The sequence below is a fragment of the Sinorhizobium fredii genome, from assembly GCF_002944405.1.
GTDB classification, from domain to species: Bacteria; Pseudomonadota; Alphaproteobacteria; order Rhizobiales; family Rhizobiaceae; genus Sinorhizobium; species Sinorhizobium fredii_C.
This window is the reverse complement of sequence record NZ_CP024307.1, coordinates 1096248-1153018: the sequence shown is the minus strand read 5'-3', so window position 1 is coordinate 1153018 and position 56771 is coordinate 1096248. Positions and strand designations below refer to the sequence as shown.

Sequence of the window (56771 nt, the reverse complement as noted above, 5' to 3'; positions counted from 1 at the left end):
CATCCTCAATATCTCTTCTATCGGCGGCTATCGCAGCGCGGCGGGCTTCGGCGTCTATTGCTCCACCAAATTCGCGGTAGAAGGACTCTCCGAGGCCCTTAACCAAGAGCTCGCGCCGCTCGGCATCCATGTCACCGTCGTCGAGCCAGGCTATTTCCGGACCGACTTCCTGGATTCGTCGTCTCTGTCGGTGAGCCCCACACGCATTGAGGATTACAACGGCACGGCTGGCGCCACACGCAGCCGCGCAACCGACCTCAACCATAGCCAACCCGGCGATCCAGCCAAACTTGCCAGCGTGCTCGTCGCCTTTGCGGATGCGGTCAATCCGCCGGTGCGGCTGCCGCTGGGGAGCGATACTGTCAATGCAATCGAAGCGAAGCATGCCGCCGACGCAGCGATCGTGGCAGAATGGCGGCAGGTCTCGCTGTCGACGGACTTTGCCGCCTGATGCGGCGAACGCCTGAGTTCGTGCGCGCCGGCGTACACCGCCTGCCGGCGCGCTTATCCATAAAGCGTGGTGAGGTGCTGTCACCGATCCGAGTATCTGAGCAATCGTTAGGAGCGCTCAAATGTCCAAGACCAAGCCGTCGGCGCATTCGCATGCGCACCACGTAACAAGAATGAGCGGTCGCGATACGCATCAGGGCCAGCGCGCGGCAACCCCGCTGGAACTGCTCTTCGATCTGACCTTCGTGATTTCCTTCGGTCTAGCTGCTTCACAGCTCGCGCACCTCCTGGCGGAGGGGCATTTCAAAGCCGGCCTGATCGGCTTCGGCTTTGCCAGCTTTTCGATCTGCTGGGCTTGGGTGAACTTCTCCTGGTTCGCATCTGCCTATGACACGGATGACTGGGTATTCCGCATAGTGACGATGGTGCAGATGGCCGGAGTGCTTATTCTTGCGATCGGGCTGCCTCCGATGTTCGAATCGATCGACAAGGGTGAGCAACTGGACAACGGCACCATGGTACTCGGCTATGTCGTCATGCGCGTTGCGATGGTGTTCCAGTGGCTTCGGGCGGCGCGTCAGGATCCGCCCCGCCGCAGGGCCTGCATGACCTATGCGGCGGCGATCGCCATTGCCCAGCTTGGCTGGACAGTGCTGATCTTCCTCGACTTCTCGCTGCTCACGACCTTTGCTTTCGTAGTTGTGTTAACGGCGGTCGAAATGACCGGGCCGGTGATTGCGGAATCACACCAGGGAGGAACGCCTTGGCATGCCCATCACATCGCCGAACGCCACGGCCTGCTTGCCATCATCGCGCTTGGGGAGGGCGTGGTCGGAACGGTTGCGTCAATCACGGCCGTTGTCGAAGGGCACGGCTGGAACCTCGACGTCGTTCTCGTCTGCATCGCCGGGACAGGATTAACCTTCGGCATGTGGTGGATCTATTTCCTGCTTCCGAGCGCGGAGATCCTGCACCGGTTTCGCGAGCGCTGCTTCATCTGGGGCTATGGCCACATCCCAATCTTCGCCTCGATCGTTGCGACCGGCGCAGGTCTGCATGTCGCCGCCTATTACATTGAGCACAAGGCGCATATTTCCTCGGTGGCGACGGTGCTGACGGTTGCTGTTCCGGTCGCGATCTACGTGGCGCTGATCTACGCCATGTACACGTATCTGCTGCGCCGTTCGGACCGCCTCCATACTTGGCTGCTGTCGGGGACGGCTCTCGTACTGGCGGCGTCCGTTGCCGCTGCCTTGGCAGGCATTCCTATGTCCGTGTGCCTGATCATCCTGATGCTGGCGCCAGTCGTCACGATCGTCGGCTATGAAGTTGCCGGCCATCGCCACCGGGCCCAATCGATAGTGCTCGCGCTTGGCGACGATCCGAGCGACACGAGCACGCTTGGAAGTACCGGCGGCAGGTAGTCGCCCAGCCACCGTGTCTTGCAGACTACAACTGTTTGCCAGCAAGCATGGGTGCCAAACAGGCGCGACCTCTAGGGGTGCCGCCCTTGCTTGAATGAGCTTAGCTCCCCAGCCCCGTCTCCCAACAGCGCTCTGCGATACTCCGTCGGCGTGGTGGCTGTGACCTTACGGAACGCCGCAGCGAATGCGGAGGGCGTCTGGTAGCCGACCGAGAGGGCGATCTCCGTCACCGGCAGCTCCGGCATCGCCAGCAACTGCCGCGCCTGCGCAATCCGCAAATTGACCAGCCATTGGTGCGGCGTCTGTCCGGTAGCACGTCGGAAGGCGGTGCAGAAATGGAAGCGGCTGAGATTGACCGTTGCCGCCAGTTCATCGAGCCCGATTTCCTCCTCAAGGTGCTCGCGCATATAGGCGGTCACGCGCTTGACCTGCCAGTCCGCGAGCCCTCCGCGAGGTTCCTCGACCGTCAGCGCGCTAAAGGAGGAGTGTCCACGCACGAGTTGCAGGCATAGGAGGTCAATGGCCTGCTCCACGAACAACCGGGACGACGGGTCGTCCAGCCGCGCCTCGCGGCTCAACAATTCGAGAATGCGCGCAGCCGAAGGGTCTTCGAAGCCGACGCGCCCGATCAACTCGACGCGTTTGCCGCCGGCGAGGAGATCAGCGCTCGCCTGAAGCCGCTCCTGAGGGAAATAGACGTGCGACACCTCGATCGGCCCGGCGATATCCCAGCGCCCGTCATGACCTTCGGGAATAAGCGTGATCGTTCCGGGCCTTGTCCTTGAAGCATGGCGCCTGCCACCGGAACGCCAGGATATCTCCTGGTCAGCACCGTAATAGGTCATCACCACATGGCTCGACAGCCCTGGCAGCGAATCGTGCAGCGCGCCATGGCTCCAGCGCGTGGTCAGTCGGGTTTCACTTCGAAGCGCTTCGCCCACCAGAGCGGGCGGACGGTCCAAAATCCTGCCAATGCTGTCGACTGGATCACCAGCCAGGCCAATGGATGCCTTACCGCGGGCATTTTCCGCAGTCGTTGCTCGCGTTGGAAATGTCATCAACCCCTCTCAGAGAGCCATAGCCGCAATCTACGAACATTCGTCGCAACCGAGCGACGGCCCGACTTCCGCACAATACGTAATCCTTTTCCTCGACGGCAACACCGCCTCACCGCAGAAAAGGAGACTGTTCATGAGCAAGAAGACCATCCTCATCACCGGCGCCGGTTCGGGCTTTGGCAAGGGCGCCGCCATCGGCATGGCCAAGAACGGCCACGACATCATCGCCACGTGCCAGGTTTCGCCGATGGTCACCGCACTGCGCAACGAGGTGGAGGCGCTCGGCCTCGCCGACCGTATTCGCGTCGAGCGGCTTGACCTCACCGACCCCTACGACGTCCGCCAGGCCCAGAGCTGGGATTTCGACATTCTGTGGAACAATGCCGGTCAGGGTGAGCCCGGCCCGGTCTGGGAAATTCCGGTCGACATCGTGCGTCGCAATTTCGAGATCAACGTCTTCCTGCCACTGACGTTGACGCAGGGCGTCGTTCAGAAGTGGGTGCGCGAGGGCAAGAGTCAGGGCAAGAAGGTGGTCTTCACCTCCTCGATGGGCGGCCTGTTCACCCCGGGCAACTGGGGCACCTACGTTTCCACCAAGCACGCACTGGAGTCGATCGCCGAAGCGTTGCAGCAGGAACTGGCCGCATACGGAATCAAGATCCAGACGATCAATCCGGGCGCCTACTACACCGGCTACAACGAAACCATGGCCGACAATCCGTTCCGTTGGCTGGACGACAGCAAGAACATCACCAAGCGCGCCGACCTGCGCAAGGGCTTCGACGATTTCTTCGCCACGCCCGAGGGTCGGATGGATCCCGCCGAGATGATCGAGCGCATGATCGAAATCGTCCCGGCCGACACCGGCAAGTTCCGCAACGTCTGCCCCAAGGTGATCGAGGACATGCTGAAGAACCACCAGCTCGCCGCGTGGGAGAACCAGATCTGACGCCCCATCCGGCCGTGATGCGAACAACCCCTGCCCCGTCACGTTACGGCCGGACCTTTCACTCGAGGAGCACTGACATGAGCATTACCCAATCTCAGGCCGAAGCGGCGCTCGCCGCGGCCCGCCAGGCCGCCGAAGTAATCGGCGTTCCAATGAATATCGCCATCCTTGACGCCGGTGTTCATCTGAAAGCCTTCTCCCGCATGGACGGGGCCTTGCTGGGCTCGATCGACATCGCTCTTGGGAAGGCCAGGACCGCTGCCCTGTTCGGGCTCGGCACCGAGGCGATCGGGGAATTCAGCAAACCGGGCGGTACATCGCCCGGCCTTGAGCTGACGAACGGTGGCCTCGTCGTCTTCGCCGGCGGCCTGCCGATCCGCGACGAGAACGGCGTACTGCTCGGCGCGGTCGGCGTGTCCGGAGGGGCGGTAGCTCAGGACCTCCAGGTCGCGCAAGCCGCAGTCGTAGCCGTCCAAGACGGTTAGTCGCCGCTGACGCCATGGCGAAGCAAGAGGTCCCAGATCTGCCGAAAAGTTCCTTCTGGCAGGCAGGTCGGGGCGCCGTCTCCGCAGACGACCGCGCGCGCCGCACGCGTCGGGTATCTCCGTATGATAATCCCGTGCTCCTGCACGGACCTTATCCGGCATCACTCTCGTGTTGGATCTTGCCGTTTAAGCAAGCATCGATGGCCAAAGCACGAGCATGCGCCACCCACGACCTCAATCCTGCGGCGCATAGAGCCGTCTCGGATTCCGTACTCCCTTGAGTTGGAAAGTGCCGACGTCGGCCAGGAACTCCGCATCTCTCTCAGCGAGCAGCGCACGAAAGTTTTCCGACACCAGCAGCGACCGGCCTAAAGCCCTGCTACTCGCCGCGATCCGGCAAACTTCGTTCACTGCCGGGCCGATTACGGTAAAGTCCAGCCTTTCGTCGCTGCCGATGTTGCCGTAGAACACTTCGCCGAAGTGCAAGCCGAGATAGATTGACGTTGTGGCCAAGCCAAGACCGCGACGTCGTTCGTTGAGTAATGAGAGGTTCTCCGCAAGTCTGCGCCTCGCCTGAAGCGCGGCGTCCGCCGCTTCCTTGGCATCTGTCCGATTGAAGATGGCAAGAACGCCGTCGCCGATCAGCTTCAACACGTCTCCCCCACAGTGGTGGATCCCCGAAATGGTCGCCTCCGCATAGTCATTCAGCATGGCGATAAGCTCGCTGCTGTGCACCGTTTCGGACAGCGACGTGTAGTTTGCCATATCCGAGTACCAGAGCACCGTATGAATGCTCTCAACTCGGCCCCGCGCGATGCGACCTTCTAGCACCCGCTTGCCGGCGTCGTGCCCGAGGTAGACTTCAACAAGCGAATTCGCCACCTGACGAAGCGCCGCCGACTTGATGGCGAGCGTCAAGGCGGGCACGAGCCTGCGAAAGGCATCCAGATCCTCACGGCGAAAGCCGCCCGGCCTGTCCGTCGACCAACGGCAGTAGAGATTGTCCATTTCGCCGATCGCGTCGTTTCCGCCCAGCGGGATTATCTGGGCGAAGTAGCCGGTGTGGCCTGCTTGCTTGAGTTCCGCAAGGACCGGAAACTGGTCCGGCACCTCCCCGGCCAACGGCAGGTGGAGCTCGGAAAGCCCATTCTCCAGCATGTGATGGAAAGGGCTGCTGCGCCACTGCTGAGCATTGTCTTCGGAATCGTCGCGAAGGAATTCCCGGTGCCGGGCGTCGAGGCTCTTGCTCGCTTCCCAATAGAAGCCCTCCGATTCTCGAACGGGATGAAGGGTATCCAGGAAGATTGCCGCCTCGACGAGCTCGACGCCGAGTGCGCGCACGCGCTCGCAGAAGCCCGCGATCAGGTGGCCCTCGCTCGCGCCGCGAAGGCCCTCATTGAGCAGCCAGTCGAGAATGCGGTCGGTCCTTTCGCTGGTCATCGCCTGCACTGCCCCAATCGTCCCCTCATGCCTTGATTGCGTCCACAAGGGCGCGAAAGCCGGCGGACATATGCCGCCGGCTCGGATAGTAGAGATATAGCGGCTCTTCCGGCTGGCACCAGTCGTCCAGCACCCGGATCAATTCACCGGAGGCAATGAACTTCTCGACCCGGTTTTCCCAGACATAGGCGAGAGCGACGCCGCCGAGCGCGGCCTGGGTCATGAGCTCGTGATCGTCGAGCGACAGCGGCCCGGTCGGCTGGAAGGTGATTGCTTGCCCGTCCCTCTCGAATTCCCATGGATAACGCGACCCCGATGGAAACATGTTCTGGATGCAGAGGTGACGCTTGAGGTCGTGCGGCGTCAGCGGAACCGGCCGCCGCTCGAAATAGCTCGGCGAGCCGACGACCACGAGCCGCAGTCTCGGCTTGATACGCACGGCGATCATTCCCTCCGTCACGCGCTCGCCGAAGCGAATGCCGGCGTCGAATCCTTCCTGCACAATGTCGACGAGTCTGTCGGTCGCGCTGATCTCGAGCTCGAGATTCGGGTTCTTCTCCAGTAGCGGGCCGATGATCCAGCCGATGACGAAGGGGGCGATCGAGTTCGGGACGTTCAGCTTCACTCTGCCGAAGGGCGTATGGCGAAAGCGGTTCAGCGCGTCGAGCGCCGACGTGATCTCACCGAAGGCCGGATCGAGGTGCGACTGCAGCAGGGCGCCCGCTTCGGTGAGCGAGACGCTACGCGTGGTACGATTGAGAAGGCGAACGCCGATCCGCTCCTCGAGGTTGAGAACGGCATGACTGATGGCCGACGCGGTCACGCCCCGCTCCTCCCCCGCCCTGCGAAAGCTCTTGTGGCGGGCAACGGCTGCGAAAGCCGATAGCTCGGACAACTCGGTCGCACGCATTGTTGAATCTCACTCAGTATTATCTCGCAAAAAACAAATCTTATACATCAGCGATTTTGAGGTCAAATTCCATGCCGTCAGCAGAGAGCTGAAGAACACGACATCGGAAGGAGCTCGTCATGAAAGTCTGGTTCATCACCGGCGCGTCCCGCGGTTTCGGAGCGCTGATCACAAAGGAAGCCCTGGCCGCTGGAGACGCCGTTGTCGCCACAGCACGCAACCCCAAGGCCATCACGGAAAAGATCGGCGAACACCGGAACCTGTTGGCGGTCGCCCTCGACGTCACCAACGAAGACCAGGCAAAGGAGGCAGCAGCACTCGCCGTAGAGCGGTTCGGCCGCATCGACGTGCTCGCCAACAACGCAGGCTACGGCCTGTTGGGCGCAGTCGAGGAAGCAACGGCAAGCGAGATCGAGGCCCTCTATGCCACCAATGTCTTCGGGGTCTTGAAGGTTACGCGCGCCGTGCTGCCGCACATGCGCCGCCAGCGCTCGGGCCACATCCTGAACTTCTCGTCGATCGGCGGCTACTTTGGCTATCCGGGCTGGGGCGTCTATGGGTCGACGAAGTTCGCGGTCGAAGGCCTGTCGGAGTCGTTGGCAGCGGAGGTCGCCCCCTTCGGCATCAAGGTGACGATCATCGAGCCCGGCTTTTTCCGCACGGACTTCCTGCACGACAGGTCGCTGGCGATCAGCCCGGCTTCCATCCCGGACTATGTCGGAACCCCGGCCGGTGACATGCGCCATTTCGCGGCCGCTGCCAACCACGCCCAGCCCGGTGACCCTGCAAAGCTGGCCAAAGGCATCCTGACCCTCGCCAATGCGGTCAATCCTCCTTTGCGCATGCCATTTGGCAGTGACACGGTGGCAAAGATCGAAGAACAGAATGCAAGCGTTGCCGAGGAGCTGGCGAAATGGAGAGAGCTTGCTGTCTCTACGGACTTCGACGTGTGATCGAACGGCTTCCCTCAAGTCACCCCGGTCGGCAGCGGCCCGCCGGGGTGACTGACTTAATACACCCCCTCAGCCCCTCAATCGGGACATTCGGCACCGGTGCTGACCCAGGCAGCGATCAATGTGGCAAACGTCTCCTGCGAACCGGGAGGAGCACTGCGACCTTCGCCAGGGTGCCAGGCCCAGCCGACCAGATGGTCTTCGCCCATGTGGCGTATGAGATCGGCAAGGGAACGATTGCCGTTCCGGCTCGTGTCTTTCACCTGCCGGCAGATCTCACCCACCGTCAGCCCTTGCCACGCCATGCTGGCCGGCGCCAATGACCAGTGCGCGTTCCCCGGAATTGATTTCATGCGGCTGCCGACCACCGGACGATTCTCGGCACCGTGGCAGGTGCTGCAGACAAGTCCCGCCGGACCCAGCGAGCTTTCGCTGGCATTTATCAGCGGCACATGCGGGTGCATGTCTTCACCCTGCGTCGGGCTGCGCGTCGCCGGATGGCAGTTGATGCAGCGCGGATGCGTCATGACACGGCTTGCCTCCTCGAAGATGGCCTTCGAGCGCGCGCTGGTGTCCGCAATCGCGTCAAAGTCGGAAACGGACTTGAGGGCTCCACCATCCGATGTTTCAGCATAACTCTGCAGTGATCCCATACCGGCAACGATACCGGTCGCCGCGAGAACGGCGACGAGCCCGAAGGCGGAAATCCGCTTGATCATGATCACGCCCTCCGCAATTCGTTATGGTCGATCGGCAGCGAGCGCAGCCGCTTGCCGGTTGCCACGAAGATCGCATTGAGGAGCGAGGGGGCGACGCCCGGTGTGCCGACCTCGCCTATGCCGCCTGGCGCCTCGGAACTTGGCACGATGTGAACCTCGATCTTCGGCGTCTCGTTTATTCTGAGGACGGGAGAATCGTCGAAGTTGCTCTCAACGACGGCGCCGTTCTCGACCGTGATGCGTCCATAGAGTGCAGCACTCAGACCGTAGATGATGCCGCTCTGTATCTGGGCTTCGACCGTGTCCGGATTGATGACCTGGCCGCAGTCGACGGCGCAGATGATGCGCTCGGTCTTTAGGCTTCCGTCGTCCCCGATGCTCACTTCCGAGATCATCGCGGCGAAACTGCCGAAATCCTCCGAAAGCGCGATCCCTCTTCCCTTGCCAGGGGGCAGAGCGGTTGCCCAACCGGCCTTCTCCGCCGCAAGATCGAGCGCGGCGAGGAGACGCGGCTTATGCTGAAGCAGGCGCCTGCGGTATTCCAGCGGATCGACGCCGGCGGCATGGGCCAACTCGTCGATGCCGCCTTCTATGGCAGGAAGGTTGCGTGTGGCACCGACTCCGCGCCAGTTGCCCGTCAACATTCCCTCCGGTGCCTCATGGCGGACGAAGTCGGTATATTTGTTCCGGATGGCATAGGGGGTTTCGGCCCCCGCCATGATGTCGAGGTCTATGCCATCGCGGGTGAAGGCCGGCAGCCAGCGCGCCATTACCGAAGGGCCGATGACGCGGTGACGCCAGGAAACCGGCATGCCGTCGGCGCCCAGGGTCGCCGTGACCTTGCTGTAGTTCAGATAGCGATAGCAGTCGTGGCGGATGTCCTCCTCGCGGCTCCAGGTGACCTTGACCGGGCCATCGACCTGCTTTGCGATTTTCGCCGCCAAGATGATCCCGTCGACATCAAGCCGCCGCCCGAAACCGCCGCCGAGCAGGTGGTTGTGCACAACGACCTTCTCCAATGGAAGCCCGGTCACATCGGCGACGGCTTGCCGTGCTCGCCCCATGACCTGGGTACCTACCCACACGTCACAGCCATCGCTGCGAACATGTAGCGTGCAGTTCATCGGCTCCATTGCCGAATGGGTGAGGATCGGGAGGCGGTAGACGAACTCAAGCGCAGGTCCGTGCTCGGCTTCGGCTTTTGCAACATCGCCCTCGTTGATGTGCGGCAGGGCGTTGCCCCCAATCGCATCTTCCGCGCGCTTCTCCAAATCAACCAGCGAAAGAGTGCCATTCGGGCCTGGCTCCCATTCGATGGAGAGAGCAGCGAGCCCCTTTCGTGCGGCACCGGTGTTGTCTGCCAGGACGGCAACAGCATCCTCGATACGGACAACTTGTTTGACGCCTTTTACCGCCATTGCCGGTCCGGTTTCGACCGCGCGCAGCTTGCCGCCGAAGTGGGGACAGATCGCGATCGCCGCGTAAGACACGCCTTGCGGACGGGCGTCGATGCCGAATTTCGCGGTTCCGTTTACCTTTTCCGGACTGTCAAGGCGCCGGACGGACTGGCCGATCAGTTTGAAGCTGGACGCAGGCTTCAGTGGCATTTCCTGTGGAACGGCTTCGGATGCCGCGGCCTGTATCAGACTGCCATAGGCGGCGCGGCGGCCGCTTGCGGCGTGGACGACATGCCCGGCCTCGGCACTGCACGTTTCGGGCGCAACGCCCCAGTCACGCGCAGCGGCGTTCACCAGCATGATGCGGGCGGCAGCGCCCGCCTTGCGCATCGGCTCGTAAACAGCGCGGATTGCGATGGAGCCGCCGGTGATCTGGTCGCCGAGCAAAGGGTTTGCATACCGCGTGGGATCAGCAGGCGCGTGCTCCAGCTCCACCTGATCCAGGGTGACTTCAAGCTCTTCGGCCAAGAGCATGGCTACCGAAGTGTAGATCCCCTGTCCCATCTCCACGGACGGCATGACGAAGACAATCTTGCCGTCGGCGGGGATGCGAATGAAGGCGTTGGGTTCAAACGCTTCTGCGGCAGCGGACGAAGGCGAAGGCTGCAGGCCGATGACGAGGCCCGCTCCCGTCAGCGATGCGCCGATCAGAAAATGCCGGCGCGATACCGGAAGGGTGAGTTTGTCGTGAACGGACATGGCTCACCTCCCCGTTGCAGCGAGCTTGATGGCGGCGCGAATGCGCGGGTACGTGCCGCATCGACAGATATTTCCTGCCATGACCGCATCGATGTCGTCGTCGGTCGGCGACGGGTTGGCAGCAAGGAGCGCGGCCGCGGACATGATCTGTCCAGACTGACAGTAACCGCACTGGACGACATCGATGTCGAGCCAGGCCTTCTGCACGCGAGCCCCTTCGGCAGTCTCGCCAATCGCCTCGATCGTGGTGATCGGCTTGGCCGCCGCATCGGCGACAGGCATGACACACGACCTCACGGGCACGCCATCGACATACACCGTACAGGCACCGCACATGGCGATGCCGCAGCCAAATTTCGTTCCAGTGAGACCTATGGTGTCGCGTAAGACCCACAGAAGCGGAATGTCGCCATCGACATCGACGACATACTTTTTGCCGTTAACCAGAAGATCGTAAGTCATGTGAACACCGGCCGAATGGCCGTCCCCTTAATTGCACAGCCGCGCTAAAACAAATCGGGCAGAGATCCTTTCATAGACGTACTTCCGGCTCAGCTTTTGCATTTCGCTGCGTTGCCGGAGGTCTCCGCTAGCGCGGCAGGGAGCGAAAGAGGCCATGGCAAGGCTTGAGGTTGCGGCGGCGACCAGGGTGCTGAACGTGGTCATCGACATCTCCATAGCTTTGAAAGATCCCCCGGCATCGCTGACGCGTTTTGGCGCCGGCCCGAGAAAAGAGCGGCGGGAGGGGCCGCCGCTCTTGCGGGTGGATTTCGGCCTAGATCTGGTTCTCCCAGGCGGCGAGTTGGTGTTCCTTCAGCATGTCCTCGATCACCTTGGGGCAGACGTTGCGGAACTTGCCGGTGTCGGCCGGGACGACCTCGATCATGCGCTCGATCATCTCGGCGGGGTCCATCCGACCCTCGGGCGTGGCGAAGAAGTCGTCAAAGCCCTTGCGCAGGTCGGCGCACTTGGTGATGTTCTTGTTGTCGTCCAGCCAACGGAACGGATTGTCGGCCATGGTTTCGTTGTAGCCGGTGTAGTAGGCGCCCGGATTGATCGTCTGGATCTTGATTCCGTATGCGGCCAGTTCCTGCTGCAACGCTTCGGCGATCGACTCCAGTGCGTGCTTGGTCGAGACGTAGGTGCCCCAGTTGGCCGGGGTGAACAGGCCGCCCATCGAGGAGGTGAAGACCACCTTCTTGCCCTGACTCTTGCCCTCGCGCACCCACTTCTGAACGACGCCCTGCGTCAACGTCAGTGGCAGGAAGACGTTGATCTCGAAATTGCGACGCACGATGTCGACCGGAATTTCCCAGACCGGGCCGGGCTCACCCTGACCGGCATTGTTCCACAGAATGTCGAAATCCCAGCCCTGGGCCTGGCGGACGTCGTAGGGGTCGGTGAGGTCAAGCCGCTCGACGCGAATACGGTCGGCGAGGCCGAGCGCCTCCACCTCGTTGCGCAGTGCGGTGACCATCGGCGAAACCTGGCACGTGGCGATGATGTCGTGGCCGTTCTTGGCCATGCCGATGGCGGCGCCCTTGCCAAAGCCCGAACCGGCGCCGGTGACGAGAATTGTTTTGGACATGGAAGTTCCTTTCGACTGGTTGGTAGTTGCCTTTGAGAGGGTTAGGCGCCCAAGGCGGCCGCCGCCGCCTGTGCGATTTCAAGATCCTGCGGTACGGACCCGCCTGACACGCCGACAGCGCCAATCATCGTGCCGTCCGCATCAACGAGCGGAAGCCCGCCCGCAAAGGGGGCGAGGCCGCCGTTCGTAAGTTCGATCGCGTGGGCGGGCGCGCCCGGCTTGCAATATTCCCAAACTGCCTCGCTGGTGGTCTGGAAAAGCGCGGCGGTTCGTGCCTTGCGTGTGGCGATGTCGATCGAGCCAAGCACTGCGCCATCCATACGGCTGAACGCCTTCAGATGGGCGCCGGAATCCAGCACCGTGATGTTGACGGGCACGCCGAGCTCGACGGCCTTTGCCTCGCCAGCCGAGATGATCGCCTGGGCCTGTTTGCAGGTGATTTGCCGCATGTGTTTCTCCGTTTGAGATGCTTCGATCGGCACTTTTCACACGTGCCGGGTCGCTGATGAGCATGCTGCTGGACGAATGCCGCCGCCGCCATCGTACGGGCGGCTGTCTGATTAAGACGAGCGGCTATGCGGCTCATGCGTTGGTATGAGGCTCAGCGTGTCGCCGGTCATTGCAGTTTGATCGCTGACGCCAGCGCCAAGAGGGCAACCACCGCCCTTCACACCGCTGTTGCCAGCAGTGAGCGTCCGTTTGCGGTTGAAATCTTGATGAAGACTAATCTAGTGCGGGAGCAGACGCGGGCCGGGTGGGCTCATGCGCTCATCAGCATTTCCAGGCATTCAACGAACGCCATGGTGTCTATCGGCTTCCTGAAGAAGGCCACGGCCCCGCTGGCAAGGGCGACCTCCTCGAGTCCAGGCTCAGTACGAGCGGTAATCAGGATCACAGGCAACGGGGATTGCCGCGCCGCGATCAGCTTTGTCAGGTGAATGCCGCTCATGCCCGGCATCTGGACGTCCGTGATGACACAGGAACAACTCGGCATGGCACCCGCTTCGATGAATTCCTCGGCTGAGGCGAAACCACGCGCAACATATCCGAGCGAACGGATCAGCCTGACAAGCGCTGACCGCATCGCCTGATCGTCGTCGATAATGGATATGAGTGGTTCCCCAGCCACGCGGCATCACTCGCTTCTTGTTGGCTTGGCCGCGGAGATTGGCGGAGCGCTGGACGTCAGCCTCGCACACGCCCCACCCGTTGGGAATCATACTCAGGTGTTAGCGTCGTGCTCAAGTGCCAGGTTCAAGGCGTCGGCCATTCGCACCAGATCGGCGAGAGTCCGAGCACCCATCTTGCGCATCGCGGCGCCACGATGGATTTTGACCGTTACCTCGCTGAGACCCAGATCTCCGGCGATCTGCTTGTTCATCCTGCCGGAGGTTGCCAGCATCATTACTTCCCGCTCGCGCGTCGATAACGTGGCAAAGCGACCTTTGAGACCAGCAGCGAGGTCCTCCGCGGCGCGTCGGCTGCGATCGCGGTTGATCGCCGTGCTCACTGCATCGAGCATGTCCTGGTCGCGGAAAGGCTTCGGGAGGAAGTCTACGGCCCCGGCCTTCATGGCCCGAACAGTCATGGGAATATCGCCGTGGCCGGTGATCAGGACGACGGGTAAGTTGATGCCCAATTCGCCAAGCTGCGCCTGGAATTCAAGCCCGTTGATGCCCGGCAGCCTTACGTCGAGTACGATGCATCCGGATAGATCCGGTCGCTGGGCGTCGATAAATTCGCGGGCGGTTCCGTAGCTGCGCGTTTCAAGGCTAACCGAGCGGAACAGGCGGCCTAGCGCGCGACGCAGCGCTTCATCGTCGTCGACGATGTAGACAATCGCTCTATCGTCCGGACTGTGCGACATCAAAAGGGCCATGTTCTCTAAAAAGCGTTGGAACCATACCATGATGGAAACCGCTCGGAGATAACACGAAGGTATTAGCCATCTTGGACTTGATGCGACCTCCTTCATCGAATCGTTTGTGGAACTGACCGAAGCAGTTCAGGAGGTTATGTCAGCGAGCGGTTGGGGCGCTCGACAGGGCATGACGGGTTCCGGATCGCCTTTTCTAGATTTTGCCGACGCGGAAATGGGAACGGTAAACGAAAAAACGGCGCCGCCTTCATCTCCGTTCGTCGCCCAGAGCGCACCGCTGTGGGCCTCTATGATTGATCGGCAGATCGACAGCCCCACCCCGAGACCGGTCGGCTTGGTCGTATAAAACGGTTCGAAGACGCGCTCCAAGGTGGCTGGCGTCAAGCCCGAACCGGAGTCCTGCACGGTGACAAAGACATTGTCGTCGTCTCTTCCGGCGGTGACCCGAACATTGCGATTACTGTCGTCGACATCGCTCATCGCCTCAATGGCGTTGGTGATCAAGTTGAGCATCACTTGCTGCAACTGTACGCGGTCTCCTCGGACGGTCGGCAAGCCCTTCGAGAGTTGGACCTGTAAAGAGACACCGTTCTTCAGGGCTTTGCCGCGGCTAAGGGCAACGATCTCGGTGAGTGCCTCGGTGATGTCCAGGTCCTCCAGCGACGGCGGTGCGTTCTTGAACAGGGAGCGTATCCGATCAATGACATTGCCGGCTCGCGTGCCGTCCTTCACAACGTCGTCGAGTGCCTCTCTCACCTCCGCAAGATCGGGAGGGTCCCTTCTGAGCCAGCGAAGGGCAGCCTGCGCATTCGCGAGTGCAGCGGCAATCGGCTGATTGACCTCGTGCGCGATTGAGGCGGAGAGCTCCACCAGGCTTGCGACCTGCGATGCACGCGCCAGCCTGTCGTTCGCGGCCTGGAGGGCCGCCTCGGCGCGTTTGCGATCGTCAATGTCGATAAGCAACTCGAACCATCGCAGAATGTGCCCGTCGACATCCCGCAACGGCATAGCCAGCACATTGAACCAGCGATAGACGTCATCTGCGCGTCGCAGACGGGTCTCGATGTCGTAGGATCGACCTGCTTCATAGTTTGCATTGTGGGCGGCGATTGTGCGCTCCAAGTCCTCAGGATGGACGGCGTCTGTGGCTTCCCATTCCTTCAGCGTCTCTAGGGTCTTGCCAAAATAGTTGAGCGTGGCCTGATTGAGGCCCTCGACCGCCCCCGATGGCATCGTCACGGCGACCGGAACCGGGATGCTGTCGACGATCAACTGAAAATCAAGTTCGCGCCGCCGCAGGGTCTCCTCAGCTTGCCGAAAATCCTCGACATCGGTGACCGTTCCGCACCCTTTGATGATCCGTCCGGCATCGTCGAACATCGGACTGCATTGCACGCGAACCCGGCGATACTGCCCGTCGAAGCGCCGTACGCGCGCGTCCATCTCGCCGGGCTGGCAGGAGGCCAGAATCGACCGCCAGCGTTCGAGCAGTGCGGGCAGGTCGTCCGGGTTGACCGCGGCCTGCCATTCCGAGCCATGGGCTTCGTCCAGACTAAGGCCGGTGAATTCAGACCAGCATCGATTGACAAGCTCGAGCTGCCCGTCCGGCAGTGCGATCCACACCATGGCCGGGAGCGCGTCCAAAACGCGGCTGAGATCGAACTCCATTGCTGTCCTTTCCCCTCGAAAAGTATTGATTAGAGATTGCTTACGATGTCATTCGATCTGTGTACAGGCCGATGAGACTAGCGCCGTGTACGCCGTTCGAAAAACCTCTTAGGATAAACCGCCGCCCGAGAGCTTCCGGAGGATCAAATGATCCGGCTTGAGCCACCGCTACGAATTGCGACCGAAGCAGATGCAAGGCCGCTGGCGGACCTCGTCAACTTTGCCGGCGAGGGTTTGCCCCTGTACATTTGGGAGGGACTTGCAAAGGACGGTCAGGATCCTTGGGAGGTTGGTCGCGCTCGGCAAATAGAAAAGGCCCGCGACGGCCAGATCGTGGTTGTGGACTTTGGAGACGGTGCTGTAGCAAGTCTGACTGGCTACCCGATCGGCTCGGAGCCCAAACCAATTGGCAATGACTTCCCTGCCCTGTTTCGGCCGCTTCAAGAACTGGAAAACAAGGCACTGGAAAGTTGGTATGTCAATGTGCTGGCCTGCTATCCCGAATACCGAGGGCAAGGACTTGGCTCGCGACTACTCAGTCTTGCAGAAGAAATAGCGGGGGAAGCAGCGCTTCGTCGGATGAGTGTCATCGTCGCCAACAACAATGCAGGTGCACGACGACTGTATGAGCGGCATGGCTACGCAGAAGCTGCAACACTCCCCTGTGTGAAGGAAGGCTGGGAGACCGATACAGAGCGCTGGATGCTTCTGATTAAATCGCTCCATCCAGTGGAAGGCCGCTGAGTCTGCACTGCAGACGTTCGTCGCCATCGCATTGAACTTCGGCTCTCCACCCCTTCCCGACGGATGGGAACCGGAAAGATCGACCCTGAGCCGACTTTCGGCGTCACGGTGTCGAATGTCCGAAAGTTGCAAGGACAGTCATTGCCCAGGCAGGACGTCTGCGCCATTGGCACCGGGTTGCGAGTGCTCGACATTGTGAGCATTCACGATTGCCGGCGAACAAATGGCGAGCGTTGATCTCACCCAAAGTCGCTCTGAACGGGACCCCGAAAATTTCCTCTTCCCTGTGTCTTCCTGTTATTGTGGAGACGAGGAGATGGCCCTGTGAGCGAGAACCGCAAGCTAGCGGCGATCCTGGCTGCCGACGTGGTCGGCTACAGCCGGCTGGCCGGCGCAGACGAAGACCGTACTTTGGCCAGGTTGCGGGCGCTGCGCAGCGACCTGATCGATCCGACCATCGCCGTCCACAACGGACGCGTGATCAAGCGCACAGGCGATGGGGCGCTGGTCGAGTTCCGCAGTGTAGTAGACGCCGTGCGCTGCGCCATTGAGGTGCAGAACGGTATGGTCGAGCGCAATGCCGGCGTGCCGCAGGACCGCCGCATCGAGTTCCGGATCGGAATTCATCTCGGCGACGTGGTCGAGGAAAGCGACGGCGACCTGATGGGCGACGGCGTCAACATCGCCTCGCGTCTGGAGGGCGTCGCTGCGCCAGGGGCCATCTGCCTATCCGAGGATGCCTATCGCCAGGTCAAGGCGCGGCTTGACCTCTTAGTCAGCGATCTCGGCAACACGCAGCTCAAGAACATCGCCGAGCCGATCCGGGTGTATTCGCTGCGTGTCGGCACCACCGAGGCAAAGGCAACCGCGACCTCACAGCCGGTGACAAGCCGGCCGACGACGGAACTGCCGCCGAAGCTGTCGATCGCCGTGCTGCCCTTCGCCAACATGAGCGGTGATGCCGAGCAGGAATATTTCGCCGACGGAATCTCCGAAGACATCATCACATCTCTCTCAAAGCTGCCGCAGCTCTTCGTCATCGCCCGCAATTCGTCGTTCACGTTCAAGGGCAAGAACGTTCACGTGCAGGAGGTCGGCAGAAACCTCGGCGTACGCTACGTGCTGGAAGGCAGCGTCCGCAAATCGGGAAACAGGGTGCGCATCACGGCGCAGCTTATCGACGCAGCCTCGAGCGGACATCTGTGGGCGGAGCGCTTCGATCGCGACCTCACCGACATATTCGCGGTGCAGGACGACGTCACGCAGCAGATCGTTGGCGCACTAGCGATCAACCTGACGGAGGGCGACCGGCAGCGGCTGGCGCCCGAGCACACCGGCAACATTGAGGCGTATGACTATTTCCTGCGTGGCCGAGAGCTGTGGCACAGGCTGACGATGGAGACGAACGTCGCCGCCCGGGACCTTTTGCAACGTGCAATCAAACTGGACCCGAATTTCGCCTCGGCCCACGCGTTCCTGGCCCTCACCCACGTACTCGACTATTTGAATGGATGGAGCCCGTCACCGCCGAATTCGCGCGAGCAAGCGGAAGAGCTTGCGACGCGGGCGGTAGCGCTGGATGATCGCGATCCCAGGGCGCACTGGGCGCTGAGCATCGTCGAATTGTATTCGCGACGGCACGACGTGGCCATCAGCGAGGCCCAGCGTGCGATAGTCCTCAATCCGAACTTCGCTGAAGGGCACGTCAGCCTGGGCGAGGCACTGAATTACTCGGCCAGGGCCGACGAGGCACTCAAGCATTTCGATCGGGCGAAGGTCTTGAACCCATATTTTCCGGATGTGCTATTGCACTTCCAAGCCTTGGCGTCGTTTCATCTGGGAAGGTACGAACAGGCGGTTGGCTTGCTAAAAGAGCGGCTGACCCGCAATCCCGTTACCGATGTCTCGCGCGCGCTCCTGGCAGCGAGCTACGGGCATCTGGGCCGTTTCGACGATGCCCGCGCGGCTTGGCAGGAGGTGTTCCGGGTCAATCCCGACTACTCCCTCGAATACCGTCGCAAAGTGTTGCCCTACAAGAACCCCGACGATTTCGAGCTAGTCGTGGACGGGCTTCGCAAGGCCGGCCTGGTGTAATTTCAGGCCGGGCGAGTGTCCGGTCTTGCACCTTCTGCAGCCACTCGCTCAAGGAGGAGCAATGACCGGTGCTGGCGCATCGTGCCCATCCAGCTCCCGTCGTCCGACTTCCGGATTCCACCCATTCGAGACACTCGGTGGCCCGCCGATGCACCGCCCGACGGTGCAATCCCTCGGAAGGGATGCAGGCGGCGCTCCGAATTCGCAAAGCGAGCTCGCGGCAGACCTACATGAGGAGCGCCAACTGTAGGAAGCGGCGCGGCCGCAAGTTGGAGTCGTCATTGCCGCGACAGTTGTCCTCGCCGTCTGGCTCTTGGCTCTAAAGTTACAGCCTCTACTTCCTTGAGGTTCTTCCTCGGTCCGTGAAGCAGTTCGTCGGCCGTAGGCATGTCTTTGAGGATCAGGTCTGCCCAAAGCTGCGCAAGCTCCTTGCGGCGCGGCAAGTGCTCTGCCCGGTTATAGGCGCCCTCCACCTTGTCGTTCGGCGTGTGCCCGAGCATCAGATCAATGATTTGCCGATCGGCCGGATGTCGTTCATTCATGATCGTCGAGAACGTCGAGCGGAAGCCGTGAGGCACGTGCTTGTGGTGATACCCGGCGCGGTTCAGCAGATAGCCAAGAGCATTCTCCGACATGGCCTTGTGGGCGTGCCGGCCATTTGGCAGCGCGAAGGGTCCGCGCCCCGTCAGGGAACGCAACACTGTAATTGTCTCCGCCGCCTGGCTGGACAAGGGGACGAGGTGGTCGCGGGCCTCGTCATCCTTATGCTGCAGCTTGAGCTTCATGCGGGCCGCCGGTATCTGCCAGACCGGATCGTCCTCGTCGATCCGGTTCCATTCAGCCCAAGGCGTGGTGATAAGCGTGCCCGGACGTACGGCGGTGAGCACCAGCAGCCGAAGGCCGAGTTTGGTCACGGGATGCGATGGCGTCTTCCATGCCGCCAGCAGCATCTCCCGGGCCTTGTCAACATCGGTTATCGCCGGCTGCCGCCCCTTCTTCATTGGCGCCATCGCTTCACGAACAACCGCTGCTGGGTCCTGCGTCGCCCTTCCCGATGCAATGGCGTAGACGACGATGGATGAAAGCCGCTGCCGGATTCGGCGAGCCGTTTCCTTCGCGTCCCGCTTCTCCACCAATCGGAGAACCGCCAGCACCGTCGGCGCATCGATGTCGCGGATCGGCATCTTCCCAATTATCGGAAACACATCCTTCACCAGCGAGTCCAGAACGTCGTCAGCATGCCTTGCGACCCAGTGCGGCTTTTGCAGCTCGTGCCACTCTCGAGCGATTACCTCAAAGGTGTCGGCGGTCTGCTGCTTGCCAATCAGCTTTTCAACCTTCTTGACGACGCTGGGGTCACGCCCGGCCTTTAGCGTCTCCTTCGCATCCTCCCTCGCCGCCCGAGCCTCGCCCAGGGACACGTCGGGATAGTTGCCGATAACCAGCGTCTTCTCCTTGCCGTCGAAACGGTAGCGGAGACGCCATGATTTGGTGCCGGTGGGCAGAACAAACAGATTGAGGCCGCCGCCGTCGACGAGCTTGTACGTCGCTTCCTCTTTCTTCGCGTTCTTAACCGTCTTGTCCGTCAGAGCACTCATGCGCCGTGATACCCACATTTTTGGTTTTCGGTACCCACAAAGATACCCACAAATGAGCGGGTAGCGGTCGTTATCGATGGAAACCCATAGGAAACTAGAAGCAACAAAAAACGCGGCAAATCAAGGCCGCGTGGTGTGTATAATGATGCTTGGGAAGGTCTGATGGCGGAGAAGAAGGGATTCGAACCCTCGATACCGTTTCCGGTATACTCCCTTAGCAGGGGAGCGCCTTCGACCACTCGGCCACCTCTCCGTTAGCGCCTGACTAGTGGCAGCGCGGCTTCAATGCAAGATTTTTTTGTCGAATTTCAGGAATTCCCGCCATTTTCGTCGTGGTCGAGCGGGCGCTGTTGATCGCGTGGCGGCAAGGCTGAAGCAAGTCGGATCAGGGAGTGTGACGTCGCCGCGACAGAATGGTCCGTGCTATCGGGTTCTGCACCGGACAAGACAGCTATTCCCCGGATCACGCCATGTCGATGATCATCCATCTCGCTCCCGGAAAGCCCGGCCAATCAGCCGTTGCCTATCCGCATTATCATATCGAGCGCCCCTGCCGCATTCTCGTCATCGGCAGTCAGTTGAAGGCGAAGACCAAATATCAGGCGCTGCTGCGGCACATTTCGATCGGCGGCGCCATGCTCGACTTCAACGCCGCTATTCCACTACCAAAACACTTCTTTCTGGAGATCGACGGCTTCAAGGAGGAGATCGGCTGTGCCGAGGTGCATCGCAGCGGGACGGAACTCGGTGTGCGCTTCAACATGCTGCTCGCACAGGAGTTCGTGAGCACGCTGATTCGTCTCCAGTTCTCGAGCGGATTATGAGTGCGGGCGACGCACCGACGCTTGGGCCGGGCGTTTCATTAAATTTCTATTGAATATCTTCAAGCGATTGCAGGATTGCTGGTGGAAAGTGACCGTCGACCCTGCAGGCGTCTCACCGCTCGCGGGTGCCGGCAAATGACTTGCCGGGATCTGGCAAAGCTCCGTTGACCGATCGGCGAACACCCGCACGACGGCATCGCGAGCGGCGCGATCATCGGAGCACGACGCATGCTGCAGTCGACCATGTATTCGCTTGTTCCATCGCTGCTTTACGAGCGGCGTTACGAACGCTTCGCGATCGGACATGCCGCAACGCTGATGTCGGTGCGGCCGGCGCTTGGCGGCGTGTCGATCCGCGCCTGCAAGATGACCGACATCTCGCGCGGTGGAGCGAGTTTCTCCGTCAGCACGACCATCGGCCTGCCTGCGCACTACTATCTCCACATCGTGGGAACGAATGTCCGGATCGGCTGCGCCGAGGTTCACCGGCGGGACAACCGCATCGGGGTGCAGTTCATCAAGCCCATCGACGAAGCATTCCTCCACCAAATCGTGCGCCACGAATTTTTCACCGGCCAAACCGGCAAGGTTAAATCCGCACCTCCCGCGCCCGCAGTCGGATATTTCGCGGTTGGGGGACGATAGATGGCGGTGCCGGGGAAATAACGAAACCTGACGCCTTCTCTTTTGCGCATTCCGCTTGCCGTTCCAATGCGATAAGTTCCGCGGCGCTTTTCGAACGGAGCTCAGTTGTCAAGATGTCTGCATTCTCGCGTTTCACGCCGCTCATCCAATCCCTGCCGGCCACGGTTCCCTTCGTCGGTCCGGAAGCGATCGAGCGGCAGCGCGGCCGCGGGATTGCCGCCCGCATCGGCGCAAACGAGAGCGGCTTCGGGCCGGCCGATTCCGTCTTGCTCGCGATCCAGCGGGCCGCCGGCGAAACCTGGAAATACGCAGACCCCGAAAATTACGAGCTGAGGCACGCACTCGCGGCGCATCTCGGCATCTCGCCTGCCCATATCGCCGTCGGAGAGGGGATCGACGGCCTGCTCGGGCAGATCGTCCGCCTCGTCGTCGAGCAGGGCACGCCGGTGGTCACTTCGTTCGGCGGCTATCCGACCTTCAACTACCATGTGGCAGGGCATGGCGGCCGGCTCGTCACCGTGCCTTACGTCGATGATCGCGAAGACCTCGGCGGCCTGCTCTCCGCGGTCAAGCGCGAGGCGGCACCGCTCGTCTATCTTGCCAATCCCGACAATCCGATGGGGAGTTGGTGGCCGGCCGAGCGCGTCGTCGAGTTTGCGAACGCCCTGCCCGAAACGACGCTGCTGATCCTAGACGAAGCCTATTGCGAAACGGCGCCGGCCGAAGCTCTGCCGTCGATCGAGAGCCTGATCGAGCGGCCGAACGTCATCCGCACCCGCACCTTCTCCAAGGCCTATGGCCTCGCCGGCGCGCGGGTCGGCTATGCGCTGACGACGCCGGGCAGCGCTCAGGCCTTCGACAAGATCCGCAACCATTTCGGGATGAATCGAATCGGCGTGGCTGCGGCGCTCGCCGCCCTCGCCGACCAGCAATATCTCAATGAAGTGACGCAGCGGATCGCAGCATCGCGCGACCGGATCGCCGGCATTGCGTGTGACAACGGGCTGCGGCCGTTGGCGTCGGCGACGAATTTCGTCGCCATCGACTGCGGACGGGATGCAACCTATGCCCGGGCGATCGTCGACCGGCTGATGGGCGATCACGGCATTTTCATCCGCATGCCGGGCGTCGCGCCGCTCAATCGCTGCGTCCGGATCAGCACCGGCCCCTATGCCGAGATGGACTTTCTCGAGGCCGCCCTGCCGCTCGTGCTCAAGAGCCTGGCCGAGGGCTAGACTGGAGCTGTCGCCCCAGCTTGTGCGGTATCAATGCACCGTCATCCATTCGCGGGCGGCGCGCAGGGCCGCGGCAAGATCGGTCTTGCTCATCGTCGCGGCGAGATCGGCGCGAAGGTCGGCGGCGCGGTCCGAGCCCTTGATGGCGGCGATGTTCAGCCACTTATGGGCGGCCACGAGGTCCACCGGCCGACCGCGGCCGGTCGCGTAGGCAAGACCCATTTCGCAAAGAATGTCGGCCCGGTTTTCGCCGCCCATTGCCGCATCCGACGTGATCTCGAAGTCAAAGCGTGCCATTTGCTTGTCCCTGTCGTTCTTGTTGGTTCAGCCGAAGCGGCACGCCCCTTCGGGCGCGCCGGGCTTCAGTTGCTGTTCTTTTTGTCCCTGTTTCAGTCTTGCCTCTTGGCGGGCTTTCCGATGTCGCGCCGTCTTGTGCGGCGTCGGCTCCGGCTGATTTGGCGGTGCGTCTTCACCGCTCGTCCTATGGGCTGGAGTATGCCCCGCAGCCTTCAATGGGCGCTTAAAATGCATGCTTAATTTGACGGAAACAAAGTTCAAATACTTGGTAAACTTGGCTTTTCGTTAAACATCGCAGCGCCTGCAGCGCCGGCAATCCGATTCAAAACTAACGGAAAATTCAAACTCCGATTTCAACCGATCGCTAACCAACAATGCACCTGCCGGACTATCGGGGGCCGAATTCCGCGACTCACGTGAGGGTCCTGCCGCGCCTATTTTTCGCGTCGCGGCCCGTATTTACCTTTACGTACGCGTAAGCTATCGTGCAGCGCTCGGACGGCGAGGAGGCCGCCGATGCGAGGCATCCAGATCGCGGCGGCCGGCAACCGACCGTCTCCAAGGGAGGACATTGAATGATTCGTACTTTGCTCGTCAGCGCGGCACTCGTCTTCGGAGCGATGGGAGCGGTTCATGCCGCCGAGCCGATCGTCGGCAACTGGAAGACGGCGAGCGGAGCCACGGCGGAGATAGCCCCCTGCGGCGGCGCTTTCTGCGTCACGCTGAAGACGGGCAAGCACGCCGGCAAGCGCATCGGCAATCTCGCCGGGACGGGCGGCAGCTACAGCGGCGAGATCACCGATCCGGAAAGCGACAAGACCTATAGCGGCTCGGGCTCGGTCGACGGCAATTCGCTGAAGATGAAGGGCTGCGTGCTGAAGGTGCTGTGCAAGTCGCAGACCTGGATGCGGCTTTAGCTCTTTCCGAATTCCGCGAGGGCGACCCACTATGGCCGCCCTCGCCTCGAATCAGCGGGCGCGCTGCCCGAACAGGATCTTCTGCGCTTCCTTGTCCTCGGCAAGGCTCTTCTGACGGGCCCGCTCCTCCTTGCCGACCTCGATCGCTTTGCGAACAGCGGGCCGTGCCAGCAGCGCGTCGAACCAACGCTTCAGATGCGGAAAATCGTTGAGATCCTGGCCCTGGTTCTCGTGCGGGATCACCCAGCCGACCGCGGCCATGTCGGCGATCGAATAGTCGCCGGCGAGGAACGGCCGATCGGCCAGCCGCTTGTTCATGACGCCATAGAGGCGGTTCACCTCATTGGTGTAGCGATCGATGCCGTATTGGATTCTTTCCGGCGCATATTGCCGGAAATGATGCGCCTGGCCTGCCATGGGGCCCAGGCCGCCGACCTGCCAGAAGAGCCATTGCTCGACCTCGGCACGGGTGCGCTCGTCTGTCGGGTAGAACTTCCCGAATTTTCGGCCGAGATATTGCAGGATCGCACCCGATTCAAAGAGGGAGATGGGCTCGCCGCCCGGTCCGTCCGGGTCGATGATGGCCGGCATGCGGTTGTTTGGCGAGATCCTCAGGAAATCCGGCGCGAACTGATCACCCTGCCCGATATTGATGTACTTGACCACGTAGGGAACGCCGAGCTCCTCCAGCATGATGGTGATTTTCCAGCCGTTCGGCGTCGGCCAGTAATAGAGCTCGATGGGAGCGGTCATAGGCGGTCTCCTCAGGTTGTGGGCACACAGACGTAGGAACGCACTCCGGCGCTGGCAAGAGGCGCACCGTCCAAGATGAACGGCAGATGAACGGCTACCTCAGCAAGAATTCAGTTTGGTTGTGCGAAAAAACGCTCAATCGATTTGAACGCGCTCCAGCCCACGGACGGAACAATGGATATTCTCGCTCGCCGCCTCACCATCATCAGCCTGCTGATGGTCGTCTTCGCCATGTCGCTCGCCGCCGCTGTCGGCGCCGACACGGAGCGTCGCCGCCAAAACACCTATATCGGCTCGCTGACCGATTGCACCGCGCATACGGCGCAGTATTGCCAAGCCAAGCTGTAGAGGAATGCTCAAATGGCCGCCCTCGTCTCCTCCGCCATCCTCTCGCTCCGGCTCCTGCTGCTCACGGGCCTGCTGATGGCGCCGATCGGAGCGGTCGCCTACAGCAAGGCCACCGGCGCCGGCATCGGCAAGCACGGCGCCGGTCTCGTCCTCTTCGTTACGCTGCAACGCCAGGCGATGAGCTGATCCTCCATCGCGGAGGTGGCGCAATCTACCCTGCTCCCAAGGTAGTGGCGCGGAACGAATTTCCCTCTTGCACATGCTCTGACTTTTCGCTCCTTTCGCGGCTGAAAGGCCAGATCTGATGCCCGCATTCGCCGTCTATTCGCTCGCCGCGCTCGCCGAAATCGCCGGCTGCTTTGCCTTCTGGGCATGGCTCCGGCTTGACAAGTCCTTTTGGTGGCTCGTTCCAGGGACGGGGTCTCTGGCGCTCTTTGCCTGGCTCCTGACGATGATCGACGTGCCGGCGGCCGGGCGCGCCTATGCCGCCTATGGCGGCGTCTACATTGCCGCTTCGCTCGTCTGGCTCTGGCTCGCCGAGGGCGTGCGCCCCGACCGCTGGGACTTGACCGGCATGGCCGTGGCGCTTGTCGGGGCGACAATCATTCTCGTCGGCCCGCGTTAGCGACCGCGCCGGGCCGCGTATCTTGTCGTTTGCTTGTTAGATACCGCAGCCTATAATGCGCCATGGATACACGAATCTCTTCGACCCCCATTCTCTCCGTCGCCACCCCAGAAGCCTTCGAGCCGCAGACCTTCGATGATCCGGCCGCGGCCGTCGGTTGCCTGCAGGCCCTCTACGAGCGCAATACCCGGTTCCTGTGCGAAGCCTTCGAGGGGCTGGGCAAGAACGGCCGGCCGCTTACGCGCTTCCGCGCCTGCTATCCACAGGTGAGCATCGAGACGAGCAGCTTCGGCCACGTCGATTCCCGGCTCTCCTTCGGCTATGTCAGCGCGCCCGGCGTCTACACCACGACGATTACGCGGCCGCGGCTCTTCCGCCACTATCTGAAGGAGCAGTTCGGTCACCTCATGCGCAATCACGGTGTCGGCGTCACCGTGTCGGAGTCGTCGACACCGATTCCCCTCCACTTCGCCTTCGGCGAGAATGCCCATGTCGAGGCGTCGGCGGCCGACACGATCGACATTCCGCTGCGCGACCTCTTCGATGCGCCCGACCTGACGACGACGGACGACGAGATCGCCAACGGCTCTTATGAGCCCGGGCCAGGAGAACCCTCGCCGCTTGCGCCATTCACGGCGCAGCGCATCGATTATTCGCTCGCCCGCCTCAGCCACTACACGGCAACCAGCGCCACGCACTTCCAGAACTTCGTGCTCTTCACCAACTACCAGTTCTATGTCGACGAGTTCTGTGCCTGGGCACGCCAGCAGATGGCCGAAGGCGGCAACGGCTACACGGCCTTCGTAGAGCCAGGCAACATCATCACGCCCGCGGGCGCCGACAAACCGGAGACCGACTACACGCTCGCCCGGCTGCCGCAGATGCCGGCCTATCACCTGAAGAAAAAGGGCCATGGCGGCATCACCATGGTCAATATCGGCGTCGGCCCCTCGAATGCCAAGACGATCACCGACCACATCGCGGTCTTGCGGCCGCATGTCTGGCTGATGCTCGGCCATTGCGCCGGGCTTCGCAACAGTCAGCGGCTCGGCGACTACGTTCTGGCGCATGCCTATATGCGCGAGGATCACGTGCTCGACGACGATCTGCCGGTGTGGATCCCGCTCCCGGCACTGGCCGAGGTGCAGGTCGCCTTGCAGGACGCGGTGGCGGAAGTCACCGGTTACCAGGGCTACGATCTCAAGCGGATCATGCGTACGGGTACTGTCGCGACGATCGACAACCGCAACTGGGAACTGCGCGACCAGCGCGGCCCGGTCAAACGCCTGTCGCAGGCCCGCGCCATCGCCCTCGACATGGAATCGGCGACGATCGCCGCCAACGGCTTCCGCTTCCGCGTGCCCTATGGAACGCTGCTCTGCGTCTCCGACAAGCCGCTGCACGGCGAATTGAAGCTGCCCGGCATGGCGACGGCCTTCTACCGCACGCAGGTGAGCCAGCACCTGAAGATCGGCATCCTGGCGCTGCAGAAGCTCGCCGCCATGCCGCCGGAGAAACTCCATTCGCGCAAGCTCAGAAGCTTCTACGAGACGTCCTTCCAGTAGAAGGCGTCAACTTTTCGGCCGCAGCACGAGCGACAGCAGCGTGCCGGCGACGGCCGAGACGATGATGAGCAGGTGCGCATTGATGCTGGCGCGCCCTAAAAGCTCGAGCGCGGCCTTGCCGCCGGCCGCGCCGAAGGAGACGGCGCCGGCCACGATCGCCGCCGCATAGGTGCCGACGCCGGCGGGCGCGTGCACGGGAAGAACGGAAGAGAGCTCTCCCCCAAGCGCCCCGCCGAAAGAGGCGGCAAGCGGTGCCACGCCCATGATCGCCAGCACCCAGGCGAGCACCGCGACTTTTATCCCCCAGTTCAGCATGGTCATTGCCGAGGCGCGGAGAAATGCCGGGAAATGCTCCGGCAGCCCCGCCTCGATCTCATCGACATGGTGCAAGAACCGCGCCGGCGACACGCGGCGCACCCCGCGAAGAATCCGGGCCTTGAGCAGGAAGAACGCGAGCGGCGAGAGCAAGGCCATCGTCCAAAGCAGCCAAGCGACCATCTGATTGCTGCGGCCGGTGACCAGGCCCACCGCCCCGACCGTGAGCAGCGCGTGCAGATCCAAGAGGCGCATGACGACCAGCGCCGATGTTCCGCGCAACAGCGGAACGCCGAATTCGGCGCGCATCAGCAGCGGAAAACTCGTCTCGCCGGCTCTGAAGGGCAGCATGATATTGAGCAGATTGTGGACCTGCGTGACGCGAAAGAGCAGCAGGAAACGGCCGGCGGTCTGCTCCGGAAAATAGTCGTAGATGCGGTAGCAGCGAACGAAATAGGTCGCGATGAGAAGACCGAGCGCGGCGAGCACGGACGACAAACCGATCTCGGCCCATTGCCGCAGCAGGACCAACCACCCCCAGACCCACTCGACGAAGACGGCATAAGCCGCTATGGCCGCCACGGAAATCAGTGCCATACGGTTGCGCGCGAGCCACGAGCGCCGGCTCAACTGCCAGTCCGAATTCATGAGGTACCGTTTTCCTGTAGAAAGCCACGCAATTCAGCGTTGGTTATCATCGTTAACTGTGCAAGAAAACCTGCGACGCACACCGGAGAGACCGCCTTGACCCACATGCAAGAACCGCTGACGGCAATGACGGGCGCGATGGAGCCGATCGAGCTGTCCATAGTGGTGCCGGTGTTCAATGAGGAGGACAGCGTCGCGCCGCTCGTCAACCGTATCCACGAGGTCATGGCCGGTTTCGACCGATCCTGGGAATTGATCCTGGTCGACGACGGCAGCACGGACCGGACCCTGCCGAATGCCCGCAAGGAGCTGCTGCGTCCGGACCTGAAACTGAAGATCATCGAGCTCCAGAGGAATTTCGGCCAGACGGCCGCCATGCAGGCCGGGATCGATGCCGCGGCCGGGCGGCTGATCGCGACGCTCGACGGCGACCTTCAGAACGACCCGAAGGATATTCCTCAGATGGTCGCCGCAATCGAGGAGCGCGAACTCGATCTCCTGGTCGGATGGCGGCAAAACCGTCGGGACGGCCTCCTGCTCAGAAAGATCCCCTCCTGGTGCGCCAACCTCCTGATCGGCAAGATCACCGGCGTGAAGCTTCACGATTACGGCTGCAGCCTCAAGGTCTATCGCAGCGCGATCATCAAGCAGGTGAAGCTCATGGGCGAAATGCACCGCTTCATTCCGGCCTGGGTCGCGGGCGTCGTGCCGAGCAGCCGGATCGGCGAGATGCCAGTGACGCACCACGCCCGTCATTTCGGTTCGTCGAAATACGGTATCTCGCGCACCTTCCGTGTGATCCTCGACCTGCTCGCGGTGCTGTTCTTCATGCGCTACAAGGCGCGTCCCGGCCACTTCTTCGGCTCGATCGGACTTGCGACCGGCAGCCTGAGCGCCCTCATCCTGCTCTATCTCGCGATTGACAAGTTCATCTTCGGCAACGATATCGGCACCCGCCCGATGCTGATCGTCGGCGTCATGCTGTTCCTGTCCTCGGTGCAGCTGATCACCACCGGCATTCTCGCGGAAATGATGGCGCGCGCCTATTTCCGCGACGACGATACGGCGAGCTATATCGTCCGTCAGGTCTTCGGGCAGGAACAGCCGCATGCATGACATCCTCGACCGGCGGCCGAACCTGGTCTTCATCACACTGGCCGGCTATTTCCTGCTGTGCGTCGTGCTGCGCCTTGCCGCCTCGCCCTCGCTCGAGATCGATGAGGCCGAACAGGCCTTTTTGTCGCAATTCCTGCAGCTCGGATATGGGCCGCAACCACCCTTCTACAACTGGCTGCAATACGGGCTGGCGCAACTGATCGGCACGTCGCTCGCGACGATGACCATTCTCAAGAACGGGCTTCTGTTCCTCTGCTGCCTTTTCTACGGCCTCGCGGCGCAGCTTGTCCTCAAGGACCGGCGCCTCTCGGCGATCGCCATGCTCGGCGTCCTGAGCCTGCCGCCGGTCTTCCTGCTCGCACAGCGGGACCTCTCCCATACGGTCGCCGCGCTTTTTGCCGTATCGCTGTTCCTCTACGGCTTCCTGCGGACGCTGACGCGTCCGAGCCTTTTTTCCTATCTGCTGACCGGCATTGCCGTCGGCATCGGCGTGATTTCCAAGTACAACTTCGTCATCGTGCCGGTCGCGGCAATCCTTGCCGCGCTGCCCGAACCGGAATTGCGCAAGCGCATTTTCGATTGGCGTATCCTCGGGGCGATCGCCATTGCCGGCGTCATCGCGCTGCCCCACGGCGTGTGGGTGCTGCAAAATCTCGATGCCGCCTCGTCGGGCACGTTGAATGAAATGAAGGAGCGCGAGGCGGAGGGCCGCCTTATGCAGGCGTTCCATGGCGTCTTTGCCCTTGCCTCGGCAATAATTGGCGGCGGCCTGGTGCCCTTGCTGGTCTTTGGCCTTGCCTTCCGGCGAAAAATCCGGGCCATCTGGCAGGCGGAAAGCCAATGGACCCGCCTCGTCGGGCGCATGATCGCGCTCTGTCTCCTTGCCGTTCTGCTTGTCGTTCTCGGTGTCGCTGCGACCCATGTCCGCGAAAAATGGCTAGTGCTCTTTCTGGTCCTGCTGCCGCTCTATCTCTGCCTCAAGATCGAGGCGGCAGAGATCGATCCGGCGCCGGGCTTCCGGCGCTTCGTGCCGTTGGTTGCCTGCATCGCGCTGGTGACACTCTTGATTGTGTCGGCGCGGGCCGTGGTACGCCCATGGTTCGGCGACTACTCGAAATTGAACATCCCCTATGCCGCTTTGGTGGACGGGGTCGTCGAGGCAGAAGGGCGGCCGCCAGCGCTGGTGCTGACCAATGACAAGCAGGTGGCCGGCAATATCCGCACGCGGCTTACCGACGTGACGGTGGCGATCCCCCATCTTTCGGACTTCCCGCCGCCGGACGGGACGAGGCGACCGCTGCTGGTGGTGTGGCGCGACGAGAAGAATCAGGCGCCGCTTCCCGCCACGCTGAGCGCGGCTCTCGAGGCATCGGGAGTGGCCGTATCGGCTCAAACGCCGCGCAAACTCGAATTGCCTTACATCTACGCCGCCGGACCGGATCGCTATCGGTTTAGCTATATCTGGGTGGGCGAGTAGGTCACCGGTGCCCTTTTACGCGCCCACGAGGAGCTTCAATTCGCCGGGGTGGACGCGCAGGGCGACATCGCGCCGCCGGATCGGCAGGAGCTCGCCGTCGATGACGCAGTTGATCTTGCGATCAACCTTCGGAAAATGCAGATCGACCGCCAATGCGCTCATTTCGGTGATCAACGGACTTGCCCGGAATCGCCCGCGCAGAATGTCGAAGGCGAGCTTTGCGACGCCCGCAGGACTCAGCGGCGGAGCCGTGTAGAAGCCGAGGTGCCCTGCCGTCACATCGTCCGCATACATCAGCGTCGCGTGTCCGAAATGGTTGTTCGAGACCGAAATGGCCGACACGTGCCGAAGCTCGCGGTGGCCGTCGGCATCGAATTCGATCTCGAAATCCGGCGGATTGAAGATCACGCCTATGGCAGCGCGCACGCTGGCGCCGATCTTGCCGAGGCGCGAGGCAAACTTGTAGGACTCCCGATAGCGCACCATGCGGGCGTGCAGTCCCATCGAAAATTGATGCACGAAAGCCCGGCCGTCGGCGCTCCCGATGTCGCCATCGATGATCCTTCCATTGGCGAGGACCTCGGGAACCTTCCAGATATCGAGCGGCAGCTTCAGGGAGCGGGCGAAGAGGTTCATCGTTCCCGCCGGAATGACGCCGAGCGGCATGCCGGAGCGCCAGGCCACCCCGGCTGCGGCCGAAATCGTGCCGTCGCCGCCGCCTGCGACGATCGCGTCCAGGTCATCGCGGCGGCAGGCCGTCTCCAGCGCCTGCAGGATATCGCTTGCGGCCACCACGGCAATTTCCATGTCATGCCCGGCGGCGCGAAAGACCTCCTCGACGCGCTTGCCATAGGTTTCCATATCCGTGGTGCGGAAAGTCCCCCCATCTCGATTGAAGATGGCTTTAACTTTCAACGACTGGCCTCTCTTTCATCCATGCGCGCCCTTCTGCTTCTGAGATAAGGGCGGCAGCGGGGGATTCCAGAGCCGGCCGAAAAGAGTTTCGCGGAAGGTCGCCGTGAGCGACAGCGTTCGGTGCGGCCGCCCTCACAAGGCCGGCAGCTTCAGGGGACCGCCGGTCTTGATCGTCCGGATGGCGAAATTCGAACGGATGTCCGTCACCCCGGGCAGGGTCAGCAAGGTTTCGGTGAGAAGCCTCTCATAGGCCGACAGGTCCTCCACCACCACCTCGGCGAGGAAATCCGCATTGCCCGAGATCAGGAAACAGGAGACCACCTCCGGTATGGCGAGGAGCGCCTCCTGCTGCCGCCGCGCATTTTCCTGGCTGTGCTGGCCGACCTTGATCTCGACAAAGACCGTCAGCCCCAGGCCCACCTCCTTGCGGTCGATATCGGCACGATAGCCGCGCAGCACGCCCGACTTCTCCAGACTGCGGATGCGCCGCAGGCAGGGGGACGGCGAAAGGTTGATGCGCTCGGCGATCTCGACATTGGTGGCGCGAGCATCCTCCTGCAGGACCTTGAGAATGGCGATATCGAATTTATCGAGTTTTGGCATAACAAGACTGTTTCAATTATCGTATTGGCAGAAGATTGCTGAACTTACCTCCAAACGGGCAGAGATAGCAAGGACATGCCCCACGTGTCGGCGCTAGGGTTCACACATCCGAAACACCTCGCGTCTGGAGGAACAAGACCATGGTTGCGCTGACACTCGATCGCGGTTCCGACTCGCCCGTATCCGGCTATGCCGGTGCCTTCGTCACGGTGTTGATCTGGGCGGGCTGGATCCTCGCCACGCGGCACACCGCCGCGACCAGCCTCGGCACCATCGACCTCGGCCTCATCCGTTATGGGATACCGGCGCTCGTCCTTGCACCGGTCTGGCTGAAAACGGGTCTCGTGCCGAAAGGCCTGTCGCCGGCGCTTCTGGCGCTGATGGTCGCCGGATCGGGGGCCCTGTTCTTCCAAGTGGCGGCCTTCGCCATCCACGCGACGCCGGCGGCCTCGGTCGGCGTGCTGCTCGGCGGTTCGATGCCGCTCGCGACGGCAATTATCGGCGTGACGCTGTTTCGGGAGCGGCCGGATCGCATGCGCATCCTCGGCTTTGCGGCGATCATCCTCGGCATGGCGATCCTGCTAACCCGCAGCCTCGGCGCCTCGGACAGCTGGACCGGGTGGCTGCTGCTGCCTGCCGCCGCGGCGCTCTGGGCGACCTATACGCACGCCTTCCGGCGGACGGGTCTGAGCCCCCTCCAAGGCGGCGCGCTGATCGCCGTCTGGTCGTTCCTCATCCATCTCGCTCTGGCGCTCGTCTTTGGCAGCACGCTCGCGACCGTGCCGGCGCACGAGATCGGCCTGCAGGTGATCAGCCAAGGGGTTCTTTCAGGGCTCATCGCCACGCTTGCCTACGGCCTCGCCGTCCGGCGCCTCGGCGGCACGCAGGCGGCGGCCTTCACGGCCCTGACGCCGGTGCTCGCAATGATCGGCGGCGGCTTGCTGCTTCAGGAGGCGATTGGTCCCTTCGAGATTGCCGCCGCGGTCGTCACCGCCACGGGCGTCGCGCTCTCGACCGGTATGCTCTCCGCCAGGCACGAATAGCCGGAACAAGCAAGCGGCCCGGGACGATGAGTCCCGGGCCGCTGTTCTTTTCCGCAATAACAGTCCAGTGTCAGCCGTGGACGATTTCACGGTGCCGCTGCAGGCGGCGGCCATAGGCCTGGCTGACGCGGTCGAAGATGATGGCGATGCCGACGATGGCAAGGCCATTGAAGATGCCGAGGGTGAAGTACTGATTCGCGATCGCCTTCAGCACCGGCTGGCCGAGGCCTTGGACGCCGATCATGGACGCGATGACGACCATGGCGAGCGCCATCATGATCGTCTGGTTGATGCCGGCCATGATGGTCGGCAGCGCCAGAGGCATCTGCACGTTCTTGAGCTTCTGCCAGCTCGACGAGCCGAAGGCGTCGGCCGCTTCCAGGACGTCCTTGTCGACCAGCCGGATGCCGAGATTGGTCAACCGGATCATCGGCGGAATGGCGTAGATGACGACGGCGATCAGGCCGGGGACCTTGCCGATCCCCAGCAGCATCACCACGGGGATCAGGTAAACGAAACTCGGCATCGTCTGCATCACGTCGAGCACCGGATTGACGACGTTCTGCACCCGATCGGAGCGCGACATGAGAATGCCGAGCGGAATGCCGATTGCGATGGACAGCACCGTACAGACGAAGATCATCGAGATCGTCTTCATTGTGTCGTCCCACATGTCGAAGTAGCCGATCAGCAGCAGGGTGCCGACGCAGCCGGCAACGACCTTCCAGTTGCGGCTGGCGAACCAGGCGATCACCGCAATCAGCAGCAGGATGATCGGCCAGGGTGTGCGCGTCATGAAGCGCTCGGACTGGATCAGGAAGAACTGCAACGGCTCGAAGAACGTCTCGATGGCCTCGCCATAGGTACGCGTAAACGTGCGGAAGCCTTCGTCGATCACCTTCTTGAGTTCTCGAAGGCTATCGTCATTCATATGCGGAAATTTGGTCAGCCATTCCATGGCGATTCCCCTTTGCAATCGTTCAGGCGGCATGTCGTTATTTTTCTTGGCAGCCGCCGACCTTCAAACCACACTGCGCTGTAACCACTGACGCTGCGCAATCTTATTCTCAAACCGACATGCCGTGAACGAATTCCTGCATGCGGGAAAGAAAAACGGCGCGCCTTTTATGCGCGCCGTTCGTTGGCCAGAGTGTCGATCAGAGGGCCGCCTTGACCTTCTCGGCGACTTCCGGCGAGACCCACTTGGTCCAGACATCCGGATTTTCTTCGAGGAAATGCTTAGCGCCCTCCTCGCCGCTCGCCTGATTGTCCGTCATCCAGGCCATCAGCTTGTTGACGGTGTCGTTCTGCCAGGCGCGGGTCTTGAGATAATCCATCACCGGACCGGCACGGTCAGCGAAGGATTTGGTGACGAGCGTCTGGACCTTGTCCTTCGGCCAGTCGTTCTTCTTCGGGTCCGGGCAGTCGGCAACCGTGTTGCAGCGCTTCCATTCGGCCGGATCAGCCGGCACGCCATGGTCGAGCTTGACCATCTCGTATTTGCCGAGCAGCGCCGTCGGGGCCCAGTAGTAGCCGACCCAGCCCTGCTTGCGCTCGTAGGCCTTGGCGATCGAGCCGTCGAGGCCGGCGGCAGAGCCGGGATCGACGAGCGTGAAGCCGGCGGCCTCCGCACCATAGGCCTTGTAGAGTTGCGTCGTCACGACAGTGCCGCCCCAGCCCTGCGGGCCGTTGAAGACGGCGCCCTTGCTCGGATCTTCCGGATCCGGGAAAAGCTCCTTGTGCTTCAGCACGTCATCGATCGTCTTGATGTCCGGATTGGCGTCGACGATGTATTTCGGAACCCACCAGCCCTGTACGCCGCCGTCAGAAAGCGCGAGCGCCGCACCGACGAGCTTGCCTTCCTGCAGACCGCGGTTGACCACGTCCGGCAGCAGGTCGACCCAGCCTTCCGGAGCGATGTCCGGCTCGCCCTTCTCGATCATCGACGTGATCGTCGGCACGGTATCGCCAACAACCAGTTCGGCGTTGCAGCCATAACCTTCCGTCAGAATGAACTTGTCCACGTTCGCCAGTACTTCGGCGCTCTGCCAGTTCATGTTGGCGATCGTCACATCGCCGCATTCCTGCGCCGATGCGGCGCTGCCAAGTCCGAGGAGGCCAACGGCCAGACACGTCGTTGCAAGTAGTTTCTTCATCTCGTTTCCCTCTGTTCTGACGGTGCACCCGTGACGAACTGCCAGCCTCACCGCGGCAGCGGACAGCATGTGGATCGGACCTTCGTCCAGTCCAGTCTCGTTGCCATCAATCCAATACTCCCGATCGACGGTACATGTCATTGCTATCGAGTCTCTAGGGGAAACGCTTGCCCATTTGCGTCAGCAATCACGCTCATGGTATTTTTTCATGAAGTTATACAATTGAAGGCCTTAGCGGCGACATTTCAACTGTGAGCCGAGGCACAAGGCGCGGCCAGGCACGCCAAGAAACGCTTCTCGGATGCGGCTTGGCCGCTATTTTTCAGGCGGAGGCCCGTGCGGCCCCGGCTCACAACATTTACATGTTGGGGTAGACGGGGCCTTCGCCCCCTTGCGGCGGCACCCAGTTGATGTTCTGGTTCGGGTCCTTGATGTCGCAGGTCTTGCAGTGCACGCAGTTCTGGGCGTTGATGACGAAGGTCGGATTGCCGTCCTTTTCCACCCATTCGTAGACGCCGGCCGGACAGTAGCGGCTCGACGGGCCGGCATAGACGCCGTATTCGGAGCGCTTCTGCAGCTCCAGGTCCTTGACCTGCAGGTGGATCGGCTGGTCCTCCTCGTGATTGGTGTTCGACAGGAACACCGAGGAGAGCCGGTCGAAGGTCAAGACCCCATCCGGCTTCGGATAGTCGATCTTCTGATGCTTGGCGGCCGGCTCGAGGCTCTGTGCGTCCGTCTTGCCGTGCTTCAGGGTGCCGAAGAAGGAGAAGCCGAACAGCGTGTTCGTCCACATATCGAGACCGCCGAGCGCTACGCCGATCGCCGTGCCGAATTTCGACCACAGCGGCTTGACGTTCCGCACCTTCTTCAGGTCCTGGCCGATGGCGCTGTCGCGCCAGCCGCGCTCGATCTCGATCGGCTCGTCATTGGCGCGGCCGGCGGCGATCGCCGCCGCCAGCTTCTCGGCCGCGAGGATACCCGACAAGACGGCATTGTGGCTGCCCTTGATGCGCGGCACGTTGACGAAGCCGGCCGAACAGCCGATCAGCGCGCCGCCGGGGAAGGAGAGCTTCGGCACCGACTGGTAGCCGCCCTCGGTGATCGCACGGGCGCCGTAGGACAGACGTTTGCCGCCCTCGAAAGTGCCGCGGATCGCCGGATGCGTCTTGAAGCGCTGGAACTCCTCGAAGGGGTAGAGATACGGGTTCTTGTAGTTGAGGTGCACGACGAAGCCGACGGCGACGAGGTTGTCCTCGAGGTGATAGAGGAAGGAGCCGCCGCCGGTCTTCATGCCGAGCGGCCAGCCGAAGGAGTGCTGCACGAGACCCGGCTTATGGTTCTCCGGCTTCACCTCCCAGAGCTCCTTCAGGCCAATGCCGAATTTCGGCACGTCGCGGCCCTCGTCGAGCCGGTACTTGGCGATCAGCTGCTTGGCGAGCGAGCCCCGCACCCCCTCGCCGATCAGCGTGTATTTGCCGAGAAGCGCCATGCCGCGGGCAAAGTTCGGCCCCGGCTCGCCGGAGCGTCCGATGCCCATGTCGCCAGTGGCAACTCCGATCACCGCGCCCTCTTCGTTGTAGAGCACTTCGGTTGCGGCAAAGCCCGGATAGATCTCGACGCCGAGCGCCTCGGCATGCGCCGCCAGCCAGCGACAGACATTGCCCAGCGAGACGACATAGTTGCCGTGATTGTTCATCAGCGGCGGCATCAGGAAATTGGGCAGGCGGATCGACCCCGCCGGGCCCAGGAAGAGGAACTGGTCGTCCGTGACCTCCGTCTTGAACGGATGGTCCGGCTCGTCGCGCCAGCCGGGCAACAGCCGGTCGATGCCGATCGGGTCGACGACGGCCCCGGAAAGGATATGGGCGCCGACTTCCGCGCCCTTTTCGAGCACCACGACCGACAGCTCCGGATCGACCTGCTTCAGCCGGATCGCCGCGGCAAGCCCGGCCGGACCGGCGCCGACGACCACCACGTCGAATTCCATGCTCTCGCGCTCGGGGAGGTCTTGTGGCTCGTTCATTGTCGCGTTCTCCAGTCTTGCCGTTCTCCGCCGGCTCCGTCCCAGTCAAATCATCCCGTCATGACAAATGCCGCAAACCTTGTCGAGCCGGGATGCGACAGACTGTCTCTGCATTTGCGCATGAGTTCATGAGTTTAGCACAGTCCCTTATATTACTTTAACGTAAACGTAAATCAACAACCGATGAATAACCGCCGTCAGCTTGATTTTGTAGCTCCCGCGTGCAACGAGGCGCGCCCCTTTACGTCGCAAGGAGACAGCCATGGCCACGGCCCTCGGCCTCGATTTCGGAACGACCAACTCCGTCCTGGCCCTGGCGCAGGGTGCCTCGACGCGCTCTCTTTTCGTCGACAGCCCCGCTGGACGGTTCGACACCACGCGAACGGCTCTCTCCTTTCTGAAGCAGGGCCATGCATCCTTGAAGGTCGAAGCGGGCCAGGCGGCGATCCGCGAATTCATCGACAATCCCGGCGAATGCCGTTTTCTGCAGTCGATCAAGACCTTTGCCGCCAGCGCACTCTTTCAAGGCACACTCGTCTTCGCCAAGCGCCAGGAGTTCGAGGACCTGATGTACAGCTTCCTGGCCCGGCTCAGGGACTATGCCGGCGACGACTGGAACGGGGCGTTGCAGCGCCTCGTCGTCGGGCGTCCGGTGCAGTTTGCCGGCGCAAGTCCGGACGAAAAGCTGGCGATCGAACGGTATGGCCGCGCCCTCGCGCGCTTCGATTTTCCGGAAATCCACTACGTCTATGAACCGGTGGCGGCCGCCTTCTACTTCGCCCGCAAGCTGGAGAGCGATGCGACGGTGCTCGTCGCCGACTTCGGCGGCGGCACGACGGACTATTCGATCATCCGTTTCGCAAGCCGCGGCGGACGGCTGAGCGCCACGCCGGTCGGACATTCCGGCGTCGGCGTTGCCGGCGATCACTTCGATTTCCGCATCATTGACAACATCGTCGCGCCGCTGATCGGAAAGGGGAGTCTGTTCAAGAGCTTCGACAAGCTGCTTGAAGTCCCGTCGAGCTATTACGCCAATTTCGGCCGCTGGAACCAGTTGTCGATCTTCAAGACGCTCAGGGACTTTGCGGAGCTGAAGAAGCTCGTCCGCACGAGCCTCGAGCCGGAGAAACTGGCGGCATTCGTCGATCTGATCGAGCATGACGAAGGCTACCCGCTCTATCAGGCGGTCTCGGCAACCAAAATGCGACTGTCGCAAGAAGAGGAAACCGAGTTCTTCTTCGCGCCGCTGGGCGAGCGCTCGCGAAGAATCGTTCGGCGCAAGGATTTCGAGGCCTGGATTGCCCCCGACCTCGCCCGCATCGATGCGGCCCTCGACGAGGTACTGGCAACGACGGCGACTGCGCCGGCCGACATCGACAGGATTTTTCTGACCGGTGGCACCTCCTTCGTGCCGGCCGTCCGGCGGCTTTTCGACGATCGCTTCGGCCCCGAGCGAATCGAAAGCGGCGGCGAGCTCCTGTCGATCGCCCACGGGCTTGCGCTGATCGGCGAGCGGGAGGACATCACAGCTTGGACGATCGCCGCGTAAATATCCTCCGGATGCTGGACCACAGTCGCCGATCTGATAAGTTCCGCCGATGATTTCGGCCAACGACCTTTCCCCTTCGGAACTCGCCGCGCTTCTTGCTTTCCATGCGGAGGCGGGTGTCGAGTGGCTGCTTGAAGACGCGCCCGTCGACCGGCTGGCGGAGTTCGAGGCGCTGAAAGCCAAGCGCGCCGGCGCGCGAGCTGCGCCGCAAAGCCGGCAGCCGGAAGCGTCAGAAGCGCAGAGGGGCCGGGGACAGCCGGCGACGCCCGGCAGCGCCCTGGGTACTCTTCCGAGCGGCCCGGCAAGCGTTCCGCCGACGGTCGCGATCCCTGACGAGCAGGCGGTCAGCGAGGCGCGATTCGCCGCGGAGAGCGCGCGATCGCTTGCCGAACTTCGCACGGCGATGGAGTCCTTCACCGGCTGCAACCTCAAGAACAGCGCCCGAAACCTCGTTTTCGCGGACGGTGACCCCGCCTCGGGCATCATGGTGATCGGGCCGATGCCCTATGCGGAAGACGACCGGGACGCCCAGCCGTTTTCCGGCAAGCACGGTGATATGCTCGAGCGGATGCTTTCCGGCATCGGCCTTTCACGGACCGGCGTTCTGCTCAGCAACGTGGTTCCCTGGCGGCCGCCCGGAAACCGCGTGCCAAGCGGTCGGGAGGCCGACATCTGCCGCCCCTTCATCGAACGGCAGATTGCGCTCGCCGAGCCGAGGCACTTGCTTCTCCTCGGCAATTTCACGGCCCGCTTCTTCTTCGGCACCAACGAGACGATCCATCAGACGAGGGGGCAATGGCGCGAGCTTTCCGCCGGCGGCCACCTCGTTCCGGCGCTGGCTACACTGCATCCGCAGGATCTTATCACCGCGCCCGTCAACAAGCGTTTCGCTTGGCTTGACCTGCTCTCCTTCAAGGCGCGGATCATGGGCTGACCGGCCGCGCCCGACAGGTGAAGGAAATATGAACAAAGCCATGCAATTTGCGCATGTCAGCGCCGCGTTTTAATGCGTTGCAAAATCGATGTTGCATCGCAATATGAAAGCACGGGAGGTATGGATTAAGGAACTGAACCATGAGTCCCCGTTTTCGCCCGATCCACAGCAGCTTTGAGACGCTCCGTCAGGCCCGCGTCGCTGTGCGGTCGCCGTATAACAGCTTCGGCAAGGTTGCCAACGAACAGATGACGGCAATCGGCCTCGCGCGCACGACGCGCCACCCGGCCCAGATCTACGCCGATTTCATTCAGCGCTGACCAATCGCTGCAGCGCCGACCATCGCGTCCGGCGCTCGCCCGAACGAAGATCACTACCATGTCTATCAGCAGCCTGCTCGATACGATTTCCGACATCGGCACCGCCGTGCGCACCTCGCGCGAGTTCAGCAGGATGAGCACGATCAGGGACAGCCGCCGCGCGCACCGTGTGGCGGTGAGCCCGTTGCTGCCCAACTGAGACCGCGCCGTCTCGGTAACAATCGACAGAGCGGTGACCTCCAAACCTTTCCAAGATCGCCTTCCAGCGACGACCGTCGGCGCCTCGTATCGTAGCGGCAGGAGCAATGGCTCCGTTCAGCCCTGCGGCGTAACGTGTTTGCGCGCCCCCTTTCGCTCGAGCCCCAGCCGGTGCTCGCGGAAGATGATGAAGATGCCGGCGCCGACGACGATCGCGGTGCCGAGCAGCATGGTTGCCGTCGGTACGTCGCCGAAGAGGAAATAGCCGATGACGATGCCGAGCACGATCGAGGTATATTCGAAGGGGGCGATCGTCGACATGTCGGCGTGGCGATAGCTCTCCGTCAACAGAATCTGGGCGACGCCGCCGCAGAAACCGGCGAGCATCAGGAGCAGGAAGGATGTCCAGGATATCGCCGACCAGCCGAAGGGAAGCGTTGCCAGGGAAAACACCGCGGCGGAAAGCGAGAAGTAGAGCACGATCGTATGGGTGCGCTCCGTCTGCACGAGCCGGCGCACAAGCACCATCGCGACCGCGCCGAGTGTCGCCGAAAGCAGCACGGCGACGGCGCCCAGCGCCTTGGACGAGCCGAATCCTCCTTCGTCGAACAAAGTCACGCTCGGCCAAGTGATGATCAGCACGCCGACGAGGCCGATAACCACCGCGGACCAGCGATAGAGCCGGACGATTTCGCCGAGAAAGAGAGCGGCGAAGGCAACCGCCAAGAGCGGCATCGCGTAGCCGATCGCGATCGCCTCGGGGAGCGGCAGGTGCACGAGGCCGTAGAAACCGCAACTCATCGACAGAATGCCGACGAAGCCGCGCACCACATGCCCCGCGACATTGTTGGTCCGGAAGGCGTCGCGCAACTGGCCGCGGCAGGCCAGAAAGCCGAGAATCGGCACCATGGCGAAGGCGGATCTATAGAAGGTGATCTGGCCGGTGGCGATCCCGCTGCCGGCCGCCTTGATGCAGGTCGCCATGCAAACGAAGACGATGACGGACAGGACCTTGAGCAGAATCCCCTTCATGGGGTTGTGAATATCGGCATCCATGAGGGCGTTTCGAGATGTCATCCGGCGGACCGGGCGGGAAGGACGGACACGGCGCAGACCGCGGGAGGATGGCACCACTCTAGCTGCACGGCGCGGCATGTTGGATCAATTTTCTTGATGGGCGCGGCATTTTCGTGATGGCTTTCGCGCTCCCGCACTGCTTCGTCCTATGCTTTAGCGAACGCGAAAAAATCTTGTGGGATTTAGTTCTTGTTAGTGCCGTTTCGTTAAACCTGCGATCGGGGCGGGGAATCAAACGTGTTTGCTTCCGAAGTGCGGTCGACGGCATTGCAAGCACAAAATCTCGCCTCTTGGCCTTTTCACCATCACAGGCGCCCTCTAACTTAGGAACGGAAGGCGCAAGCGGGACTGACCATGCGGACAAATACTGGCCAGATCATTCATCTGGAAGACTACCGGCCGACCGACTTCGTTCTCGAAAGAGTGGACCTGACCTTCGAACTTGACCCCAAGGAGACGAAGGTAGAGGCGCGGCTCATCTTCCACCGACGCGAAGGCGTCGACGCTTCCGCCCCGCTGGTCCTCGACGGCGACGAACTGACCATGACCGGCCTGTTGCTCGACCAGGAAGAAGTCCCGGCGACGCTCTACGATGTGGCCGGCGACACGCTGACGATCCGCGGCCTGCCCGAGACCGCCCCCTTCGAAATCACCGTGACGACGCTCTTGTCTCCGGAGACGAACACGAAGCTGATGGGTCTTTACCGCACCAACAACGTCTACTGCACGCAGTGCGAGGCGGAAGGCTTCCGCCGCATCACCTATTTCCCCGACCGGCCCGACGTGCTCGCCGTCTATACGGTCAACATCATCGCCGACAAGACGACCGCCCCCCTTCTCCTTTCGAACGGCAACTATCTCGGCGGCGCCGACCTGGGTGACGGACGTCACTTCGCCGCCTGGTTCGATCCGCATCCGAAGCCGAGCTATCTCTTCGCGCTCGTCGCCGGCGATCTCGGCGTGGTCGAGGACAAGTTCACGACGGCATCCGGCCGCGAAGTGGCGTTGATGATTTATGTCGAGCACGGCAAGGAGCCGCGCGCGGCTTACGCGATGGACGCCCTCAAGCGCTCGATGAAATGGGACGAGGAGGTCTTCGGCCGCGAGTACGACCTCGACATCTTCATGATCGTCGCCGTCTCCGACTTCAACATGGGCGCCATGGAGAACAAGGGGCTCAACGTCTTCAACGACAAATACGTCCTCGCCGATCCGGAAACGGCGACCGACACGGACTACGCCAATATCGAGGCGATCATCGCCCACGAATATTTTCACAACTGGACGGGCAACCGCATTACCTGCCGCGACTGGTTTCAGCTCTGCCTGAAGGAAGGGCTGACGGTCTATCGCGATCACGAGTTTTCGGCCGACATGCGCTCGCGCGCCGTCAAGCGCATTGCCGAGGTGCGACACCTGAAGTCCGAACAGTTTCCCGAGGATGCCGGCCCGCTCGCCCATCCGGTGCGCCCGACGCAATATCGCGAGATCAACAATTTCTACACGACGACCGTCTATGAGAAGGGCTCCGAGGTCACGCGCATGATTGCGACCCTTCTCGGACGCGACCTCTTCAAGAAGGGCATGGACCTCTATTTCGACCGCCATGACGGCCAGGCAGTGACGATCGAGGACTTCATCGCCTGCTTCGAGGCCGCGGGCGGGCGCGATCTCACCCAGTTTTCGCTCTGGTATCATCAGGCGGGAACGCCGCTGATCACCGCCTCCGGTTCCTATGACGCGGCGAAGCAGATCTACACCCTGTCGCTCGAACAGGCGGTGCCTGCGACACCGGGTCAAAGCGCCAAGAAGCCGATGCATATCCCACTTCGCGTTGGGCTCCTGCTTGAAGACGGCAGCGAGGCTAAGCCTGCAGCCGTCTCCGGCGCCGATGTCACTGGCGACGTCTTGCATCTGACGGAGCGCAAGCAGACCGTCGTCTTCGCCGGCATTCCGACCCGGCCCGTGCCGTCCTTCAATCGCGGCTTCTCTGCGCCGGTAAACCTGCACATCGAGCAGAGCGCGAAGGACCGCGCCCTCATCGCACGCCACGAGGTCGACCTCTTCGCCCGGTGGCAGGCGCTGAATGCCATGGCGCTCGACAATCTGGCCAAAGCAGCGGCGCAGGCGCGAAACGGCCAGCCGATCGCCTCCGATACCGCCCTCATCGGCGGGCTGCTGGCCGCGGCGGGTGACGAAGGGCTGGAGCCGGCATTCCGCGCACAGGTCCTGTCGCTGCCGAGCGAAGCCGACATCGCCCGGGAGATCGGCCGCGACAACGATCCGGACGCTATCCAGGAGGGTCGCCAGGCGATCCTTTCCGCCGTCGCCGCATCCGGCAACGAGATTTTCACGCGATTGCTCGGCGAGATGGCACTTTCCGGCCCGTTCCGGCCCGACGCAGCGAGCGCCGGCCGGCGGGCGCTGCGCAACGCCGCCCTCTCCTATCTCGTCTATGGGGACGATCAGCCGGAGAAGGCCGTGAGCGCGTTCCGTTCCGCCAACAACATGACAGATCTCAGCCAGGCGCTGACGCTGCTCGCCCACCGTTTTCCGGATGCGCAAGAAACGCTCGATGCGCTCACCACGTTCAAGAACCGCTTCGCGAACAATGCGCTGGTGATCGACAAATGGTTCGCCATCCAGGCGACGATCCCCGGCGCCTCGACGCTCGAGCGGGTCAAGGCGCTGATGTCCGATCCGCACTTCACCCCGAGCAACCCGAACCGCGTACGCTCGCTCATAGGCACCTTCGCCTTCTCCAACCCGACGGGCTTCAACCGTGCGGATGGCGAAGGCTACCGCTTCCTCGCACGCCAGATCCTCGACATCGATCCCCGCAATCCGCAACTTGCGGCACGGATCCTGACATCGATGCGCTCCTGGCGGTCGCTGGAGCAGGTGCGCGCCAAGCATGCCGAGGAGGCGCTCAAGGAAATCGCCGGCGCCTCCAATCTTTCCGTCGATGTCAGCGACATCGTCGACCGGATGCTGAGCGACGGCAGCGTGGCGTGATATCGCCGCGGCCTCGGCCGGGCCTACTGCACCTCTCCTAAGCCGGGCCGATTCGAGGAAAGAGCCTCAATTCAAAGGGCTACGGCGACTTCTGAGCGTCGGATAAGACATTCGGCGTCCCAGGCGCTATGACTTTCCAACGATGAAAATTGGTTAACAAATCTTTACCTGCGCCTCTAGACAAGGCGAATCGCCCTGTGATTCATTGAGTCAGATTCGGGCGGGCGGCGTACCGAATCACCAAAGCGTCGCGATTTCCGATGACGCTTCGGTTTAAGAGGATCACAGCGTCCCTTCGCATCCACATGCGGGACGCTCTCGAGGACGGCAGAAATTGGGAAAGATTGCGGACGCGCGACGGGGAGGCGCAGCCGACGGGCGGTTGCGACTCAAGTTTCCGGGCTTTTTCGGCCTGGAACGGGAGCTCATCGACAAGGCGAGGCTCTTTGTCGAACCGGCGTCACGTCGGCTCGCCCGGGCCGAGCCCATTCTGAAGCGGTCAATTCCCGTCCTCATTATCGCTTTCCTGCTGATCGTGGCCATTTCGCGCATGTCGGGCATCATGGATGAGCATGCCCGGATGGAGGCCAGTTCGCGCCGGAGCGTCAGCCTGGCGGCGACCGCGGCGACGGCGGCGTTCCAGGCGGATGGATCGGAGCTCTTCGGCGAGGGGCAGCGATGGGAGGCCGAACGGCGGCTCGCCGAATATCTGCCCGCCGAACTCCTCGACAGCGGCATGTTCCTACTGACGGTTCGCCGGGACGGCCGCATCTTCGCGAGCACGCAGGCGGGGGCACATTTCATCGGCCGCACGCTTACCTCGATCGCCCCGGACGTGGCGTCGCTGCAATATTTCGGCGAAGGCGAAGGCGCTGTGAAGGCGACCATCGACGGCGTCGAACATCTGGTCGCCCTGATGCAGGTGCCGGCTTCCGCGGGTGTCGTGCTGGCGGCAACGCCGGTCGCCCAGTTCGAAGCGGCCTGGCGCGACGATGTCTCGCTGAACGTCACGCTGTTTGCCGGCATTTCGGCAATCCTGCTCGTCGTGCTTTACGCCTACTATATTCAGGCCAAGCGCGCCCGCGACGCCGATTCCGTATTCGCCGAATCGAACCTGCGCGTCGAAACCGCACTGTCGCGCGGCCGCTGCGGACTTTGGGATTTCGACCTCGCCAACCGTCGCCTGTTCTGGTCTCGCTCCATGTACGAGATGCTCGGCATGCCCGGCGACAGCAGCGTCTTGTCGTTCGGCGACGCGGCCCGGCTGATGCACCCGGAGGATCGCGGCGTCTACCGGGTGGCGCGGGCGATCGCCAAGGGCAGCGAGCGCCAGATCGACCAGGTGTTCCGCATGCGCCACGCGGATGGCCATTACGTTTGGCTTCGGGCGCGCGCCCAAATCATCCGCACGGTTTCCGGGCGCACCCACCTCATCGGCATCGCCATGGACGTGACCGAGCAGCACCGGCTCGCCCAGCGCTATGCGGAAGCCGACCAGCGCCTGACGGATGCCATCGAGTGCACGTCGGAAGCCTTCGTGCTGTGGGACAAGCACGACCGGCTGGTCATGTGCAACACCCACTATCAGCAGGCCTATCAGCTGCCGGATCATGTCCTCGTGCCCGGCACCGAACGGGCAGTGGTGCACGCGGCCGCGGCGAGACCGGTGATCGAGCGGCGCGTCGCCGATCCGGACCGCAGCAATCATTCGCAGACGAGCGAAGTGCAGCTCGCCGACGAGCGCTGGCTGCAGATCAACGATCGACGCACGCGCGACGGCGGCCTCGTCTCGGTCGGCACCGATATCACGCTGCTCAAGCGGCATCAGGTGCGGCTGCGCGAATCCGAGCGGCGGCTGATGGCGACGATCGGCGATCTTTCGGCCTCGCGCATCACGCTCGAACGGCAGAAGGAGGAGCTTTCCGTCGCCAACGCCAATTACCAGGCGGAAAAGGAACGGGCCGAGGCGGCAAACCGGGCAAAATCCGAGTTCCTCGCCAACATGTCGCATGAGCTGCGCACGCCGCTCAACGCCATTCTCGGCTTTTCCGAGATCCTGCAGAACCAGATGTTCGGGCCGCTCGGCTCGGAGAAGTACCACGAATATTCCCGCGATATCTATGAAAGCGGCAGACATCTGCTCAACGTCATCAACGACATACTCGACATGTCGAAGATCGAGGCCGGTCACATGCGTATTACGCGCGAAAGGATCGATCTTGCGCCGCTGATCGAGGAAACGCTTCGCTTCACCACCATACCGGCGCAGCAGAAGAACATCCGCGTCGTCCAGGAGGTGTCCTCGGGCCTGACGATGTTCGCCGATCGTCGCGCGATGAAACAGGTGCTCCTCAACCTTTTATCAAATGCGGTCAAGTTCACCAATGAGGGTGGCCGCATTTCACTCAGGGCCCGCAAGGTTCGCGGCGCGGTGACGCTGACGATCGCCGATTCCGGCATCGGCATTCCGAGGCACGCGCTGGAAAAGATCGGCCATCCCTTCGAACAGGTGCAGAGCCAGTATGCCAAGAGCAAGGGCGGCTCCGGCTTGGGGCTGGCCATCTCCCGGTCGCTCACGCGCCTGCACGGGGGACGGATGAAGATCCATTCCGCCGAAAACGTCGGCACGATCATATCCGTGCGGATCCCGGACCTCGCCTGAACCCAGCCGGGGCCGCCGGCTCAGCCCGCAAGGACCGACTGGAAGATGCCGCGCACCGCCTTGGAAAAGCGGCGTATGTCAGCCTCGAGATGCTTGAGGTCCGGGTAATCGCCTGCCCGGCAAACGAGATCGACAAGGCCGGCGGGGGCGTCCTTGGGGTCGAAATCGCCGTCGATACAGAGCCGCACGATCTGCGAGACCTCGGTAAAGAGCGCCAGCGCCTCGACGGCCATGTCGAGATCGTTTGCATCCATCAGGGCGGCGCCGAGCCCCTTCAGCGCCTCCATCGTCTGCGTTCCGGCAGGCGGCGGTAGCTCGCCCTTTGCCGGCGCCACAAGCGCCAAATATTGCGCAATGAATTCGATATCGACGAGGCCGCCGGGGATGAGCTTGAAGTCCCAGATGTCGTTCGGCGGCTTTTCCTTGTCGATGAGATCGCGCATCTCCTCGACGTCCTTGCGGATCTTGGCGATATCTCGCTTCTGCGACAGGACCTCGGCGAAGATCGCCTCCGCTTCGCCGATCAGGCTTTTGTCGCCGCAGATGCATCGGGCGCGGGTCAGCGCCAGATGTTCCCAGGTCCAGGCCTCCTCACGCTGATATTTGGCAAAGGCGGTAATGCGGGTCGCAACCGGGCCCTTGTTGCCCGAGGGCCTCAGCCGCATGTCGACATTGTAGAGGACGCCCTCGGCGGTCGGGGCTGAAAGAGCCGCGATCAGCCGCTGCGTCAGGCGCGTGAAATAGCGTGCCGGGTCGAGCGGCTTGGCGCCCTCGGATTGGTAGGCGTTGGCGTCATAGTCATAGAGCAGGATGAGGTCGACGTCGGAACCGGCAGTCAACTCGTGGCTGCCGAGCTTTCCCATGCCGACGACGGCGACCCGGCCACCCGGGAAATCGCCGTGGGCGGAGCGAACCTCTGCCAGAACCGCCTCCAGCGCAGCGGCGATGATCAGGTCGGCAAGATCGGTGAAGGCCCTGCCCGCCTGCAGGCCGGAGATCGTGCCGGTCAGCAACCGGATGCCGATCAGAAAGCGCTGCTCGGCGGCGATGATGCGCAGGCGGTCCAGCACCTCTTCGTAGTGGTGGGCGCCGGCGACGAAGCTGGCGATCCGCGGTGCCAGATAATCTCGCGTCGGCAGTTCGGCGAGCAGGCCCGGGTCCAGCATGCCGTCGAAGACATGGGGCCTGGCGGCGATGATATCCGCCAGGCGCGGCGCCGAGGACATGATATTGACGATCAGCGACAACAGGCCCGGATTACTGCCGAGCAGCGAGAAAAGCTGGATGCCGGCAGGGAGGCCGGAGAGGAACTGGTCGAAGCGCAGCAATGCCTCATCGGCGCGCCGGCTCTCGCCGAAGACGCGCAGAAGCTCCGGCGTCAATTCCGTCAGGCGTTCGCGTGCCTCGACCGATTGGGTCGCCCGATAGCGCCCGTAGTGCCAGGTGCGAATAATACGGGCGATGTCGGAAGGACGCTGGAAACCCAGCCGTTTCAGCGTTTTGAGCGTGTCCGGGTCATCCTGCTGACCGGTGAAGACCAGATTGCCGGTCTCTGCAGAGAGTCTCGCTTCCTGTTCGAAAAGCTGGGCGTAGCGTCGCTCGACCGTCCGCAGCACCCGGGAAAACTCCCTGGAGAAGGACGCCGTATCTTCGAAGCCGAGCATCGACGCGATGCGCCTCAGTTCCGCCTCGCTCTCGGGCACCAGATGGGTCTGCTCGTCATGCACCATCTGGATCCGGTGCTCGACGTCACGAAGGAACCAATAGGCATCGATCAGTTCATGCGCCGTGGCGCGATCGATCCAGCCGGCCTCGGCCAGCACATGCAGCATCGCCTCGGTTTCGCGCAGCCGCAGCGCAGGCGTCCGGCCGCCGGCAATCAGTTGCTGGGTCTGCACGAAAAACTCGATCTCGCGGATGCCGCCGCGGCCAAGCTTGACGTTGTGGCCCTTCACGGCGATCTCGCCGTGGCCCTTGTGCGCGTGGATCTGACGCTTGATCGAGTGAATGTCGGCGATCGCCGCATAATCCAGGTACTTCCGGAAGACGAAGGGCGTCAGTTCCTTGAGGAAACGCTCGCCGGCCGGAAGGTCGCCGGCGATCGGGCGCGCCTTGATAAAAGCAGCCCGCTCCCAGTTCTGCCCCCTGCTCTCATAATAAAGCATCGCCGCCTCGACGGGGATTGCGAGCGGCGTCGAGCCGGGATCGGGCCGAAGCCGGAGGTCCGTGCGGAACACGTAGCCGTCGCCGGTCCGCTCCTGCAGGATGCGGATCAGCCTTCGCAAGAGCCGCGCGAAGACCTCCGTCGCCTCATCGCGGCTGACGAGGATGCCGGACTGCGGATCATAGAAGATCACGAGGTCGATGTCGGAGGAATAGTTGAGCTCGCACGCCCCGAGCTTGCCCATGCCGAGCACGACGACGCCCGAGCCGAGGCTCGGCGCCGAGGCATCCGGGAGGACGAACTTGCCGCTCTCATGCGCGCCGAGCAGCAGGTGATCGATCGTCGCCGATACCGCGGCGCCGGCGAACTCGCTCAGCCAGCGCGTCGTTTCGCGGCCATCAAACAGCCGCGAGAGATCGGCAAGTGCGACGGCGAAGGCAACCTCCCGCCTTGCCCGCCGCAGCCGCGCCATGATTTCCCCGTCCGGCAGGGCCTTGCCTGCCGCCCCGCTTTGCCATGCCAGCCGCGCCGCATCGATGCGGCTTCGCAGAAATCCAGGCAAGCTCTCGCTCAGCAGCGCCTCGACAATGGCAGGGCTGCTTGCGCCGGTATCGCGAAGGAAAGGCGAGAGTGCGAAAGCGGCGAGGATCAAGTGCTTGAGCGGCGTATCGGACGCCACCAGCTTGGCGATGGCCTCGCTTCCCTTCGCTATGTCCTTCAGCACCGAAAGAGCGACCTTCGCGTCGGCCTGGCTCGCCGGGCGGATCGGCACCACCTCGATATCGGACAACCGCTTTTCGGTCGCGTCCACCATCGGTCTTCTCCTCCCCTTCGGATCGTCGGAAGTCGATCGCTCCAACCGGCAATTGCCGTGACCGGTGTATCAGGTCGTGCCGGCGGGGAAAACCATGCGAACCGTCAGGCCCCTTCCATCTGGCTCCGTCGCCGAGAGATCCAATGCGCCATGGTGCATCTCCATCACCGCCTCGACAAGCGAAAGGCCGAGACCGGTGCCGGGTTTGGTGCGGCTCTCGTCCAGCCGCACGAAGCGCTTGACCACTTCGCCGCGCATATTTTCCGGGACGCCGGGACCCTGATCGGCGACCGTCAGGGCGACATTGGCGCCGCTCTTCTTCATCTCGACCCGGATGAGCGGATTTTCCGCCCCTTCCGCATATTTGATCGCGTTGTCGATCAGGTTCCCGAGCGCCTGGCCGATCAGTTCGCGGTTGCCTGTAACAACGACGCCCGGCTCGATGTCCGCTTCCAGGCGCAGGGCAGCTTCCTCGGCGACCGGCTCGTAAAGCTCTACGCAATCCTCGACGATGCCGGACAAGGCGACATCGCTCATCTCAGCGATGGCGGAGCCCGCCTCCACGCGCGAAATCATCAGCAATGCATTGAAGGTTCGGATCAGTTGGTCGGATTCGCCGATGATTTCCTCGAGCGCGCCGTTCTGGTTGCCACCTTCCTTGCTGGCAAGCGCCGCTTCGGCCTTGTTGCGCAGCCGCGTCAGAGGCGTCTTGAGGTCGTGGGCGATATTGTCGGAAACCTGTTTCAGGCCCTCGTTGAGCTTCTCGATCCGCCCCAGCATCGCGTTCAGCGATTCCGACAGACGGTCGAATTCATCGCCCGATCCGCTCGTCGGCAGCCGTTGTGAAAGGTCTCCGGCCATGATCTTGGTGCTTGCCTCCGACATCCGGTCGATGCGCCTCAAGGCGTTGCGACCAATGCCGAACCAGATGATCAGTGCGCCGAGCCCCATGATGCCGAGCGCCACCACCAGGGCCTGGCGGACGAGAACGCGAAACTTTTCCGGTTCCTGCAAATCGCGGCCGACGAGGATGCGCAGGCCGTTGTCGAGCATGAGGACCTGGGCGAGCGCGACGTGGTTGCCGGTGCGGCTTTCGTCGGTGAAACGCCGGTAGTGAAAGGGCTCCGATGTCCAGCCCTCGTTGTCGAGCAGGCCCGGCTCGAGGCCGGCGACATTGCCGGCAAGGATCTCCCCGCTCGGCCCCGCAATGACATAGAGGTTGGCGCCCGGTTGACGGGCCCGACGCTCCAGCGAGCGGAGCAGCCCGTTGACGCCGGCACGCTCGTAGATGTCTTCGATCTGGGCCGCCTCGACGGCAATCCCTTCACGCGTCTGCTGCTGCAGGAGACGCTCGGACATGCCGGTGACGTAGAAGACGAGGAAGACGGCGCAAAGGGAGAAGAGGACGAGATAGAGCGCGGAGAGCCGGACCGCGGTCGTCCTGAACAGAACGCCGACTTTGCTCATGCGTCAGCGGTCCGATCGTCCTTGATCATGTAGCCGGCGCCGCGAACGGTTCTCAGCAACGGTGGATCGAAATCCTTCTCGATCTTGGAGCGCAAGCGGGAGACGTGCACATCGATCACATTGGTCTGCGGATCGAAGTGATAGTCCCAGACATTCTCGAGCAGCATGGTTCGCGTCACCACCTGCCCGGCATTCTTCATCAGATATTCAAGCAGCCGGAACTCGCGCGGCTGCAGCGGGATTTCCTTGCCCTGGCGGCGGACCGAATGGGAGAGCCGGTCCAGTTCCAGGTCGCCGACGCGGTAGACCATGTCCTGGTCCGGCGCTCCCTTGCGCCGGCCGAGCACCTCGACACGCGCCAGGAGCTCGCTGAAGGCATAGGGTTTGGGGAGGTAATCGTCGCCACCGGCGCGTAGTCCCGTCACCCGGTCGTCCACCTGGCCGAGGGCGGAGAGAATGAGCACCGGCGTATGGATGCCCCGGCGCCTCAACTCGGTGATCAACGACAGGCCGTCCCGACGCGGCAGCATGCGGTCGACGACGAGCACGTCGTAGGCGTTCTCGCTCGCCATGAACAGGCCGCTTTCGCCGTCGCTGGCGTGGTCGGAAACGATGCCCGCTTCGCGGAACGCCTTCGCCAGATAGGCGGCCGCCTCGAGGTCATCTTCAACTATCAGAATCTTCATACGGGTGACCATAGTCCCGGACCTCTGTTCGTCTCAACCGGTTTCGGGGTTTGCCTTGGCCGAATACAGCGTTCGGCCGAAACAGAAGACGCCGCGATATCGGCAGATGTCGCGGCGCCTCATCATCAGCCAGGATGGTGGCTTGCTCTTGCCGCGCCTCAGCTCTGCGCGATCGGCAACGCCACGAAGCGGCTTCCCTCGTCGGCCTCGATCTGGAAGAGCGCCTTGCTGCGGCCATCCTTCTTGGCGTTGTTGATCACCTTCAGGATGTCGTCCGCCGTCTTCACTTGCTGATTGTTGACGGAGACGATCTTCTCGCCTTCCTTCAGGCCACGATCGGCAGCATCCGAGTCCGGATCGACGGAGGCGATGGTGACGCCCGTGCCGTCTTCCGAAGGGGTGACCGCCAGACCGAGGTCGGCCAGTGCCTCTTCGCCAGCCTGACCCTGGTCCGTCTGTTCGTCGCGGGTATCCGGCGGCGTAGCCTTGGCCTCCTCCGGCAGCGTGCCGATCTCGAATTTGACGCTCTCAGACTTGCCGTTACGCCAGAGTGTGACCTCGGCGGTCGAACCGGGGCGCAGCGTTGCCACCCGGCGGGCCAGGTCGCGTGGATCCTTGACCGGCTCACCGTTGAGGGCGGTCACGATATCACCCTTCTTGATGCCCGCCTTCTCGCCCGGCGAACCCGCCTGCGGCTCGACCACCAACGCACCGCTCGCCTCAGAGAGGCCGAGCGATTCGGCGATATCCTTCGTCACCGGCTGGATTTGAACGCCGAGCCAGCCGCGCGAAACGGAGCCGTCCTTGATCAAGGCATCGACGACGTCCTTGGCGACGGAAGCGGGAATCGCAAAGGCGATGCCGACATTGCCGCCCGACGGCGAGAAGATCGCCGTGTTGATACCGACGACTTCGCCGGAGAGATTGAACGTCGGGCCGCCGGAATTGCCGCGGTTCACCGCCGCATCGACCTGCAGATAGTCGTCATAGGGGCCGGAGCCGATGTCGCGGCCGCGTGCCGAGATGATACCGGCCGTCACGGTGCCGCCGAGGCCGAAGGGGTTGCCGACCGCGACCACCCAGTCGCCGACCCGCACCCGGTTGTCATCGGCGAAGCTTACATAGGTGAACTTGCGGTTGGCTGCGTCGACCTTGAGCACGGCGAGATCGGTGCGGCTGTCCTTGCCGACGAGCTTGGCGTCGAGTTCCGTCCCGTCGTTCAAAATGACAGTGAAGGCGGAGCCATCGGAGACGACGTGGTTGTTGGTGACGAGATAACCATCCTCGGTGATGAAGAAGCCGGAGCCCTGGGCTCGCGGGCGCAGGCGACCTTCGCCACGCGGACCGTGGCGATCACGCCAGCGATCGGCCCGATCGCCATCGCGGGAATCGGGACTGCCGAATTCGCGGAAGAAGCGCTTCAGCGGGTGGTCGTCGGGCAGGTCTTCGAAACCGCGGCCGCCGAAGTCGAAGGTGAAGTTGCTCTCGTCGTTGGATGCCTGTTCACGGGCCTGGACGCGGACGGAAACGACGGCCGGGGAAACGGCGTCGACAACATTGGCGAAGCTCGGAACCGACGGAGCCTGCACCCTGACCGCCTCGGCGAAGGACTGGGTGATCTGCGCCGGCAGACCGGTCGTCAGCATGACTGCGGCAAGACCTGCAACCGTGGAGGTCTTCAGTGCGGTCTTCAGCGAGGGACGCGGAGTTTTGAACGTGGACATTCGTTTTGCCTTCTCTCTTGCGTGAAGCCGCCGCCGACAGACGGACGGCTTCGAAACTTTGATCACGAGCAAGGTATCCGGACCAACCGCCCGGAAGCCGCTCGTATGGCTGTGACTGGAGGAACAGCCGATGACGCAAGGTGTAACGGATGGGACCTTACTGGGTTCTGTCCGGAAGATGAATTTTTGGTAATGTTGCGACAGAGCAGAAATGAGAGGCCGGTACCCGATCCGCGGGTCCTCTCAAGGAACGGCGAAGCATGCCCTTAACGCGTATGATATTGCCGTTGGAACTGCCACCGGCAGTCGGCGGCTCCCTACGGGCCAAGCAGCTTGTCGAGCTCTTCCTTTTCATCCTTGGAAAGCGGCGCACCAGCTGGGCGCGTGCCGCGCCGGTGCGCGGCGACGACCAGCGTGACCGCACCAAGGACGAGCAGCACGACCGGCATGCCCCAGAGGACCAGTGTCTTCGCCTCGAAGCGGGGTTTCAGCAACACGAACTCCCCGTAGCGCGAGACCACATAGGCGATCACCGCCTCGTCACTGTCCCCGTTCTCGAGCCGCTCGCGCACGAGCACTCGCAGATCCTTGGCGAGTTCGGCATTGGAATCGTCGATCGACTGGTTCTGGCAGACCATGCAGCGAAGCTTGGCGGAGATTTCCCGGGCGCGCGCTTCGAGCGCCGGATCGGCAAGCACCTCGTCCGGATTGACGGCGAAGGCCGGCGCAACCGAAACAATACAGAGGAAGAGCGCGGCGAGGACGCGGATCATTCGACGGCTCCTGCGGCAAGCCTCGCCGTCCTGGCGCGCGACGGAGCACCCACCCTCAGGCGACGGTCGCTCAAGGAAACGATTCCGCCCGCCATCATGACGAGAGCGCCGCCCCAGATGCAGAGGATCAGCGGCTTCCACCAGATGCGCACGACGATGCCGCCGCCGGTCATCTCGTCGCCCAGCGAAACATAGAGCTGGCTGAGGCCGAAGGTCCTGATGCCGGCCTCCGTCGTCGGCATGCGGCGCGCCGAATAGAGGCGCTTGGACGACCAGATCTCGGTTACCTTCACGCCGCCGCGGCTGACGGTGAAGTGGCCGGTGTCCTCGGTATAGTTCGGCCCGCGACCCTCGCGCATGCCATCGAAGCGTATGCTATAGCCGCCGGCATCGACGAGCATTCCGGGCTTCATCTCGACGACGGTCTCCGTCTCATAGGCCGTCACGGCGACGATGCCGATCAGCGTGACGCCGAGGCCGATATGGGCAAGCGCCGTGCCATAGGCCGAGCGCGGCAGGCCAAGGAACCGCCGCAAGGCCACGCGGCCCGCCACCATGCCCAGGCCCGAGCGAAGCGCGACATCGGTGATCGAACCGATAATCAGGTAGACCCCAAGCCCGATGCCGAGGACGGCGAGAACGGGACCGCCATTCCTGGCATAGTAGACCGCGGCGGCGAAGAGCAGGCCGGCGCCGACGGCGGCGAAGAGCCGCTGGGCGGCGGCCAAGAGGTCGCCGCGTTTCCAGGCAAGCAGCGGCCCGAAGGGAACCGCAAACAGCAAGGGGAGCATCAACAGGCCGAAGGTCATGTTGAAGAACGGCGCGCCGACCGAAATCTTGTCGCCGGTGAGCGCCTCGAGCACCAGCGGATAGAGCGTGCCGGTGAGAACCGTTGCCGTCGCCGTCGTCAAGATCAGATTGTTGAGGACGAGCGCGCCTTCGCGCGAGATCGGCGCAAACAGTCCGCCGGACTTGAGGTGGGAGGCCCGGAAGGCGAAGAGCGACAGGGCGCCGCCGATGAAGACGATGAGGATCACCAGGATGAAGACGCCGCGCGTCGGATCGGTAGCGAAGGCGTGAACCGAGGTCAGCACGCCCGAGCGCACCAGGAACGTGCCGAGCAGCGACAGCGAGAAGGTGAGGATCGCTAGGAGCACGGTCCAGATCTTCAGCGCCTCACGCTTTTCCATGACCAGCGCCGAGTGCAGGAGCGCCGTTCCGGCCAGCCAAGGCATGAAGGAAGCGTTCTCGACCGGATCCCAGAACCACCAGCCGCCCCAGCCGAGTTCGTAATAGGCCCAGTAGGAGCCCATGGCGATGCCCGCGGTCAGGAACGTCCAGGCGGTCAGCGCCCAAGGCCTGACCCAGCGCGCCCAGGCGGCATCGATCCGCCCCTCGATCAGCGCTGCGATCGCGAAGGAAAAGCAGACGGAAAAGCCGACATAGCCGAGATAGAGCAAGGGCGGATGAATGGCGAGGCCGATGTCCTGCAGCACCGGATTCAAGTCCCGGCCTTCCCCCGGAGCCGGGACGAGGCGGGCGAAGGGATTGGACGTCAGCAGGATGAAGAGCGTGAAGGCGGCGGCGATCCAGGCCTGGACCGCCAACACATTCGCCTTCAGACTTTCGGGCAGGTTGCGGCCGAAGCTTGCCACCAGGGCGGAAAAGAAGACGAGGATCAGCAGCCAGAGGAGCATGGAGCCCTCGTGATTGCCCCAGACGCCGGAGATCTTGTAGATCAGGGGCTTCATCGAATGCGAGTTTTCCC

The 56771-nt window shown here is 62.6% G+C and carries 52 protein-coding genes and 1 tRNA gene (2 of these 53 cut by a window edge); 24 read left to right on the top strand and 29 right to left on the bottom strand.

The window, feature by feature from the left end:
* Both NXT3_RS05565 and NXT3_RS05560 read left to right on the top strand, forming a co-directional pair.
* Window positions 1–451 carry the 3' portion of an oxidoreductase gene (locus tag NXT3_RS05565; RefSeq protein WP_097528036.1) on the top strand. The gene continues 380 nt to the left of window position 1, outside the view, so the window shows 451 of its 831 coding nt (coding positions 381–831); its start codon lies beyond the left edge, outside the window; its stop codon occupies window positions 449–451.
* A 121-nt stretch (window positions 452–572) separates the two neighbouring features.
* Window positions 573–1874, top strand: a complete 1302-nt coding sequence (locus NXT3_RS05560; protein ID WP_199773326.1) for a low temperature requirement protein A — start codon at window positions 573–575, stop codon at window positions 1872–1874.
* Window positions 1875–1945: 71 nt separating this feature from the next.
* Here the strand turns inward: NXT3_RS05560 and NXT3_RS05555 are convergent, their stop codons facing one another.
* Window positions 1946–2932 (bottom strand): AraC family transcriptional regulator, encoded by a 987-nt coding sequence (locus NXT3_RS05555; protein WP_104838926.1) that lies wholly within the window; start codon window positions 2930–2932, stop codon window positions 1946–1948.
* A gap of 133 nt (window positions 2933–3065) precedes the next feature.
* Here NXT3_RS05555 and NXT3_RS05550 point away from each other — a divergent pair, with 133 nt between their 5' ends.
* Both NXT3_RS05550 and NXT3_RS05545 read left to right on the top strand, forming a co-directional pair.
* Window positions 3066–3881 (top strand): SDR family oxidoreductase, encoded by an 816-nt coding sequence (locus tag NXT3_RS05550; RefSeq protein ID WP_104838925.1) that lies wholly within the window; start codon window positions 3066–3068, stop codon window positions 3879–3881.
* 77 nt (window positions 3882–3958) lie between these two features.
* Window positions 3959–4366 carry a GlcG/HbpS family heme-binding protein gene (locus NXT3_RS05545; protein WP_104838924.1) on the top strand — a complete coding sequence of 136 codons (408 nt, stop codon included), beginning with the start codon at window positions 3959–3961 and terminating at the stop codon, window positions 4364–4366.
* Window positions 4367–4600: 234 nt separating this feature from the next.
* Here the strand turns inward: NXT3_RS05545 and NXT3_RS05540 are convergent, their stop codons facing one another.
* On the bottom strand, window positions 4601–5707 hold the full coding sequence (locus NXT3_RS05540; RefSeq protein ID WP_158665315.1) for an adenylate/guanylate cyclase domain-containing protein: 1107 nt from the start codon (window positions 5705–5707) through the stop codon (window positions 4601–4603).
* 124 nt (window positions 5708–5831) lie between these two features.
* Window positions 5832–6716, bottom strand: a complete 885-nt coding sequence (locus NXT3_RS05535) for a LysR family transcriptional regulator (RefSeq protein ID WP_104838922.1) — start codon at window positions 6714–6716, stop codon at window positions 5832–5834.
* Between the two features lie 119 nt (window positions 6717–6835).
* On the opposite strand from NXT3_RS05535, the gene NXT3_RS05530 reads away from it, so the two are divergent.
* Window positions 6836–7669 (top strand): oxidoreductase, encoded by an 834-nt coding sequence (locus NXT3_RS05530; protein WP_104838921.1) that lies wholly within the window; start codon window positions 6836–6838, stop codon window positions 7667–7669.
* A gap of 77 nt (window positions 7670–7746) precedes the next feature.
* On the opposite strand, the gene NXT3_RS05525 is transcribed toward NXT3_RS05530, so the two are convergent.
* From NXT3_RS05525 to NXT3_RS05485, 9 genes are all read right to left on the bottom strand, one after another.
* Window positions 7747–8388, bottom strand: coding sequence for an Isoquinoline 1-oxidoreductase subunit (locus tag NXT3_RS05525; protein ID WP_104838920.1), 642 nt, complete (start codon window positions 8386–8388; stop codon window positions 7747–7749).
* 2 nt (window positions 8389–8390) lie between these two features.
* Window positions 8391–10544 carry a xanthine dehydrogenase family protein molybdopterin-binding subunit gene (locus NXT3_RS05520; protein ID WP_104838919.1) on the bottom strand — a complete coding sequence of 718 codons (2154 nt, stop codon included), beginning with the start codon at window positions 10542–10544 and terminating at the stop codon, window positions 8391–8393.
* Window positions 10545–10547: 3 nt separating this feature from the next.
* On the bottom strand, window positions 10548–11006 hold the full coding sequence (locus NXT3_RS05515; RefSeq protein WP_097528112.1) for a (2Fe-2S)-binding protein: 459 nt from the start codon (window positions 11004–11006) through the stop codon (window positions 10548–10550).
* Window positions 11007–11033: 27 nt separating this feature from the next.
* Window positions 11034–11210 (bottom strand): hypothetical protein, encoded by a 177-nt coding sequence (locus NXT3_RS32215; protein WP_210207159.1) that lies wholly within the window; start codon window positions 11208–11210, stop codon window positions 11034–11036.
* A gap of 109 nt (window positions 11211–11319) precedes the next feature.
* Window positions 11320–12132, bottom strand: coding sequence for an SDR family oxidoreductase (locus NXT3_RS05505; RefSeq protein WP_104838917.1), 813 nt, complete (start codon window positions 12130–12132; stop codon window positions 11320–11322).
* Between the two features lie 41 nt (window positions 12133–12173).
* Window positions 12174–12581 (bottom strand): GlcG/HbpS family heme-binding protein, encoded by a 408-nt coding sequence (locus NXT3_RS05500; protein WP_104838916.1) that lies wholly within the window; start codon window positions 12579–12581, stop codon window positions 12174–12176.
* Window positions 12582–12892: 311 nt separating this feature from the next.
* Entirely contained in the window at window positions 12893–13261 is a 369-nt protein-coding gene (locus NXT3_RS05495; RefSeq protein ID WP_104838915.1) for a response regulator transcription factor, read from the bottom strand.
* A gap of 93 nt (window positions 13262–13354) precedes the next feature.
* Window positions 13355–13999 carry a response regulator transcription factor gene (locus NXT3_RS05490; protein ID WP_104839939.1) on the bottom strand — a complete coding sequence of 215 codons (645 nt, stop codon included), beginning with the start codon at window positions 13997–13999 and terminating at the stop codon, window positions 13355–13357.
* Between the two features lie 138 nt (window positions 14000–14137).
* A complete protein-coding gene (locus NXT3_RS05485; RefSeq protein WP_104838914.1) occupies window positions 14138–15679 on the bottom strand; it encodes a PAS domain-containing sensor histidine kinase in 1542 nt (513 codons plus the stop codon).
* Window positions 15680–15826: 147 nt separating this feature from the next.
* On the opposite strand from NXT3_RS05485, the gene NXT3_RS05480 reads away from it, so the two are divergent.
* Both NXT3_RS05480 and NXT3_RS05475 read left to right on the top strand, forming a co-directional pair.
* On the top strand, window positions 15827–16423 hold the full coding sequence (locus NXT3_RS05480) for a GNAT family N-acetyltransferase (RefSeq protein ID WP_104838913.1): 597 nt from the start codon (window positions 15827–15829) through the stop codon (window positions 16421–16423).
* A 324-nt stretch (window positions 16424–16747) separates the two neighbouring features.
* The gene (locus NXT3_RS05475; protein ID WP_104838912.1) at window positions 16748–18517 is read left to right on the top strand and encodes an adenylate/guanylate cyclase domain-containing protein; all 1770 of its coding nucleotides are present in this window, start codon (window positions 16748–16750) and stop codon (window positions 18515–18517) included.
* A 278-nt stretch (window positions 18518–18795) separates the two neighbouring features.
* On the opposite strand, the gene NXT3_RS05470 is transcribed toward NXT3_RS05475, so the two are convergent.
* On the bottom strand, window positions 18796–20115 hold the full coding sequence (locus NXT3_RS05470; protein WP_104838911.1) for a tyrosine-type recombinase/integrase: 1320 nt from the start codon (window positions 20113–20115) through the stop codon (window positions 18796–18798).
* A gap of 163 nt (window positions 20116–20278) precedes the next feature.
* A tRNA-Ser gene (locus tag NXT3_RS05465) sits at window positions 20279–20368 on the bottom strand.
* Window positions 20369–20585: 217 nt separating this feature from the next.
* On the opposite strand from NXT3_RS05465, the gene NXT3_RS05460 reads away from it, so the two are divergent.
* The 3 genes from NXT3_RS05460 (at window position 20586) to NXT3_RS05450 (ending at window position 22819) form a co-directional block, all read left to right on the top strand.
* Window positions 20586–20939 carry a hypothetical protein gene (locus tag NXT3_RS05460; protein WP_104838910.1) on the top strand — a complete coding sequence of 118 codons (354 nt, stop codon included), beginning with the start codon at window positions 20586–20588 and terminating at the stop codon, window positions 20937–20939.
* Window positions 20940–21167: 228 nt separating this feature from the next.
* Entirely contained in the window at window positions 21168–21584 is a 417-nt protein-coding gene (locus tag NXT3_RS05455) for a PilZ domain-containing protein (RefSeq protein WP_037413660.1), read from the top strand.
* A 113-nt stretch (window positions 21585–21697) separates the two neighbouring features.
* Window positions 21698–22819, top strand: coding sequence for a pyridoxal phosphate-dependent aminotransferase (locus NXT3_RS05450; protein WP_104838909.1), 1122 nt, complete (start codon window positions 21698–21700; stop codon window positions 22817–22819).
* A gap of 30 nt (window positions 22820–22849) precedes the next feature.
* Here NXT3_RS05450 and NXT3_RS05445 read toward each other — a convergent pair whose 3' ends face one another.
* Window positions 22850–23116 carry a sel1 repeat family protein gene (locus tag NXT3_RS05445; protein ID WP_018239181.1) on the bottom strand — a complete coding sequence of 89 codons (267 nt, stop codon included), beginning with the start codon at window positions 23114–23116 and terminating at the stop codon, window positions 22850–22852.
* Window positions 23117–23691: 575 nt separating this feature from the next.
* On the opposite strand from NXT3_RS05445, the gene NXT3_RS05440 reads away from it, so the two are divergent.
* Complete coding sequence (locus tag NXT3_RS05440) at window positions 23692–24033, top strand: DUF2147 domain-containing protein (RefSeq protein WP_097528000.1); 342 nt, start codon at window positions 23692–23694, stop codon at window positions 24031–24033.
* 51 nt (window positions 24034–24084) lie between these two features.
* Here the strand turns inward: NXT3_RS05440 and NXT3_RS05435 are convergent, their stop codons facing one another.
* Window positions 24085–24786 carry a glutathione S-transferase family protein gene (locus tag NXT3_RS05435; protein ID WP_104838908.1) on the bottom strand — a complete coding sequence of 234 codons (702 nt, stop codon included), beginning with the start codon at window positions 24784–24786 and terminating at the stop codon, window positions 24085–24087.
* Between the two features lie 174 nt (window positions 24787–24960).
* Between NXT3_RS05435 and NXT3_RS05430 the strand changes: the two genes are divergently transcribed.
* The 4 genes from NXT3_RS05430 (at window position 24961) to NXT3_RS05415 (ending at window position 27324) form a co-directional block, all read left to right on the top strand.
* Window positions 24961–25134, top strand: a complete 174-nt coding sequence (locus tag NXT3_RS05430) for a hypothetical protein (protein WP_012707384.1) — start codon at window positions 24961–24963, stop codon at window positions 25132–25134.
* A gap of 12 nt (window positions 25135–25146) precedes the next feature.
* Window positions 25147–25320 (top strand): hypothetical protein, encoded by a 174-nt coding sequence (locus NXT3_RS05425; RefSeq protein ID WP_037413653.1) that lies wholly within the window; start codon window positions 25147–25149, stop codon window positions 25318–25320.
* Between the two features lie 118 nt (window positions 25321–25438).
* Window positions 25439–25759, top strand: a complete 321-nt coding sequence (locus NXT3_RS05420) for a YnfA family protein (protein ID WP_104838907.1) — start codon at window positions 25439–25441, stop codon at window positions 25757–25759.
* Between the two features lie 62 nt (window positions 25760–25821).
* Window positions 25822–27324, top strand: a complete 1503-nt coding sequence (locus NXT3_RS05415) for an AMP nucleosidase (protein WP_037413645.1) — start codon at window positions 25822–25824, stop codon at window positions 27322–27324.
* A gap of 6 nt (window positions 27325–27330) precedes the next feature.
* Here the strand turns inward: NXT3_RS05415 and NXT3_RS05410 are convergent, their stop codons facing one another.
* Window positions 27331–28287 carry a lysylphosphatidylglycerol synthase domain-containing protein gene (locus tag NXT3_RS05410; protein WP_104838906.1) on the bottom strand — a complete coding sequence of 319 codons (957 nt, stop codon included), beginning with the start codon at window positions 28285–28287 and terminating at the stop codon, window positions 27331–27333.
* Window positions 28288–28392: 105 nt separating this feature from the next.
* On the opposite strand from NXT3_RS05410, the gene NXT3_RS05405 reads away from it, so the two are divergent.
* The gene (locus NXT3_RS05405; protein WP_423827994.1) at window positions 28393–29403 is read left to right on the top strand and encodes a glycosyltransferase family 2 protein; all 1011 of its coding nucleotides are present in this window, start codon (window positions 28393–28395) and stop codon (window positions 29401–29403) included.
* On the top strand, window positions 29396–30880 hold the full coding sequence (locus tag NXT3_RS05400; RefSeq protein ID WP_104838904.1) for an ArnT family glycosyltransferase: 1485 nt from the start codon (window positions 29396–29398) through the stop codon (window positions 30878–30880). Before NXT3_RS05405 ends, NXT3_RS05400 begins: the two co-directional genes overlap by 8 nt.
* A gap of 15 nt (window positions 30881–30895) precedes the next feature.
* Here the strand turns inward: NXT3_RS05400 and NXT3_RS05395 are convergent, their stop codons facing one another.
* Both NXT3_RS05395 and NXT3_RS05390 read right to left on the bottom strand, forming a co-directional pair.
* Window positions 30896–31795: a diacylglycerol/lipid kinase family protein gene (locus NXT3_RS05395; protein WP_104838903.1), complete on the bottom strand. Its 900-nt coding sequence runs from the start codon at window positions 31793–31795 to the stop codon at window positions 30896–30898.
* A gap of 132 nt (window positions 31796–31927) precedes the next feature.
* Entirely contained in the window at window positions 31928–32398 is a 471-nt protein-coding gene (locus tag NXT3_RS05390) for an Lrp/AsnC family transcriptional regulator (RefSeq protein ID WP_097527993.1), read from the bottom strand.
* A gap of 140 nt (window positions 32399–32538) precedes the next feature.
* Between NXT3_RS05390 and NXT3_RS05385 the strand changes: the two genes are divergently transcribed.
* Window positions 32539–33441, top strand: coding sequence for a DMT family transporter (locus NXT3_RS05385; protein WP_104838902.1), 903 nt, complete (start codon window positions 32539–32541; stop codon window positions 33439–33441).
* Window positions 33442–33511: 70 nt separating this feature from the next.
* On the opposite strand, the gene NXT3_RS05380 is transcribed toward NXT3_RS05385, so the two are convergent.
* From NXT3_RS05380 to NXT3_RS05370, 3 genes are all read right to left on the bottom strand, one after another.
* Complete coding sequence (locus NXT3_RS05380; RefSeq protein WP_037413626.1) at window positions 33512–34399, bottom strand: ABC transporter permease; 888 nt, start codon at window positions 34397–34399, stop codon at window positions 33512–33514.
* Between the two features lie 199 nt (window positions 34400–34598).
* Entirely contained in the window at window positions 34599–35597 is a 999-nt protein-coding gene (locus tag NXT3_RS05375) for an ABC transporter substrate-binding protein (protein ID WP_037413624.1), read from the bottom strand.
* A gap of 358 nt (window positions 35598–35955) precedes the next feature.
* On the bottom strand, window positions 35956–37620 hold the full coding sequence (locus tag NXT3_RS05370; protein ID WP_104838901.1) for an electron transfer flavoprotein-ubiquinone oxidoreductase: 1665 nt from the start codon (window positions 37618–37620) through the stop codon (window positions 35956–35958).
* Window positions 37621–37882: 262 nt separating this feature from the next.
* On the opposite strand from NXT3_RS05370, the gene NXT3_RS05365 reads away from it, so the two are divergent.
* The 4 genes from NXT3_RS05365 (at window position 37883) to NXT3_RS05350 (ending at window position 40622) form a co-directional block, all read left to right on the top strand.
* Entirely contained in the window at window positions 37883–39169 is a 1287-nt protein-coding gene (locus tag NXT3_RS05365) for an Hsp70 family protein (RefSeq protein WP_104838900.1), read from the top strand.
* Window positions 39170–39218: 49 nt separating this feature from the next.
* Window positions 39219–40103 (top strand): uracil-DNA glycosylase, encoded by an 885-nt coding sequence (locus tag NXT3_RS05360; protein ID WP_097526232.1) that lies wholly within the window; start codon window positions 39219–39221, stop codon window positions 40101–40103.
* 140 nt (window positions 40104–40243) lie between these two features.
* On the top strand, window positions 40244–40423 hold the full coding sequence (locus NXT3_RS05355; RefSeq protein ID WP_104838899.1) for a hypothetical protein: 180 nt from the start codon (window positions 40244–40246) through the stop codon (window positions 40421–40423).
* 58 nt (window positions 40424–40481) lie between these two features.
* Window positions 40482–40622 carry a hypothetical protein gene (locus NXT3_RS05350; RefSeq protein ID WP_083853839.1) on the top strand — a complete coding sequence of 47 codons (141 nt, stop codon included), beginning with the start codon at window positions 40482–40484 and terminating at the stop codon, window positions 40620–40622.
* A 116-nt stretch (window positions 40623–40738) separates the two neighbouring features.
* Here NXT3_RS05350 and NXT3_RS05345 read toward each other — a convergent pair whose 3' ends face one another.
* Window positions 40739–41677 carry a DMT family transporter gene (locus tag NXT3_RS05345; protein ID WP_037413612.1) on the bottom strand — a complete coding sequence of 313 codons (939 nt, stop codon included), beginning with the start codon at window positions 41675–41677 and terminating at the stop codon, window positions 40739–40741.
* A 375-nt stretch (window positions 41678–42052) separates the two neighbouring features.
* Between NXT3_RS05345 and pepN the strand changes: the two genes are divergently transcribed.
* Together pepN and NXT3_RS05335 are read left to right on the top strand one after the other, a co-directional pair.
* Window positions 42053–44713, top strand: a complete 2661-nt coding sequence (pepN, locus tag NXT3_RS05340) for an aminopeptidase N (protein WP_104838898.1) — start codon at window positions 42053–42055, stop codon at window positions 44711–44713.
* Window positions 44714–45047: 334 nt separating this feature from the next.
* Window positions 45048–47375, top strand: a complete 2328-nt coding sequence (locus tag NXT3_RS05335) for an ATP-binding protein (RefSeq protein WP_037413609.1) — start codon at window positions 45048–45050, stop codon at window positions 47373–47375.
* A gap of 20 nt (window positions 47376–47395) precedes the next feature.
* Here NXT3_RS05335 and NXT3_RS05330 read toward each other — a convergent pair whose 3' ends face one another.
* From NXT3_RS05330 to NXT3_RS05305, 6 genes are all read right to left on the bottom strand, one after another.
* Window positions 47396–50353, bottom strand: coding sequence for a bifunctional [glutamine synthetase] adenylyltransferase/[glutamine synthetase]-adenylyl-L-tyrosine phosphorylase (locus tag NXT3_RS05330; protein WP_104838897.1), 2958 nt, complete (start codon window positions 50351–50353; stop codon window positions 47396–47398).
* A gap of 69 nt (window positions 50354–50422) precedes the next feature.
* Window positions 50423–51820, bottom strand: a complete 1398-nt coding sequence (locus NXT3_RS05325) for a sensor histidine kinase (RefSeq protein WP_104838896.1) — start codon at window positions 51818–51820, stop codon at window positions 50423–50425.
* Window positions 51817–52518, bottom strand: coding sequence for a response regulator transcription factor (locus NXT3_RS05320; protein WP_037413603.1), 702 nt, complete (start codon window positions 52516–52518; stop codon window positions 51817–51819). The genes NXT3_RS05325 and NXT3_RS05320 overlap by 4 nt, the downstream gene beginning before the upstream one ends.
* Window positions 52519–52664: 146 nt before the next feature.
* Window positions 52665–54230 carry a Do family serine endopeptidase gene (locus tag NXT3_RS05315; RefSeq protein ID WP_097526235.1) on the bottom strand — a complete coding sequence of 522 codons (1566 nt, stop codon included), beginning with the start codon at window positions 54228–54230 and terminating at the stop codon, window positions 52665–52667.
* 317 nt (window positions 54231–54547) lie between these two features.
* Window positions 54548–55003, bottom strand: coding sequence for a cytochrome c-type biogenesis protein (locus NXT3_RS05310; protein ID WP_037413599.1), 456 nt, complete (start codon window positions 55001–55003; stop codon window positions 54548–54550).
* Window positions 55000–56771: the 3' portion of a heme lyase CcmF/NrfE family subunit gene (locus NXT3_RS05305; protein WP_104838895.1), read on the bottom strand. 214 nt of this gene lie beyond the right edge of the window; the window shows 1772 of its 1986 coding nt (coding positions 215–1986); its start codon lies off the right edge, out of view; its stop codon occupies window positions 55000–55002. The genes NXT3_RS05310 and NXT3_RS05305 overlap by 4 nt, the downstream gene beginning before the upstream one ends.

Excerpts from the sequence above, each read along its gene's own strand:
- NXT3_RS05530 (WP_104838921.1), top strand. The coding sequence starts at position 6,836 with ATGAAAGTCTGGTTCATCACCGGCGCGTCCCGCGGTTTCGGAGCGCTG.
- NXT3_RS05560 (WP_199773326.1), top strand. The coding sequence starts at position 573 with ATGTCCAAGACCAAGCCGTCGGCGCATTCGCATGCGCACCACGTAACA.
- NXT3_RS05360 (WP_097526232.1), top strand. The coding sequence starts at position 39,219 with ATGATTTCGGCCAACGACCTTTCCCCTTCGGAACTCGCCGCGCTTCTT.
- NXT3_RS05480 (WP_104838913.1), top strand. The coding sequence starts at position 15,827 with ATGATCCGGCTTGAGCCACCGCTACGAATTGCGACCGAAGCAGATGCA.
- NXT3_RS05345 (WP_037413612.1), bottom strand. The coding sequence starts at position 41,677 with ATGGATGCCGATATTCACAACCCCATGAAGGGGATTCTGCTCAAGGTC.
- NXT3_RS05430 (WP_012707384.1), top strand. The coding sequence starts at position 24,961 with ATGGATATTCTCGCTCGCCGCCTCACCATCATCAGCCTGCTGATGGTC.
- NXT3_RS05460 (WP_104838910.1), top strand. The coding sequence starts at position 20,586 with ATGTCGATGATCATCCATCTCGCTCCCGGAAAGCCCGGCCAATCAGCC.
- NXT3_RS05410 (WP_104838906.1), bottom strand. The coding sequence starts at position 28,287 with ATGAATTCGGACTGGCAGTTGAGCCGGCGCTCGTGGCTCGCGCGCAAC.
- NXT3_RS05515 (WP_097528112.1), bottom strand. The coding sequence starts at position 11,006 with ATGACTTACGATCTTCTGGTTAACGGCAAAAAGTATGTCGTCGATGTC.
- NXT3_RS05330 (WP_104838897.1), bottom strand. The coding sequence starts at position 50,353 with ATGGTGGACGCGACCGAAAAGCGGTTGTCCGATATCGAGGTGGTGCCG.
- NXT3_RS05545 (WP_104838924.1), top strand. The coding sequence starts at position 3,959 with ATGAGCATTACCCAATCTCAGGCCGAAGCGGCGCTCGCCGCGGCCCGC.
- NXT3_RS05500 (WP_104838916.1), bottom strand. The coding sequence starts at position 12,581 with ATGCGGCAAATCACCTGCAAACAGGCCCAGGCGATCATCTCGGCTGGC.
- NXT3_RS05440 (WP_097528000.1), top strand. The coding sequence starts at position 23,692 with ATGATTCGTACTTTGCTCGTCAGCGCGGCACTCGTCTTCGGAGCGATG.
- NXT3_RS05375 (WP_037413624.1), bottom strand. The coding sequence starts at position 35,597 with ATGAAGAAACTACTTGCAACGACGTGTCTGGCCGTTGGCCTCCTCGGA.
- NXT3_RS05435 (WP_104838908.1), bottom strand. The coding sequence starts at position 24,786 with ATGACCGCTCCCATCGAGCTCTATTACTGGCCGACGCCGAACGGCTGG.
- NXT3_RS05365 (WP_104838900.1), top strand. The coding sequence starts at position 37,883 with ATGGCCACGGCCCTCGGCCTCGATTTCGGAACGACCAACTCCGTCCTG.
- NXT3_RS05385 (WP_104838902.1), top strand. The coding sequence starts at position 32,539 with ATGGTTGCGCTGACACTCGATCGCGGTTCCGACTCGCCCGTATCCGGC.
- NXT3_RS05550 (WP_104838925.1), top strand. The coding sequence starts at position 3,066 with ATGAGCAAGAAGACCATCCTCATCACCGGCGCCGGTTCGGGCTTTGGC.
- NXT3_RS05485 (WP_104838914.1), bottom strand. The coding sequence starts at position 15,679 with ATGGAGTTCGATCTCAGCCGCGTTTTGGACGCGCTCCCGGCCATGGTG.
- NXT3_RS05320 (WP_037413603.1), bottom strand. The coding sequence starts at position 52,518 with ATGGTCACCCGTATGAAGATTCTGATAGTTGAAGATGACCTCGAGGCG.
- NXT3_RS05445 (WP_018239181.1), bottom strand. The coding sequence starts at position 23,116 with ATGGCACGCTTTGACTTCGAGATCACGTCGGATGCGGCAATGGGCGGC.
- NXT3_RS05350 (WP_083853839.1), top strand. The coding sequence starts at position 40,482 with ATGTCTATCAGCAGCCTGCTCGATACGATTTCCGACATCGGCACCGCC.
- NXT3_RS05425 (WP_037413653.1), top strand. The coding sequence starts at position 25,147 with ATGGCCGCCCTCGTCTCCTCCGCCATCCTCTCGCTCCGGCTCCTGCTG.
- NXT3_RS05450 (WP_104838909.1), top strand. The coding sequence starts at position 21,698 with ATGTCTGCATTCTCGCGTTTCACGCCGCTCATCCAATCCCTGCCGGCC.
- NXT3_RS05455 (WP_037413660.1), top strand. The coding sequence starts at position 21,168 with ATGCTGCAGTCGACCATGTATTCGCTTGTTCCATCGCTGCTTTACGAG.
- NXT3_RS05310 (WP_037413599.1), bottom strand. The coding sequence starts at position 55,003 with ATGATCCGCGTCCTCGCCGCGCTCTTCCTCTGTATTGTTTCGGTTGCG.
- NXT3_RS05505 (WP_104838917.1), bottom strand. The coding sequence starts at position 12,132 with ATGTCCAAAACAATTCTCGTCACCGGCGCCGGTTCGGGCTTTGGCAAG.
- NXT3_RS05400 (WP_104838904.1), top strand. The coding sequence starts at position 29,396 with ATGCATGACATCCTCGACCGGCGGCCGAACCTGGTCTTCATCACACTG.
- NXT3_RS05535 (WP_104838922.1), bottom strand. The coding sequence starts at position 6,716 with ATGCGTGCGACCGAGTTGTCCGAGCTATCGGCTTTCGCAGCCGTTGCC.
- NXT3_RS05405 (WP_423827994.1), top strand. The coding sequence starts at position 28,393 with ATGCAAGAACCGCTGACGGCAATGACGGGCGCGATGGAGCCGATCGAG.
- NXT3_RS05355 (WP_104838899.1), top strand. The coding sequence starts at position 40,244 with ATGAGTCCCCGTTTTCGCCCGATCCACAGCAGCTTTGAGACGCTCCGT.
- NXT3_RS05470 (WP_104838911.1), bottom strand. The coding sequence starts at position 20,115 with ATGAGTGCTCTGACGGACAAGACGGTTAAGAACGCGAAGAAAGAGGAA.
- NXT3_RS05390 (WP_097527993.1), bottom strand. The coding sequence starts at position 32,398 with ATGCCAAAACTCGATAAATTCGATATCGCCATTCTCAAGGTCCTGCAG.
- NXT3_RS05415 (WP_037413645.1), top strand. The coding sequence starts at position 25,822 with ATGGATACACGAATCTCTTCGACCCCCATTCTCTCCGTCGCCACCCCA.
- NXT3_RS05525 (WP_104838920.1), bottom strand. The coding sequence starts at position 8,388 with ATGATCAAGCGGATTTCCGCCTTCGGGCTCGTCGCCGTTCTCGCGGCG.
- NXT3_RS05490 (WP_104839939.1), bottom strand. The coding sequence starts at position 13,999 with ATGTCGCACAGTCCGGACGATAGAGCGATTGTCTACATCGTCGACGAC.
- NXT3_RS05370 (WP_104838901.1), bottom strand. The coding sequence starts at position 37,620 with ATGAACGAGCCACAAGACCTCCCCGAGCGCGAGAGCATGGAATTCGAC.
- NXT3_RS05380 (WP_037413626.1), bottom strand. The coding sequence starts at position 34,399 with ATGGAATGGCTGACCAAATTTCCGCATATGAATGACGATAGCCTTCGA.
- NXT3_RS05315 (WP_097526235.1), bottom strand. The coding sequence starts at position 54,230 with ATGTCCACGTTCAAAACTCCGCGTCCCTCGCTGAAGACCGCACTGAAG.
- NXT3_RS05555 (WP_104838926.1), bottom strand. The coding sequence starts at position 2,932 with ATGACATTTCCAACGCGAGCAACGACTGCGGAAAATGCCCGCGGTAAG.
- NXT3_RS05420 (WP_104838907.1), top strand. The coding sequence starts at position 25,439 with ATGCCCGCATTCGCCGTCTATTCGCTCGCCGCGCTCGCCGAAATCGCC.
- pepN (WP_104838898.1), top strand. The coding sequence starts at position 42,053 with ATGCGGACAAATACTGGCCAGATCATTCATCTGGAAGACTACCGGCCG.
- NXT3_RS05520 (WP_104838919.1), bottom strand. The coding sequence starts at position 10,544 with ATGTCCGTTCACGACAAACTCACCCTTCCGGTATCGCGCCGGCATTTT.
- NXT3_RS32215 (WP_210207159.1), bottom strand. The coding sequence starts at position 11,210 with ATGACCACGTTCAGCACCCTGGTCGCCGCCGCAACCTCAAGCCTTGCC.
- NXT3_RS05325 (WP_104838896.1), bottom strand. The coding sequence starts at position 51,820 with ATGAGCAAAGTCGGCGTTCTGTTCAGGACGACCGCGGTCCGGCTCTCC.